Here is a 55164-nt window from a genome sequence, read left to right on the forward strand (position 1 = left end):
GATCGTTGGCCCAGGCCTCGCGGGTCTGCCGCAGTTCGTCGCGCAATACGCCCAGCAGCCGCGGGCGCGAGGTCAGGATCGCCAGGTAGTCCCTGATCCGGCCGGCGATCTCCTCCGCCTCCTCGATCAGCTTGGAACGCTCCATGCCGGTCAGGCGCTGCAGCCGCAGCTCCAGGATGGCGCGCGCCTGTGGCTCGGACAGCCGGTAGGTCCCGTCCTCGGCGACCCGGTGCCCCGGATCGTCGATGATGGCGATGAAGTCGGCGACGTCCTGGGCGTTCCAGTCGGTGTCGCACAACCGGCGCCGGGCCTCGCCGGCGTCCGGCGACGACCGGATCAGCGCGATCACCGCGTCGAGGTTGTTGATCGCCACCATCAGGCCGGCCAGCACATGGGCGCGCTCGCGCGCCTTGTAGAGCAGGTACCGGGTGCGGCGGGTGATCACCTCCTCGCGGAACTCGACGAACGCGAAGATCACGTCGCGCAGGTTCATCTGCAGCGGCCGGCCGCGGTTCAGCGCCAGCATGTTGACGCCGAAGCTGGTCTGCAGCGGGGTGTAGCGGTAGAGCTGGTTCAGCACCACTTCGCCGATGGCGTCCCGCTTCAGCTCGACCACCACGCGCACGCCGTCGCGGTCGCTCTCGTCGCGCAGGTCGGAGATACCCTCGATGATCTTGTCGCGGACGGTTTCGCCGATCCGCTCGATCATCCGGGCCTTGTTGACCTGGTAGGGAATCTCGGTGACGACGATCGCGAAGCGGTCCTTGCGGATCTCCTCGATCTCGGCCCGGCCGCGCATGACCACCGAGCCGCGGCCGGTGTGGTAGGCCTCGCGGATGCCGGACCGGCCGAGGATCAGGCCGCCGGTCGGGAAGTCCGGCCCGGGCACGAAGGCCATCAGCTCGTCGATCGTGATGCCGGGGTTGTCCAGCATCGCCAGGCAGGCGTCGACCACCTCGCCGAGGTTGTGCGGCGGGATATTGGTCGCCATACCGACCGCGATGCCGCCGGCACCGTTGACCAGCAGGTTCGGGTACTCGGCCGGCAGCACCGAGGGCTCTTCCGTGGTCTCGTCGTAGTTCGCGACGAAGTCGACGGTCTCCTTGTCGATGTCGCGCAGCAGGCCCTCGGCCGCCTTGGCCAGCCGGGCCTCGGTGTACCGCATGGCCGCCGGCGGATCGCCGTCCATCGAGCCGAAGTTGCCCTGGCCGTCGACCAGCGGCAGGCGCATCGAGAAGTCCTGCGCCATGCGGACCATGGCGTCGTAGATCGCGCTGTCGCCGTGCGGGTGGTACTGGCCCATGACGTCGCCGACGATGCGCGCCGACTTGCGGTACGGCCGCGTCCAGTCGTAGCCGCCGACCTTCATGGCGTACAGGATTCGCCGGTGCACCGGTTTCAGGCCGTCCCGGACGTCGGGCAGCGCGCGGGCCACGATCACGCTCATGGCGTAATCGAGGTACGAGCGCCGCATCTCGTCTTCGATGGAGACCGGGGCGATGTCGTGATGGTCGGGCGTAATGTCGGACAACCGAGGGGTTCCGGATCAGGTGGCTGTGGACGGCCTGGAACGGCCTTCGCGGCGCCGAATCGGGCACCGCCGCACTCTGCGAAAACTTAGCAGAGCGGCGACGATGCGGCAATGTTGCGGCGCCGAAATCACGGACCTGGAGCGACGGCCACCCCGGGGGCCCGGCCGAGCGTCCCGGAACCGCGCGATCAGGCGGTTTCGACAGGCGCCATTGGCGGCAGCCGGCGGGACGGATCGAACCACACGGTCGCCGTGGTGCCTGTGCCGACGGTGGACCGGATGCCGAGCTCGCCGCCGTGCATCTCCACCAGTGCCTTGGCGATGTTCAGACCCAGTCCGGAACCCTCGCCGTCGCGCGTTGTCGTCGCCCGAACCTGGCCGAAAAGCTGGAAGACCCGCTCCAGGTCGTCCTCCGACATGCCGCACCCGGTGTCGGAGATCTCGATGGCGATGCCGTCGGCGCCGTCCCGCACCCGGACCGTGACGAGGCCGCCGCCGTCGGTGAACTTGACGGCGTTCGACAGCAGGTTCAGCAGGATCTGCTTAAGCGCCCGGGTGTCGACGAGCAGGCGGACCGACGACGGTGCATGGTCGACAGCGATCCGCTTCGCCTCGATCTTCGGTGCCAGCAGCCCGAGGCATTGCTCGACGATCGGATCGACCTCGGTCGGCTCCTCCTTCAGTTCGTGCCGGCCGGCCTCGATTCGCGACAGGTCCAGGATGTCGTTGATCAGCGACCGCAGGTGGTTGCCGCTGTCGTGGATCATGCGACCGTAGTCGCGATAGCGCGGAACGGAGTTCGGCCCGTACAGTTCGAGGGCGATGATCTCGGAGAAACCGAGGATCGCGTTCAGCGGTGTTCGCAGCTCGTGGCTCATCCGCGCCAGGAAGTCGGACTTGGCGGCATTGGCCCGGGCCGCCTCGGCGAGCGCGCTCTGCATGGCGGCAGTCGAGGCCTTCAGCGCCCGGGTCTGGCTCTCCAGCTGCTGGTGACTGCTTGCCAGCTCCGCCGTCGAGCGTCGGGCCCGCCTGACGATCAGGACCATCAGCAGGCCGGCCAGCAGCGCGATGCCCGCCAGCGACGGCGCCAGCTCGAGGATCAGCGCGGTGCCGGGCCGCTCCCCGGCCCACGCCAGGCGCGCGATGTCCCGACCGTCGATCGTCCGCAGCAGCACCGAGTCGGGGAGATCCTCGGACGCCGCGACCAACCGCGTGCCGGGCAGCAGGTACAGGTCCTCGAAGCGGCTCAGCATCGCTGCGTCCATCCGGCGCACGAACACCAGGACGACCGGCGCGCCCGCATGCAGCGGAACCGGGCGCTCGTCCTCCCACTTGATGACCGCTGCGACAGCGATCGCCGGAACGCCGTCCAGCTCCAGGTAGGTGGTCACGGTGCCGGAGACGGCGCCGGGCTCGCCGGCTGTCCCGACGGCCCTCGACACCAGGTCCGGCAGTTCGGCGGACAGTCGGCTGAGCAGGCCGTCGCCCCGGACCTCGCCGTCCATGGAACCGAAGATCAGGCGGAGGTTGCCGTCGAGCGCCAGGGTGGCGCTCATCCCGAGGCTGTCATTGGCCCAGGCCCCCACATTGTCGTCCGCCCAGGCCGGGTCGAATGTTGCGACCAGGTGACCGGCGGCGTCGTTCCAGAACGTGTAGTCGCCCACGATGCCGGCGATCTGCTCGGCCTCGACCCGAAGCGCGCTGCCCGCGAGGTGCTGCGCCGATTCGACGGCAAGCCGGTTCTGGCTGTGGGCGGCGATCGCCACCAGCGCCAGGATCAGCACGACCACCCCGAGCCCGAGCAGCATGATCGGCGCGATGACGTGCCGGAACGCCGCGCGCTGCAGTCCGAGGGACGGCGCGCGGTCGGGTCCGGTACTGCCCGGCAGGTCAGGAACTGGATGGACGTTCAAAACCATGGATAGGTGATACAGGCCATGCAGTAAACGACTCGCTAATGCGCAAGCCGTGCCCGTCAGGGCCGGCGGGCCGAAAACGACAGACTGAGCGGCAAGGTCACCGCGAACCCCTCGGGCCAGCGGTACTGGCCGTGCGCGCCCGGCACCAGGACCGGCAGCAGCTTCCAGGCGATCTCTTCGTGCTCGTGCAGCCAGTCCAGCCGCAGCCCGGCGCCGATCACCGCGTTCACGATATCGGAGACGCTGTGCTCCCACTCGTAGCTGCGCTGATTGCGGATCTCGGCACTCGGGTCGGCATAGTCGGTGGTGACCAGGTTCGTCGTCGGTGCCGCCCGGTGGAAGTACGGATAGTGCAGCCGCAGCGTGCCGGCCGGCAGCGCGGCCGCCTCGGTGGAATCGTCGAACACCCTGGCCGCCGGATGGGCGTCGCAGAAATAGAACCGGCCGCCCGGCTTCAGGAAATGCGCCGCCACCTTCGCCCAGCCGGCGAGGTCCGGCAGCCAGCAGATCGTGCCCCAGGTCACGTAGACCAGATCGAACCGCCCGTCGATCAGGTCCGGGGCGGCGTACAAATCGCCTTCGACGAACCGGGCGTCGAGTCCGAGTTCCGTTGCCAGCGCCCGCGCCGCTGCCACCGCCTCAGGCGAGAAGTCGAGTCCGGTCACCCGCGCCCCGCGCTGCGCCAGGATCAGGCTGTCGACCCCGAAATGGCACTGCAGGTGCAGGACGTCGAGCCCGTCGACCGGGCCGAGCTCGGACTCCTCGATGGCATGCAGCCGTCGTTCGCCCCGCCGCAGCGCATCGACGTCGTAGCCGTCGGGGCCGGTCGAGGCGACGTGGATGCCGACCAAACCGTCCCAGAACGCGCGGTTGGCGGCCAGGTAGTCGCGATCGCCCGGCCCGTCTTGTTCCTGTCCCACTATCCCTCCCCGGCGCCGTCGAGAACCCGGCCCAGGCACGCCACCACATAGTCGACGTCCTCGAAGGACAGCGCAGCGTGCAGCGGCAGGCCGACCACCCGGGCGGCCAGTCGGTCGGTCGCCGTCAGTGCCTCGCGCGCGGCGCCGGCGAATGCCGGGGCACGGTGGCAGCCGTCGCCCCACCAGCGCCGCGCCTGGACCCCGTGGCGCGCCAGTCCATCGACGGTGCGCACAGCATCCGCGGCGGCCAATTCGACCACGTAGGTGGAGGTCACGACGCCGACGGCCGGGGCCGGCCGGGTCACCGCCAGCCCGGCCCGCTCCAGCGCACGGTCATAGGCCGACATCCGGGCGGCCAGGACCGACCGGGTCTCCGGCCAGGCCTCTAGCGCCGCCAGCCCGATCACCGAGCGGTGTTCGTCGAGCTTGCCGTTGAGTCCCGGTATCCGGGCAACGCGACCGGCGTCCATCCCGAGATTGATGGTCGCGCGCAATCGCCAGCCGAGTTCGGCCGTCGGGCACAGCGCCGCGCCCCCCTCGCCGATCGCGAACCCCTTGGTGGCGTGGAAGCTCACCACGCTGACCAGCGGCGAGTCGGTCCAGCTGTCGAAGCCTGCGGCGGCGTCGACCACCACGGGCAGCCTCGACCGCTGCTGGAATGCCGCCCATCCGGGAACGTCGATGCGGCTGCCGAACGGCGCCACCATCAGGACCGCTGTGACCCGGCCCGGCGCCTTCGCGAGCCGCCCGGTCAAGCGCTCGGGATCCAGTTGCCAGGTCACGGGATCGACGTCCAGGAAGTATGGCTGCAGTCCGGCTATGCGAACCGCAGCGGCGGTCGCCGCGTGGGTCCACGCCGGCATCGCGCACAGCCCGCCGTCACCGGCCACGGCCATCAGTGCGGCCGCCAGGCCCGCGGTGGCACTGGTGACCGCGCAGACATGATCGACCGGAACGCCGAGACGCTCGGCGAGCCGGGCCTCGAACAGCATCGAGAACGGCCCGAAGTTGGTGAAGGTCCCGGATGCGTGGACGGCCTCCATCCGGTCCCGCAACAGCGCAACCGGCGGCATCGACGGCACGAAAAGCGCCACCTCCCGCTGCGGCGGTGCAGACGGGGATGCGGCCTCTAGCCTCGCCAACTCATCGAAGATCACGACACGACCCGATCGTCGAACGCGCGTGGGATTGTCTGCCACTCGACGCTATCGGCCGTGACTTTAGATGCCACTGCGGCCGGACCGCCGAACATTTCGAGGACAATCCTCGATTGATTCAGGCCGAGGCCCACGAACCCGAGCGCACTGCCGCCGATCCGCGCCAGCATCTCGAAGAACACCAGCGCTCCGTTGTCGTCGACCCGTCCTTGCAGGGCAAACGGTCCGACGTATCCCTCGCAATGCAGTTCCGCGGCGACCCGCTGTGCGGCTTCGTGGTCCACCGCATCGACGGGGCATCTCGTCAAGCGAAACGGACGGCCGTATCTGTGAACGACGTCGACCTTGACCACATGGTCGAGCCTACCGTCGCGCCCGACCAGGCCGCGCAGCGCGATCAGTGCTGTAAACCCTGAACTCTGTACGAACGGCACGCCGAAACGCGGGTCCGGCAGGTTGGCGACGAAGTCCGGCGGCGGCGAGATGAACGGTTGAATGACGAAGTCACCATGCAGCGCGCAGGAGCGCAACTGCTCGTCGTCGAGTACGATGTACACACCCTTGGTCCCGGACCCGACGCGGGGCTTCGCGATCAGCGGGAATCCGTATCGGCCGGCGAGTTCCAGAGCGCCATCGAATGTCCACGCCGTCGCGGGGATCGGCAATCGGCACCGCTCCATGAAGCCTTTCATCAGCACCTTGTCGCTCATCGCATTGGCCAGAGCGACGGAGCCAACCAGCAGCGGCGCTCCGAGCACCGGGTCGTCCGCCTTGACCTTCGCCAGCCCGGGCATGTCCGCGTCACGGCAGGGGAACGCCACGATCGGGCGGTGGACCCGCAAGGCCTCAGCGACGTCGCGCACGAACGAGGCAACGTCGATCGACGGCGCCACCTGGACGATGACGTCGCACTGCCGCGCCGACCTCGTCGTCGGATCGGTTGTCGTGCCAACGATCAGGAGGCGATCCCGGCAATCTGCGAGACTTGCCAGAATCCCTTCGGACACCTCCCCGCCGACCGACACCAGCATGACCGTCGACCGTCCCGGCCCGGCCGGCGGCAGACCTCGCAATGACGGTGGCGTCATGAGGCAGAGGCCGGCGTTATCGGATCACCAATGTCCAGAATCGGTCCGAACAGGCGTCTGACGTTGTCGCGGTTCGAGAACTCCACGCGCACTTGCCGGCGCCCGGCATCGGCAATCATCTGAAATGCTGCCGGGGACTCGCGGGCAATAACGAGAGTAGTTTCCAGGTCCGCAAAGGCCCGGTCGAACGGACGGTAGTGAAGCCCAGGTTCGAAATGCCGATCCATTGCCGGAGTCTGAAGGGACAGCGACACAGCGCCAGCTGCCATGGCCCAGTATACGCGCTCGCTGACTGCACCGACACAGAAGTTTGGCGGCGCGGCTACCACGAGCCGGGCGCGCAACATCAGGTCGACGACCTGGGCGTGGGTCCGGTGCCCGAGCACTTCGGCCCGACGGTCCGTCGGGGAGTCGGGCAGTCGGCTGTCGTCGCCGACCACGATGACCCCCTCATGCGCGACGAGCAGGTCGGCGAGGCGGCAGCGGAAACGCGCGTTCGCGTGCCGGTTGGCGAGATCTAGCAGTGCACGGCCCAGACCGTGGTAGGGAACGAGTTCGTCGCCACGGGCCCGGAAGACGTCCTCCGCGACCCGCCACGCCGGCCGGCTCGGCTCCGCCAGCAAGGCATCCGACAGATCCCGGACGGTCTGGAGCCGATCCGGCAACAGGGCCCTGGTGTATTGCTCGATACTTTCAGCGCGATACACCGACCCGACGAAGAGAAACGGAATATCCCGTTCCTGCAGCGACCTGCCCGCAGCATCCCGGTCGATGCCGCTATCGTCGTAACGACCGGGGTGATAGTGCGGCGCCCGCGCTCCGATGCCGATCCGTTCGAGGTACTCGCCGCAGTGCAGGTCCCGGACGCTGACAGTCGCAGCATGGCGCAAGCCCTCCAGCCCGCCGAGATAGCGGCGAACGAATGGCGGATCCGTCAGCCTGTAGAGAATCGGCGAGTTGACCAGATCGAGGAGTTCGACGTTCCAACGGTCGGGGCCGTCGACCAGTTGCGAGCCAGCAACCGCGTACACCGCGTCGAACCGACGGCCAAGCAGTCTCCGTAATCCGGTGGCGCCTTCGGTCCAGGTATCGAACACCTCGACCGCGACGGCGTAGTGTCTCAACCCGTCGATCAGCGCGCGGGTCCCGGCATTCACGACATTGTTGATCTCGCGCGGGCACAACACCGCGATTCGGGGACTTTCCGCTGCCTTCGGCCGGACTCCGGCGATTTGTGAAACCGACATTGCCGACTACGCCAACCATTGAGCGCCCGGCCGGACAGTCCCGGCCTGCAGTCAGCTAGAAGGGAATCTCGTCGTCCAGGTCGCTGGGGCCGCCCATCGGCGCCGGGGCGCCGCCGCCCGAGGAGCCGCCACCGGATCTGCCGCCACCGCCCGAGCCGCTACCGCCCGAGGAGCCACCGCCCGAGAAGCCGCCGCCCGACGGGCCGCCGCCGAAGTCGTCGCCGCGGCCGTAGTCGTCACCGCCGCCGCCATACCCCCCGCCGCCACCGCCGCCACCTTCGCCGCGGCCGCCCAGCAGGGTCAGCTCGCCGCGGAACCGCTGCAGCACCACCTCGGTGGTGTACTTCTCCTGGCCGCTCTGGTCGGTCCATTTGCGGGTCTGGAGCTGGCCCTCGACGTAGCAGGAGCTGCCCTTGCGCAGATACTGCTCGGCGATCCGGGCCAGGTTCTCGTTGAATATCACCACCCGGTGCCACTCGGTGCGCTCGCGCCGCTCGCCGCTGGATTTGTCACGCCAGTTCTCGGAGGTGGCGAGCGTGAAGTTCACGATCTTGGTGCCGTCCTGGGTGCTCCGCACCTCCGGGTCGCGGCCGAGGTTGCCGATCAGGATGACCTTGTTGACGCTGCCCGCCATCGTCTCGCTCTCGCTTGTCCGTCGAATGCCATAGCGGCGCCGGCCGATCCGGCCGGCGGTCGCGTCGGCGGACCATCCCACATCGCCCGGCGGGTTCCAAGCCCGTTGCGGCCCTGCGGAACGCCGAAACCGACAATGCGGTTACGGTCGGACCCGGTCGTTCCGCTCCGGTATCGAATCGGTGGCCCGGTAGCGAATCGGCCTGCCGCCTGAACTTCCGACACTTATCCACAGCGCGCGACAGTATCTGTCAGCAGGCGCCGCGGCGAAGTTGCATGGCCGGTGGCAATACCGCACCGCGACACCCTATATTCCCGGGTCGCATCTGCTCCCGCGAGACCGAACCGAGGCCGGCCATGGCGCCCCTTCCCGCGTCCGACAGCGAGCTCCGCGTGATCCGCGTCCGCGGAGCCCGGGAGCACAACCTGAAGAACGTCGACGTCGACCTGCCGCGCAACGCGCTGTCGGTGCTGACCGGCCTGTCCGGCTCCGGCAAGTCGTCGCTGGCCTTCGACACGATCTACGCCGAGGGCCAGCGCCGCTACGTCGAGAGCCTGTCCGCCTACGCCCGGCAGTTCCTCGAACTGATGCAGAAGCCGGATGTCGACCTGATCGAGGGGCTGTCGCCGGCGATCTCGATCGAGCAGAAGACCACCTCGCGCAACCCGCGCTCGACGGTCGGCACGGTCACCGAGATCTACGACTATCTCCGCCTGCTGTACGCCCGGGTCGGCATCCCCTACTCGCCGGCCACCGGCCTGCCGATCGAGAGCCAGACCGTCAGCCAGATGGTCGACCGCATCGTCGATCTGCCCGAGGGCACCCGGCTCTACCTGCTGGCGCCGATCGCGCGCGGCAAGAAGGGCGAGTTCCGCAAGGAACTGGCGGATCTGCGCAAGCGCGGATTCCAGCGCGTGAAGATCGACGGCGAGCTGCTGGAGATCGAGGACGCGCCGGCGCTCGACAAGAAGTACAAGCACGACATCGAGGTGGTGGTCGACCGGCTGGTGGTGCGCGACGGCATCCAGACCCGGCTGGCCGATTCGATCGAGACCGCGCTCGGGCTGTCGGACGGCCTGCTGTTCGCCGACGAGGCCGATTCCGGCGAGCGCCATACCTTCTCGGCCAAGTTCGCCTGTCCGGTCTCCGGCTTCACCATCGACGAGATCGAGCCGCGGCTGTTCTCGTTCAACAACCCGTTCGGCGCCTGCCCGTCCTGCGACGGCCTCGGCACCAGGATGTACTTCGACCCGGAGCTGGTGATCCCGAACCCGACCCTGTCGCTCAAGAAGGGCGCCGTCGGCCCGTGGGCCGCCAGTTCGTCGAAATACTACGTGCAGACCCTGGAGAGCCTGGCGACGCATTTCGGGGTGTCGATGGACACGCCCTGGGAGGGCCTGCCGGAGGCGGTCCGCGACGCCGTCCTGAACGGCACCGGCGACGAGCCGGTGACCATGACCTTCGAGGACGGGCTGCGGACCTACAAGACGACCAAGCCGTTCGAGGGCGTCGTCACGAACATGCAGCGGCGCTGGCGCGAGACCGACAGCGCCTGGGTGCGCGAGGAACTCGCCCGCTACCAGTCGGTCGCCCCCTGCGAGGCCTGCGGCGGCCAGCGCCTGAAGCCGGCGGCCCTGGCGGTCAAGGTCGGCGGCCTGACGATCTCCGAGGTCTGCGAGTTCTCGATCGGCAAGGCGGTCGCCTGGTTCGACCAGCTCGAGGGCACGTTGCGCGCGAAGGATCTCGAGATCGCCCAGCGCATCCTCAAGGAGATCCGCGAGCGGCTCGGCTTCCTGAACAACGTCGGGCTGGAGTACCTGACCCTGTCGCGCGGCTCCGGCTCGCTGTCGGGCGGCGAGAGCCAGCGCATCCGGCTGGCCTCGCAGATCGGCTCGGGGCTGACCGGCGTGCTCTATGTGCTCGACGAGCCGTCGATCGGCCTGCACCAGCGCGACAACGAGCGCCTGCTGGCGACCCTCAGGCGGCTGCGCGACCTCGGCAACACGGTGATCGTGGTCGAGCACGACGAGGACGCCATCCGCGAGGCCGACTACGTGGTCGACATGGGCCCGGGCGCCGGGGTGCACGGCGGCACCGTGGTCGCCAGCGGCACCCCCGAGGAGGTGATGCGGGCGCCGGAGAGCCTGACCGGGCAGTACCTGTCCGGATTCCGGCAGATCGCCATCCCCAAGCTGCGCCGCAAGGCCAGGAAGGGCCGCTACCTGAAGATCGCCGGCGCCACCGGCAACAACCTGAAGAACGTCGACCTGGCGATTCCGCTCGGCACCTTCACCTGCGTCACCGGGGTGTCCGGCGGCGGCAAGTCGACCCTGGTGATCGAGACCCTGTGGAAGGCGCTGGCGCGCCGGCTGCACAACGCCCGCGAACACGCCTCCCCGTTCGAATCGATCGAGGGCCTCGACAAGGTCGACAAGGTGGTCGACATCGACCAGTCGCCGATCGGCCGCACCCCGCGCTCGAACCCGGCGACCTACACCGGCGCGTTCACGCCGATTCGCGACTGGTTCGCCGGGCTGCCGGAGGCCCAGGCCCGCGGCTACGCGCCCGGCCGGTTCTCGTTCAACGTCAAGGGCGGGCGCTGCGAGGCCTGCCAGGGCGACGGTGTCATCAAGATCGAGATGCACTTCCTGCCCGACGTCTACGTGCAGTGCGACGTCTGCAAGGGCCACCGCTACAACCGCGAGACCCTGGAGATCCGGTTCCGCGACAAGTCGATCGCCGACGTGCTCGACATGACCGTCGAGGAAGGCGCGAAGTTCTTCAAGGCGGTGCCGTCGATCCGCGACAAGCTGGAGACCCTGGAGCGGGTCGGCCTCGGCTACATCAAGGTCGGCCAGCCCGCCACCACCCTGTCGGGCGGCGAGGCCCAGCGCGTGAAGCTGGCCAAGGAGCTGTCGCGGCGGGCCACCGGCCGGACCGTCTACATCCTCGACGAGCCGACAACCGGCCTGCATTTCGAGGACGTCCGCAAGCTGCTGGAAGTGCTGCAGGCCCTGGTCGACCAGGGCAACACGGTGATCGTCATCGAGCACAACCTGGAGGTCATCAAGACCGCCGACCACATCGTCGACCTGGGCCCCGAGGGCGGCGACGGCGGCGGCCGGATCGTCGCCAGCGGCACCCCCGAGGAGGTGGCGGCGACGCCCGGCAGCTACACCGGCGAGTATCTCGCGCGCTACCTCAAGCCGGCGGCGGCACCGGCGCGCAAGTCGGCCTGAGCGGCCGGATCATACGCTGAAGACCTTGCCGGCGACCGGCATCGGCGGTGCCACCCCGACGCCCTGGACGTAGTCGAAATGCGCCCGCCGGGCCGCGGTCGCGGCCTCGAAGGTCCCGGCGCCGTAGAAGTAGCGGCGCATCCGGATGTTCTTGTTCGCCTGGTAGAATCCCTTGAGAGCCGTGACGTCCTGCACCGTCGGGTTGGCCATGTCGTGGCCGTCGACCCCGATCGCAACCAGACGAACCCCGCCGAGCTTGTCGGCGCGCCGGAATGCGAGGCTGAAGTCGCCGATGAAGCCGGCGACATAGGGCGCCAGGTAGGAGAACAGGGTGTGCAGCCGGCCCTGAGGGACATCGTCCGACAGGCCGCGCACCATCAGGAACATGCGTTTCTCGGCGATCCGCGGCAGCAGCTTGCAGATCTCCAGATACTGGCTGCGGTAGCCCTTGGCGGCCAGGGTGTCGTAGTGCACCGGCACGATCAGCAGCGCCCGCCACTTCTGTCCCGCCGCCTCGACCAGCGCGGCCCCTGCCTTCTGCAGCACCATGCGGTCGATGGTGGCCTCGACGGCGCCGGTGTCCGACGGTGCGTCGGGATCGAATCCGAGGTCGGTCCCTTCCGGTACGTGCAGGTCGGCGTGGTAGCAGGAAACCAGGCGCTTGCGGACGTTCGCGACCGGCCAGAACCGCATGCGCATCTGGTCCTTGGCGGCCTCGACCTTGGCCGACTCGGCCGATTGCGCGCGCTTCTGGGCCTCCTCGACGGTTTCCTCCAGCGCCGCCGGCGAGCGCAGCGCCGCCGGGTCGTCACGCGGCACCTCGAACACCATCGGCCGCACCGATACCGCGTCGCCGCCGGCCCCGGCCCCGGACAGCCGGGCGTTGACCTCCCGGCCGATGTCATGGGCCGTCTTGTTCGCCTGCTCCTTGCTGGCCTTGCCGAACAGCACGATGAAGCGTTCGTCGTTGATCAGGCAGAACACGTCGTCGCTGGTGATGTGCTTCTTGATGATGCCTTCGGTCAGCAGGTGCACCTTGTCCTTGATGCCGTGCCACTGCTCGCCGAACCGCTCCTTCAGGGCCTCGAAGCCCAGCATCTGGACGTTGCCGGCGATCAACGCGTCGGCCGCCACCTTGTTCTGGCGGACGAAGGACAGCAGCTTGGAGGAGAAGTCGGCGGGATCGCTGGGGTCGAGCTTCTGGCGGTCGAACGACTGGAGAAACCCGGTCTTCCTGGTCTCGCGCGGGATGCCGTCCTGGAATTTGTCGTCCATTCGAACTCCGCCCGCGGCGGCGCCCCTTCCGCCCGAGGCCGTCATGTTAACCTGCCAAGTGCCGATACTTTAGGCAAATTCGACAGTTCGGTCATTTCGCCGCCATCCAGCCGGGGCCCGGGAGCGGTTGCGCCCGGGGATCGCCACCGCTATCTCAACGCATCATGATGAAACTTCCGTTAACCGCCGTCGGGGCCCTGCCATGACCTCCGCCCTCCCGCCCGTGCACGTGATCGGCGGCGGCCTCGCCGGATCCGAGGCCGCCTGGGCGCTCGCCGGCGCCGGCGTCCCCGTGGTCCTGCACGAGATGCGGCCGCTCCGCGGCACCGACGCACACAAGACCGACGGTCTGGCCGAGCTGGTGTGCTCCAACTCGTTCCGCTCCGACGACCACGAGGCCAATGCGGTCGGGGTCCTGCATGAGGAGCTGCGGCGCTGCGGCTCGCTGATCCTGGCCGCCGGCGACGCCCACAAGGTGCCGGCCGGCTCCGCCCTGGCGGTCGACCGCGACGGCTTCTCCGGCCATGTCCAGGCGCGACTCGAGGCGCACCCCCTGGTGACCATCGAGCGCGGCGAGGTCGCCGGGATGCCGCCGGCCGGGTGGGACAGCGTCATCGTCGCCACCGGCCCCCTCACCTCGCCGGCCCTGGCCGAGGCGGTGCGCGCCCTAACCGGCACCGCGGCGCTGGCGTTCTTCGACGCCATCGCGCCGATCGTCAACACCGACTCGATCGACTTCGAGACCGCGTGGTTCCAGTCGCGCTACGACAAGCCGGGACCCGGCGGCACCGGCAAGGACTACATCAACTGCCCGCTCGACCAGGCGCAGTACGAGGCCTTCGTCCAGGCCCTGCTGGACAGCGAGAAGATGGACTTCCGCGAGTGGGAAGCCTCGACCCCGTATTTCGACGGCTGCATGCCGATCGAGGTGATGGCGAGCCGCGGCCTGGACACCCTGCGCTACGGCCCGATGAAGCCGGTCGGCCTGACCGACCCGCGCACCGGCCGGCGGCCGCATGCGGTGGTGCAGCTGCGCCAGGACAATGCGCTCGGCAGCCTGTTCAACATGGTCGGCTTCCAGACCAAGATGCGGCACGGCGAACAGGTCCGGGTGTTCCGCACCATCCCGGGCCTGGAGAAGGCGGAGTTCGCCCGTCTGGGCGGCCTGCACCGCAACACCTTCATCCAGTCGCCGGCGCTGCTCGACGGCGGCCTGCGCCTCAAGGTCGAGCCGCGGCTGCGCTTCGCCGGCCAGATCACCGGGGTCGAGGGCTATGTGGAGAGCGCGGCCATCGGTCTGCTGGCCGGCCGGTTCGCCGCCGCCGAGCGACTCGGCCTGCAGCCCGACTTCCCGCCGCGGACCACGGCGCTCGGCGCCCTGCTGGCGCACATCACCGGCGAGGCCAATCCCGAGACCTTCCAGCCGATGAACGTCAATTTCGGGCTGTTCCCGCCGCCGGACGAGGCCGAAACCATCACCGTCAACGGCCGGCGCCGCAAGCTGAAGGGCGTCGATCGCAAGAAGGTCCAGGCGGCCCGGGCGCTCGCCGATCTCGACGCCTGGCTCGGGCGGGCCCCGCGGGTGGCGGCCGAGTAGTCGCGACCGGAGCCGGCGGCTCAACGGCCCAGGCGATAGCCGAGCACCCGCAAGCCATAGCGCCAGACCAGGCCGGCCGGCGGCGCCGGCGGCCGGGCGAACGGCTCGAAACCGGCCCGCTCCAGGGCTTGGGCGTGGTCGCCGGCGCGATCCGCCAGCAGGCGCAGCGGGCGGAACGCCGGGGCCCGGAAACCTGCCGAGTCGCGCATCGCCGCCAGCCGCCGGCGGGCCCTGTGCACGACCGGCCGGACGACCTGACAAAGCCGTACGGATCCGCCCATATCTCTGATTTTCTGGTGAGATATGTCGTTTTCTTGAAGTAGTGCTTCGGGTAGCGGAGTGCGGCCGGCGGCGGTCAGGGCCGGCAGCGCCCGCATCAGGCCGAGCAGGCCCCAGGCGGTGCCGCCGTCGCGCGCGAGCGCCGGATCGGCGTCCAGGATCTCGGCGACGGCGGCGTGCAGTTCGCCGGCGGTCGCGGCGGCATATGCCTCGAGGTCGTCGAGGGTCGCCGGCGGCTCGCCATCCAGGTCGGCTTCGCGGGCGTCGACGATGGCGTGCAGGCGGTCGAGGTTCAGGCCGTGGCCGGACACCGCCTCGGCGAGCGGCACTGCGACCTCGTGGGCCCGCGGCCGGCCCGTGGCGATGCCCTCCAGGGTCTCGCGCCACCACTGCAGGCGGATCTGTCCGATCCCCGGCTCGCTGACCACCTCGGCGGTCTTGGCGACCTCGTGGTTGGCGGCCAGCAGGGCCAGCAGGGCGGCGCGGCGCGACGGCGGGGCGTACAGGCAGGCGAGATAGCGCTCGTGGTCGTGCCGGCGGGCGATGGCGGCACAGGCGAAGTCGAAGCCGTCCGCCGCAGAGGCGGCGCCGGTCACGGGGCTCCGCGCCGGGGTAGCGGGCGGAAGAACTTGGCCAGGGTCAGGCGCTGGTCGGCGTAGTTGGAGCCGAGATCGCGGCCGTACAGCACGTCCGGCACCGCCAGCAACCGCTCGTATTTCAGCCGGGCGACCCGCTGGCCGTGCTCGAGGGCGAACGGCACGTCGTGCGACCGCACCTCCAGCACCGCGGGGGTCCCGCCGGTACCGTCCGGGCGATGCCCGAAGCCGGGGTCGAAGAATCCGGCGTAGTGCACCCGGAACTCGCCGGCCGCGGTGTCGTAGGGGACCATCTCGGCGCTGTAGCCGGGCGGCACCCGTACGCCCTCGCGCGACGCCATCAGGTAGAAGTCGTCGGGGTTCAGGATCAGACGGCCGGCGGCATCGCCGCGGATCGGCTCCCAGAAGTCGAGCGGGTCGTAATGGGCGACCCTGGAGATGTCGAGCAGCGGCGCGTGCCGGCGGGCCCGGTAGGCGACCGGGTCGTCGCCGCGCGCCGCCAGGTCGACCGACACCCACAGCCCGTCGGCGATAACCGCCTCGGCCGAGGCGCCGCCGGCGAACACCACCGGATCCAGGTCGTGGGCCTCGCGCAGCTGGCGGTCGCTGGTCCCGGTGGCCCCGACCCGGAAGCGGACCTGGTTCAGCCGGTCGCCGGCCCGCACCACGATCGAGAAGGTGCGCGGCGCGATCTCCAGGTACATCGGCCCCTTGTAGCCGGCCGGCACCTGCTCGAACCCGGAGGCCCGGTCGACGATCAGCCGGGTGAACACGTCCAGCCGGCCGGTGCTGCTCTTCGGCGAGGCGATCCCGGAGATCGCGGCCGGCAGCGCCAGGCTCTCGGCCAGCGGCACGATGTAGACGCAGCCCCGCTCCAGCACCGTCGGCTTGCTCAGGTCGAGCTCGTACATCTCCTGCGAGCGCTGCAGGTCGTCCAGCTTCTGCTCGACCGTCCGCTCCGGACCCGGCAGGAAGCTGGAGACCACGCGAAACGCCCGGGAGCCGAGACGCAGGTCCAGGCTGGCCGGCTGCAGCTGGGCGTCCAGGATGGCCGGCTCGGCCGCGATCCAGCCGGCCCGGATGCCGGCGCGCAGGCTCTGGATCGGCAGGATGCCGTGATCGGCGGTGTCGGTCGGGTCGGATGCCATCGGCGGTCTGTCTCTCCGGCGGATTCGCTCAGTCGACCGGCAGCAGGGCCGCGGCCACCCGGCGGCCCTCGGCCAGCAGCAGGTTGAAGGTACGGCAAGCCGCCCCGCTGTCCATCATTTCCGCCACCGGCCCGCGCTCCCGGATGCGCTGGCGGACCGCCGGCGGAACGAACACCTGGGTGGCGCCGGTGCCGATCAGCAGGATGTCGAAACGGAACTCGGCCGCCAGGATAGGCTCGAGCGCGTCGAGGTCCAGCGGGTCCAGGGCGCTTGCCGGGACGACCGACCACGGCAGCGTGGTCTCGGGCATCACCAGGACCGGACCGCGGTGGAACACCTGGGCGATCCGGAAGCCGCCGTCGCCGTAGCCGTGGATGATCTGGACGCCTTCCGGGACGAGCGGGGTGACGTCCATAGGGTCAGCCCTCGCGTTCGGCCCGCTCGTATTCCGGGACCTGGGCGTTGTCGGCGTCCTCGTCGCCGCGGCGCAGCCCGGTGTAGAGCAGCAGCGGCACCGCGATGAAGACCGACGAATAGGTACCGATCACGATGCCCCAGATCATCGCCAGCGCGAAGTCGGCCAGCACCGCGCCGCCGAACAGGTAGATCGAGAACAGCGCCAGCAAGGTGGTGCCCGACGTCAGCGTGGTCCGCGACAGGGTCTCGTTGACCGACAGCTCGAACAGCTCGGCGAGCGCCATCTTCTTGTACTTGCGCAGGTTCTCGCGCACCCGGTCGTAGATCACGACGGTGTCGTTGATCGAGTAGCCGGCGATCGTCAGCACCGCGGCCACGGTCGCCAGGTTGAACTCGTGCTGGATGATCGCGAACAGGCCGAGGGTCGAGATGATGTCGTGGGCCAGCGCCACGATGGCGCCGACGCCGAACTGCCACTCGAAGCGGAACCAGACGTAGAGCAGGATCGACAGCAGGGCGAGCCCGACGGCCAGCGCCCCGGCCTCGATCAGCTCCTGGCCGACGGTCGGGCCGACGAACTCGGTGCGGCGGTACTCGACGCCGTCCCCGAGCATCTTGCGGACCGCGTCGGTGGCCTTGATCTGCTGGGCCTCGTCGCCGTCCTGGCGCTGGACCCGGATCAGCACCTCGTGCTCGTCGCCGAACTCCTGCAGGCTCACCTCGCCGAGCCCGAGCCCGCCCAGGTCGGACCGCATCTGCGCGATGTTCGCCGGGGCGGCGGTGCGCACCTCCATGAGGATGCCGCCCTTGAAGTCGATCCCGAAGTTCAGGCCGATGGTGGCGACCGCGACCAGCGACCCGATCACCAGCAGAGCCGACATGGCGAACGCCAGCAGCCGGCTGCGGATGATCGGCAGGCGGGCGTTTCGGGGAACGAAGCGGATCGGTTTCAGCATCGCTTGTCTCCCGGCCTCAGATCGGCAGCGTGGCAGGGCGCGCGCGGCGTGCCCAGATCGCCACGAACAGGCGCGTGACCATCACCGCCGTGAACATCGACGTCATGATCCCGATGCCCAGGGTCACCGCGAAGCCCTTCACCGGGCCGGAACCCAGGGCGAACAGGAAGACCGCGGCGAACAGGGTCGTCAGGTTGGAGTCGACGATGGTGGTGAACGCCCGACGGTAGCCGGCGTCCAGTGCGTTGATCGGCGACCGCCCGTTGTCGAGCTCCTCGCGGACCCGCTCGAAGATCAGCACGTTGGCGTCCACCGCCATGCCGATGGTGAGCACGATGCCGGCGATGCCCGGCAGCGTCAGGGTGGCCTGCAGCGCCGACAGCGCCCCCACGATGATGCCGATGTTCAGCAGCAGCGCCAGGTTGGCGAAGATCCCGAAAAGCCCGTAGGCGACGATCATGAAGCCGATGACCAGCAGCAGGCCGACGATCGAGGCGACCTTGCCGGCAGCGATCGAATCGGCGCCGAGGCCCGGGCCGACCGAGCGTTCCTCGAGCACCGTCAGCGGCGCCGGCAGGGCGCCGGCGCGCAGCAGCAGCGCCAGGTCCTGGGCTTCCTGGACGCTGAAGCTGCCGGAGATGATGCCGGTGCCGCCGAGAATCGGCTCGCGGATCACCGGGGCCGAGATCACCTTGTCGTCGAGCACGATGGCGAACGGCTTGCCGACATTCTCGGTGGTCGCCTGACCGAACCGGCGGCCGCCGACCGAGTCGAAGCGGAAGCTGACCACCGGCCGGCCGTCCTGGAAGCTCGGCTGGGCGTCCACCAGGTTCTCGCCGCTGATCATCACCCGGCGCTTCACCACGTAGTGGCTCGGCCCCTGGTTGTCGGCCGACGGCAGCACCTTGGATCCCGGCGGCACCCGGCCGGCCAGGGCATCGGAAGCCGACGCGCCGAGGTCGACGAGCTGGAAGGTCAGCTTGGCGGTCTGGCCGATCAGCGCCTTGACCCGCTCGGGATCGTCGACGCCGGGGAGCTGGATGAGGATCCGGTTGTCGCCCTGGCGCTGGATCAGCGGCTCGCGGGTGCCGGTCTCGTCGACCCGCCGCCGCACGATCTCGATCGACTGCTGGACGGCGTTTCGGGTGATCTCGGCGACGGCCTTCTCGCCCAGGCCGATGGTGACCCGGTTTCCGTCCGTCTCGACCTCGGTGCCGGGCTCGAACTTGCGGGCCAGTTGGCGCGCCTGCTCCAGTTCACCCGGCTCGCGGACCTCGAAACCGGCGAGGTCGCCGCGCACGCCGAGGCCGACATAGCCGATCTTGGCGTCGCGCAGCTCGCGCCGGGCGGTCTCGACGATCGCCTCCAGGCGTTCCTGCACCACCACCCGGGCATCGACCTCCAGCAGCAGGTAGGAACCGCCCTGCAGGTCGAGGCCGAGGTTGATCTGCCGACCGGGCACACCGGTCGGCACATCGCCGAAGGTGTCGCGCTCGAACAGGTTCGGGGCGGCATAGACCAAGCCGAGGAGGCACACCAGCGCCACCAGCAGGATCTTCCAGGTCGGAAACTGAAGCATGATGCTCGCCTAGCTAGCGTAGCCCGGGCCGCGGCCCGTCAACCCGCGGACTTCGGAGCGTCGGCCGCCTCGTCCTCGCCGGACTCGTCCGGCTCGTCGTCCTTGTCGGCCTTGCCCTTGCCCTTGGGCCCGGACTTCGCGGCGACCGGCTGACCCTTGCCGCGGACCTCGGCGATCATCGCCCGCGCGACCTGGACCCGCACCCCCGGCGCGACCTCCATGGTCAGCAGGTCGTCGCCCTCGGCGACCTTGGTCACCACGCCGACCAGCCCGCCATTGGTGACGATCCGGTCGTTCCGTCGGACGTTGGACAGCATCTCGCGATGCTCTTTCATCTTCTTCTGCTGCGGGCGGATCAGCAGGAAGTAGAAGACCGCGAAGATCAGGACCAGCGGGGCCAGCGACATGATCAAGTCGCTGCCGCCACCCAATCCGCCCATTGACTGCGCGTAGGCCGGTGAAATCAGCATGCCGTTCCGTCTCCCGCGGGGTTCGTCCCCGCTCTCAAGGCGCGCCGTTGCGGCCGGCGCGAAGTGGCCGGACTATAGCGACGCACCGACGAATTGCAACGGACGCGCGGCTGTCCATCGCGCCGCGCCGTTGACCGGGTATCGGCACGCCGCTAACGTCCGCCGCTTCCGACGTTCACGTCCTGTTTCCGCCGTCCCACGAACGCTGCCCGAGACCGCCGCCATGCCCGCCGACACTCCGAATTCCCCCGCCGTGCCGCCGCTCGCCGATGCCGATACCCTCGCCGTGCTGGGCCGTATCGCCGCCGCGCTGGAGCGCCTCGCACCGCCGCCGCCGGCCGCGTCCGACGTCAAGGCCGCCGACGGCTTCATCTGGGACGCCGCCCACGGCAGGCTCGAGCCGATCGCCAGGATCAACCGGGTCCCGATCGAGCTGCTGCGCGGTGTCGAGCTGCAGCGCCGGACCCTGTACGAGAACACCGAGCGCTTCGCCCTCGGGCTGCCGGCCAACAACGCCCTGCTGTGGGGCGCGCGCGGCATGGGCAAGTCGTCGCTGGTCAAGGCGGTGCATGCCGAGGTCAACGCCAACCATCCGGGTTCACTGGCCCTGATCGAGATCCATCGCGAGGACCTGGAGACCCTGCCGAAGCTGCTGCACATCCTGCGCGACGTCGACCGGCGCGCGGTCGTCTATTGCGACGACCTGTCCTTCGACCACGCCGACAACAGCTACAAGTCGCTGAAGGCGGTGCTGGAAGGCGGCATCGAGGGCCGGCCCGAGACCGTGCTGTTCTATGCCACCTCGAACCGCCGCCACCTGATGGCGCGCGACATGATCGAGAACGAGCGATCGACCGCGATCAACCCGTCCGAGGCGGTCGAGGAGAAGGTCTCGCTGTCCGACCGCTTCGGGCTCTGGCTCGGCTTCCACAGCTGCGACCAGGATACCTACTTCGCGATGATCGAGGGCTATGCCCAGGCTTTCGGCATCGACGTGCCGCGCGAACAGCTGCAGGCCGAGGCCCGCGAGTGGCAGGTGACCCGCGGCTCGCGCTCCGGCCGCGTCGCCTGGCAGTTCATCCAGGACCTGGCCGGCCGGCACGGCAAGCGGGTCGCGTAGGGCAGCCCGGACCGGCGGAGGGCACGGCGTGATCGAGAGCCTCACCCTCCTGCTGGTCTGCCAACTGGCCGGCGAGGTCCTGACGGGGATGTTCCAGCTGCCGGTCCCCGGTCCGGTCCTCGGCATGGTGCTGCTGTTCGCCGGACTGGCGGTCCGTGGCGGCGTCCCGCAGGCGATGCAGACCACCGCCGGCACCCTGCTGTCGCATTTCTCGCTGCTGTTCGTCCCGGCCGGGGTCGGCATCATGCTGCATCTGCAGCGGATCGAGGACGCCTGGCTGGCGATCGGCGTGGCCCTGGTGGCCAGCACCCTGATCGCGGTGGCGGTCACCGCGATCGCGATGCTCGGGCTGGAGCGCCTGGCGGGCCGCCGGCCCGACACGGCCGGGAGCGACCCGTCGTGAGGCCGGTCGGCGAGCTCTGGGTGTATCTGGCGGCCAACCCGCTGCTGCACCTCACCCTGACCCTGATCGCCTACCTGATCGGCAACCGGATCTACCGGCGGTTCGGGATGAACCCGCTGCTGAACCCGGTGGTGATCGCCATCGTGATCCTGGTCGGGTTGCTGGTTGCCACCGGCACCTCCTACGAGCGCTATTTCGAGGGTGCGCAGTTCGTCCATTTCCTGCTCGGCCCGGCAACCGTGGCGCTGGCGATCCCGCTGTACAACCAGTTCGACCGGGTGCGGAAGTCCGCCGGGCCGCTGCTGGCGGCGGTCGTGCTCGGCTCGTTGGCGGCGTCGCTGAGCGCGGTGGCGATCGCCGCCCTGCTCGGCGCCGGCCCGCAGATCGTCGCCTCGATCGCCCCGAAGTCCGTGACCACGCCGATCGCCATGGGCATCGCCGAGCAGCTCGGCGGGCTGCCGTCGCTGACCGCGGTGCTGGTGATCCTGACCGGCGTGACCGGCGCCATGCTCGGACCGCCCCTGCTCAACCTGCTGCGGATCCGCGACTGGCGGGCCCGCGGCCTGGCGATCGGGGTCGCCGCCCACGGCATCGGCACCGCCCGGGCCATGCAGGTCAACGAGGTCGCCGGCGCGTTCTCCGGCCTCGCCATGGGCCTGAACGCGCTCGCCACCGCGATCCTGCTGCCGCTGCTGTGGTCGTGGCTGTTCTGAGCCGCCCCGTCAGGCCGGCTCCTCGCGGACGATCCCGCGTGACATCAGCTCGAAGGCGGCGCGGTCGCCGACCCCCTGCAGGGCAGACCGGTCGACCGCGTCGAGCCGGTCGAGGCGCTCTTCGGGCACCGCCAGCAGCATCAGGATCGAGATCGGCCGGACACCGTCCAGCTGGGCTCCCTTCGGGTTCGGTACCCGCATGTTGACGCCGCGGAAGCGCCAGAGCCGGTAGCCCCGGCTGAGCAGCGCGTCGACCACGATGGCCATCTGGTCCGGCCGGTCGCACTCGACGCTGAGCACCGGCCGGCATGCTGCGATCGTGCCCAGGGCGCCGGCGACCACCAGCGCCTCGGCGCCCTCGACGTCGACCTTGATGAAGTCGCAGCGTCCCAGGCCGAGGGAATCGATACGCAGCATCGGGGTCGCGACGGTGTCGCCGTAGGCCGAGAACGCCCGGCTCGACAGGTCGATGCCGCCGAAATTGAACGGCCGGCCGGCCGGCAGCGAATGCAGGTCGACGAACTCGCCCTCGCCGTCGGCCGCCGCCACGATGGCCCGGCGGGCCTCGACCTGCGACAGACCGTTGGCCGCGAGGTTCCGCTGAAGGATCTCGAAGATCGGCGGCTGCGGCTCGAACGCCAGGACGCGGCCGGACGGGCCGACGGCGCATCCGATGGCGATCGAGAAGATCCCGACATTGGCGCCGACGTCGAGCGCCACGTCACCCGGCCGCAGGATCGACTCATACAGGTCGATCTCGGCCCCGCTGTACTCCCCGGTCCGCTCGATCGCCTGCCGGATGTACTGGTCGTCGGCCGGCAGATCGAGCGTTCCGAACCGCCATTCGAGGGTGACCGACCGGATCATCCGGATGCCGATCGCGGCCGTCCCGGGGCCGAGGAGGCCCGGGCCGCGCCGAGCTCGTCGCGGGGATCGACCGCGCGCGGTCCCCGGCGGATCTCGAAATGCAGCTGCGGGCGGTCGACGTTGCCGGTCTGGCCGACCGTCGCGATCGGCTGGCCGCGCTCGACCCGGTCGCCGCGCCGGACCAGCAGCTTGTCGGCGTGGGCGTAGGCGGTCGTCCAGCCGTCGGCGTGCTTGATCAGCAGCAGGTTGCCGAAGCCGCGCAGCTCGTTGCCGGCATACACGACCACGCCGTTCTCGGCGGCACGGACCTGGGTGCCCTGGTCGGCGGCGATGTTGATCCCGTCGTTGTGCAGCCCGCCCTCGCGCGGCCCGAAGCCGGCGATCACCCGCCCGTCGACCGGCCACAGAAACCGCCCGGCGGCCCGGGGCGGCGGGGTCAGCACGGCGGTGCGCGCGGCGCTCTCCCGCGCCGGTCCGACATGTCCGGTGGGGGCCCGGGGCATCGGCGGCGGGGCCTCGGCGACGACCACGTCGCCCGCCCCGGACTCCCCCGGCCGGGGCGCCGGCAACGGCGGAGGGTCGGCGGTCGTCGGGCCTTCCGGCGGCTCGGATCCGCGTACCGGGAAGTTGAGGCTGCCGCCGGACGACCAGGGCTGGTTGGGGTCGCGCGGCGGCGGCACGGTCTCGGCCTGCACCGGCGGGACCCGCGGGGCCCGGGAAGCGACCACGGTCCCGTCGGAACCGTCACTGGCCCCCGGCAGGCGCAGACGCTGGCCGACCCTGATCTCGTAGGGCGGCCGCAGGCCGTTGAGCGACGCCAGACGCCGGAAATCCACGCGGTAGTCGCGGGCGACCTCCGAGAGCGTGTCGCCCGACCTGACCACGTGGACCCGCGGCACCGGCACGAACAGCCGGTCGCCGACGTGCAGCAGGTAGGGCGGCGCCAGCCGGTTGTTCTCGATCAGGGTCCGGGCGCTGACCCCATAGCGTCGCGCCAGGGCATAGACCGTGTCGCCGGGCCGGACGGTGATCACCCCGTCCGCAGGCAAGGCGTTGCTGCCGGCGGTGGACGGCGGGTTCGATGCCGGGTCCGGGTTGGCCAGGCGCGGGCCGGAGCCCCCCATGGCGCAGGCGGCCAGCGCCAGGCAGGCGAGCAGGACGGCGGCGGGTCTGACGATCGAGCGGATCATGGTCCCGGCAGTGTACGGGGCGGCCGGATCCGGCTCAACGTGGCGGCGGCGCAACAGGGCGGCGGACTCCCGCGCCGGGTTCATTGCGTGCCGTCGGCCCTGGCGGCGCCGCGCACCAGCGGCACGAACCGGACGTCGAGCAGCTTCTCTTCCTCGATCCGGTCGCCGTGTCGTCGGAACCGCACCAGGCGCTGCACGTCGCTGGTATTGCCGACCGGGACCACCATCCGCCCGCCGTCGGCGAGCTGGTCGAGCAACGCCTGGGGCGGCTCCGAGGCGGCGGCGGTGACAATGATCGCCTCGAACGGTGCCTGTTCGGCCCAGCCCTTCCAGCCGTCGCCGTGGCGGGTGTGCAGGTTGTGCAGCTTGAGCTCGGCGAATCGCCGCTCGGCCACCTGCAGCAGCTCGGCATGGCGCTCGACCGTGTACACCCGCCGCGCGATACGGGCGAGGATCGCCGCCTGGTAGCCGGAGCCGGTGCCGATCTCCAGCACCTTGGTACGGTCGGTCAGTTCGAGTGCCTGGGTCATGAAGGCCACGACGAAGGGCTGGCTGACGGTCTGGCCGGCGGCGATCGGCAGCGCCCGGTCCTCCCAGGCCTGGTCCAGGAACGCCGGGTCCACGAACAGCTCGCGCGGCACCCGCTCGAGTGCCCCGAGAACCGCGCTGCTGACGATGCCGCGGCCCCGCAGGCTCATGATCAGGCGGATCTTGCGGGCCTCGTCGTGGCTCAATGGAAGGTCTCGGCCAGCTTGGTCAGCGTCGGGTGATCGGTCATGTTCATGTCGATCGGCGTGACCGCGACGGCGTTCGAGTGCACGGCGTTCAGGTCGGTGCCCGCGACCGTCGGGTCCTCGGTCCGCATGCTGCCGATCCAGTAGTACGGCGCCCCGCGCGGATCGCGGCCGGTGACGATCTGGTCGCCGATCTTGCGGCGGCCCTGGTTGGCGGCGCGGATACCGGTCACCCGGTCCGGCGCGACCGCCGGGAAATTGACGTTGATCAGCGAGTTGCGTGGCCAGCCGATCTGGCAGAGCCGGCGAATCAGGTCGGGAGCCAGAAGCTCTCCGGTCTCCCACGGGACCGGCCCGCCGACCGGGTATTCCTGGCTCAGCGCGATCGACGGAACCCCCAGCACGGTGCCTTCCATGGCGGCCGCGACGGTCCCCGAATAGGTGACGTCCTCGCCCAGGTTGCCGCCGCGGTTGATGCCGGACAGCACCAGGGTCGGCTTGCGGTCCTTCAGGATCTCGTTGATCGCCAGCAGCACGCAGTCGGTCGGGGTGCCGTCGACCGCATAGCGCCGCTCCTCGAGCTTCCGGATGCGCAGCGGCCGGCGCAGGGTCAGCGAATGCCCTGCCCCGCTCTGCTCGGTCTCGGGCGCCACGGTCCAGACGTCGTCCGACAGCGCCGCCGCGATCCGTGCCAGCACCTTGATGCCCGGCGCCTCGATGCCGTCGTCGTTCGACAGCAGGATGCGGGCGGCCGACAGGTCCAGTGGCCAGTTCCAGCTCGTCATTGCGCGCGCTCGATCCGCTCCAGGCCCCGCAGGTACGGGCGCAGCGCCTCCGGCACCGTCACCGACCCGTCGGCTTCCTGGTAGTTCTCCAGAATCGCGATCAGGGCACGCCCGACCGCCAGGCCGGAGCCGTTCAGGGTGTGCACGAACTCGGTCGCCTTCTCGCCCTTGCGTCGGAACCGCGCCTTCATGCGCCGGGCCTGGAAGTCGCCGCAGACCGAGCAGGACGAAATCTCCCGGTACCGTCCCTTGCCGTCGTCCTGGCCGGGCAGCCAGACCTCCAGATCGTAGGTCTTGTGGGCCGAGAACCCCATGTCGCCGGTCGACAGCACCATCACCCGGTACGGCAGGTCGAGCCGCTTCAGCACGGTCTCGGCGCAGGCCGTCATGCGTTCGTGCTCCTCGCCGGAACTGTCGGGATGCGCGATCGACACCAGCTCGACCTTGCCGAACTGGTGCTGGCGGATCATGCCGCGGGTGTCGCGCCCGGCCGAGCCGGCCTCCGAACGGAAGCACGGGGTATAGGCGGTGAACCGCAGCGGCAGTTCCTCCTCGTCGAGGATCTGGTCGGCCACCAGGTTGGTCAGCGGCACCTCGGCAGTCGGGATCAGCCAGAAGCCGTCGGTGGTCCTGAACTGGTCCTCGGCGAATTTCGGCAGCTGGCCGGTGCCGTACAGCGCCTGGTCGCGGACCAGCAGGGGCGGCTGAACCTCGGTGTATCCGAACTCGCCGGTGTGGATGTCCAGCATGAAGGCGGCCAGGGCGCGCTCCAGCCGCGCCAGCTGCGACTTCAGGACGACGAAGCGGGCCCCCGACAGGCGGGTCGCCGCCTCGAAGTCCATCAGGCCGAGTCCTTCGCCGATCGCAACGTGGTCGCGCGCGGAGAAATTGCGGTCGCGCGGCGTGCCGACCCGGCGGGCCTCGACGTTGGCATCCTCGTCGGCGCCGACCGGTACGCCGTCGCCCGGCAGGTTCGGGATCCCGGCCAGAACCTCCTCGACCTCGGCGGCGAGCCGGCGCTCGTCCTCCTCCAGGCGGGCCATGCGGTCCTTGAGCTCGGACACCTCGGCCATCAGCGCGTCCGCGGGCTCGCCGTTGCGCTTGGCGAGCCCGATCTGCTTGGACGCCTCGTTGCGGCGCTGCTGGGCCTGCTGCAGCTCGGTCGTCACCCGCCGCCAGTCGGCGTCGCGGGCCAGGACGGTCTCCGCCATCGGGGCGAGGCCGCGCTTGGCGAGGCCGGCGTCGAAGGCCGCGCCGTCCTCTCTTATGCGTCGGATGTCATGCATGGCCGGGTCGTCGGATCCGTGTTGCGGTGCCCGCCCTTATACGTAGCCGTCCGGCCGCGGTCCAGCGAGCCGCCCGCCGACACCCGGCGTCCGGCTACGGACCTTCGGGTGCCTGGGCCTCCTCGCGCTTCTTCTCGATCAGGCGGGCGCACAGAATCGAGATCTCGTAGAGCACGATGATCGGCACGGCGAGCATCACCTGGCTGATGACGTCCGGCGGGGTGAGGATCGCGGCAGCGACGAAGGCGATGACGATGGCGTATTTGCGCTTGGCCCGCAGGCCCTCGACGCTGACGATGCCGACCTTGGCGAGCAGCACGATCAGCACCGGCAGTTCGAAGGCGACGCCGAACGCGAAGATCAGCCGCATCACCAGCGACAGGTACTGGTCGACCTTCGGCTCCAGCACCAGCGGCAGGTCGCCGTTGCCGCCGGGATGCTCGAACCCGAGGAAGAATTGCCAGGCCAGCGGCACCACGATGTAGTAGACCATCGCCGCGCCCATCGTGAACAGGATCGGGGTCGCGACCATGAACGGGATCGCCGCCCGACGCTCGTGCTTGTAGAGCCCGGGCGCGATGAACTTCCAGATCTGCAGCGAGACGATCGGGAACGACACGCAGGCCGCGAAGAAGAACCCGACCTTGATGTAGGTGAAGAACGCCTCGTGCAGCGCCGTGTAGATCATCCGCCGGCCCTCTTGCCCGGCGGTGATGTCGGCCAGCGGCTGCACCAGGAAGGTGAAGATCGGCTCGGCCGCCCAGTACCCCACGAAGAAGCACAGGATGAAGGCGGAGAACGACACGACCAGCCGTTGACGCAGCTCCATCAGGTGGTCGAGAAGCGGCATCTTGCCGCCTTCGAGATCGTCCGGCTCGTGGGTCCCGTCGGCCATCGGTCAGGCCTCCCCGGCGGGGCCGGTGGCCGGCCTGCGGGTCGCCCGCTTCGGCTTCGCGGCGGCCGGCTTCGCCGGCGCAGTGGATTTCGCGGCCGCGGGCGCGGCGGCCGCCGCCTTGGTGGTCGCGGCCTTCGCAGGCGCCTTGGACGCCGTGCTCCTGGCCGCGGCGCTCTTGGAAGTCGGGCTCTTGGCCGAAGTGGTCTTGGCTGCGGCCCGCTTGGCCGGTGCCTCTGCAGCCGGTTTCGCCCCTGCAGCCGGTTTCGGCTCTACCGCCGGGGCCGCCGGGCTATCCTGGCTGCGCGGCTCGTCGGCAGTCGCCAGCGCCTTGGTGTCGCGCCGCGCCTCGTCGACCGCCTGCTCGATTTCGGCGGCCCCCGACGAATCGCGAGCCTCCTCGAAGCTGCGGCGGATCTCGCCGTCCGGGTCGACATGCTTTTCGATCGACGCCCCGACACCGCCGCGCGAGGCCTCCTGGATCGACTTGCGGACGTCGTCCAGCTCGGACTCGCGCGCCATCTCCTCCAGGCTGCCCTGGAACTCGGATGCCAGCGACCGGGCCTTGCGGATCCATTGCCCGACGGTGCGGACGACCCGCGGCAAATCCTTCGGGCCTACGACTATCACAGCCACAAGCGCGATCAGGATGAACTCCTGCCAACCCAAATCGAACATCGTGATCCTCGCGCCCGACCGGGCGCCCCAGGCCTAGGAAAAAGAGCGGTTGAAGCCCTCTCAGCCCTTCACGGCCTGGTCGGACTTGCCGGCCGGCTTCGTGGCCGCGCTGTCGTCCGTCACCGAGCGGCTGGCCTGCTGGCCTTCGTCCTCGTCGGCTTCGTCCCCCTTCACGCCCTGCTTGAAGCTCTTCAGGCCCTTGCCGAAGTCGCCCATGAGCGCGGAGATCTTGCCTTTTCCACCGAAAAGCAGAAGCACGACGGCGAGAACCACCAGCCAGTGCCAAATGCTGAAGCTACCCATCGTTATGCTCCGAAATCCCGTTACGCCCCCGTTTGACGCGGCGGACTATACGCGACCGACGCCGCGTGCCGCAACGCAAACACCATCGAAAACTCATATGGTGTGTCAGTCCCCGAACACGAAGGTCTGTGTCGGATCGACCTGAATCCGGACCCGTGCGCCCGGCTTCGGCAGATAGACCCCGGGCACCCGGGCGTGCAGGTGGATCGAGCGATCCGGCTGTGCCGGCGCGGTGATCGTCATATGCACCAGGCTGGTCCGGCCCAGCAGCCGCGCCTGCTCCACCACGCCGCCGGGGTCGTCGGAATAGACCGGCGCCCAGGGCTGGATCTTGACGCCTTCCGGCCGGACCACCACGGTCGCCGCGGTGCCTTCCGGCAGACCGCGGGCCGGGACGATGCCGATCGGGGTCTCGATCGAGCCCGAGCGCACCACACCGTCGATCCGGTTCACCTCGCCGAAGAACGAGGCGACGAAGGCGTCCACCGGCTCGCAGTAGAGTTCGACCGGCGTGCCCTCCTGAACGATCCGGCCGTCGCGCATCACCGCGATCCGGTCGGCCATGAACATCGCCTCCTCGGAATCGTGGGTCACCATCAGGCAGGCCGATCCGCTGGCCTTCAGGATATGCAGCACCTCGTCGCGGACCCGGTCGCGGAGCCGGGCGTCCAGGCCGGAATACGGCTCGTCCAGCAGCACCACCCGCGGCCGCGGTGCCAGCGCCCGGGCCAGCGCCACGCGCTGCTGCTGACCGCCGGACAGCTCGTGCGGAAACGACCGCGCATAGTCGATCATGCCGACCTGCCGCAGCACCTCCTCGGCCCGCGAGCGCCGGTCGGCCGCGGTCCAGCCGGACAGCCCGAAACCGACGTTCTCGAGCACGTCGAGATGGGGGAACAGGGCGTAGTCCTGGAACACCAGGCCGACCCCGCGACGCTCCGGCGGGACCTCGACGCCGACGCCTGCAACCGTGACGCCGGACAGCCGGATGACGCCCTCCTGCAGCTGTTCCAGTCCGGCCGCGATCCGCAGGACCGTGGTCTTGCCGCAGCCGGACGGGCCGAGCAGGCAGACCACCTCGCCCGGCGCGACCGAGACCGACACCCCGTCGACCGCGGATACGCGGCCGTACCGGTGGCGAATCCCCTCCATGTGCAGGGCTGCCGGCACATCGGCCTTCAGGGCATCGGCTTTCAAGGCGGTCGCGGTCATTCGGGTGAGATACAGGCGCGCCGGCCCGGCCGCAAGGCGACACCCTGGCACAGCCTCGGACCGGAGCCGGTCACTCGTCCCCGACCCCGTCGTCGGGCAGGAAGTCGAGCTGCTCGGCCTGCTCCTCCGGCTCCTCCAGCAGGTCGTCCTGCTGCATCGCGATGCTGGTCAGGCCGCTGCGCTTGTCCAGCAGCCCCATGGCCTTGAGGTCGTCGAGACCGGGCAGCTCCTTGATGTCGCCCAGCCCGAAATGATCGAGGAACGCGGCGCTCGTGCCCCACTGCAGCGGCCGACCCGGGGTCTCCCGGCGGCCGCGCGGCCGGATCCAGCCGGCCTCCAGCAAGGTGTCGAGGGTACCCTTTGACAGCGCCACGCCCCGGATCTCCTCGACCTCGGCCCGGGTCACCGGTTGGTGGTAGGCGATGATCGCAAGGGTCTCGACCGCGGCGCGCGACAGCTTGCGGCGGACCGCCTGCTCGGTGCGCAGCATGCCGCCAAGGTCCGGGGCGGTCCGGAACGCCCAGCGTGTCCCGTTCCGGACCAGCGTCACCCCACGCTCGGCGTAGGTCTCGGCAAGCTCGGCGAGGATCGACTGCAGGTCGATCGGCTCGGGCACCCTCTGGCGCAGGACGGTCTCGTCCACCGGCTCGGTACTGGCGAACAGCACCGCCTCGACGAACCGCAGCCAGCGCCGCCGCTCCTCCTCGGCCAGGAGATCCGGCATGTCGGGGGCGGCGTCGGTCATGCCCGGTTTCCGGAGGACGGACCGCCGGAGGACGGACCGCCGGAGGACGACCCTTCGGAGGGCGAGCGCAGCCAGATCGGCCCGAAGGTGCCCTCCTGGCGGAGCTGCGCCTCGCCGTCCTTCACCAGCTGCAGACTGGCGACGAAGGTCGACGCCACTGCCGAGCGCAGCACCAGCGAGCCCTTCAGGAACTCCGGCAGGAAGCTGAACAGGGTCCGCCATTCGGGCACCCGACCGACCAGCCCGCGCAGCCGCTCGATGGCGTCCTCGACCGCATACAGGTCGGTGGCGGCGATCGTCAGGGTCTGGCCCTGCTCGCGCACCTTGTGGTCGGCATAGGCCCGCAGCAGGTCGTAGAGCGTGACGTCGTACACCGACCGGAAGCGTGCCGACAGGTTCTCCGGCGCGCCGCGCCCGAACACGTCGACCCCGAGCTGCGGCAGCGCCATCAGGCGGGTGCCGGCCTCCTGCATGGCCTCCAGCCGCTGCAGCTGGAACCGCAGCGCCTCGGCCAGGGCCGCCGGGTCTTGCTCCTCCTCCTCGCCCTCTTCGACCGGCAGCAGCAGCCGCGACTTCAGGTAGGCCAGCCAGGCCGCCATCACCAGGTAGTCGGCCGCCAGCTCCAGGTTCAGCACCTGGGCCTCCCGGATGAACACCAGGTATTGCTCGGCGAGCTGCAGGATCGAGATCTGCGTGAGGTCGACCTTCTGGTCGCGCGCCAGGGTCAGCAGCACGTCGATCGGCCCCTCGAACCCGTCCAGGTTCAGGAACAGCGACAGCTGTACCGGCTCGCGCCGCCGGTACTCGGGCTCCGGGCTCTCGAACGGGTCGTGGGTCGCCAAATCGCCGTCCGTGCTCAGTGGCCGGTGACCGTCATGATCACCGAGGCGAGCGTCTCGACCGGTGTCCAGATCAGGGTGCGCGCCACATCCAGTGTAACCCCGAGCTGGGCCGCCATGAAGGGCAGCAGGAACAGCACGGCGATGACCACGAACAGCCCGGCCCGTTCGAGCCGCGCGACCTTCCAGGCGAGCCGGTCCGGCAGCACCGCCACCAGGATGCGTCCGCCGTCGAGCGGCGGGATCGGCAGCATGTTGAAGACCGCCAGCACCAGGTTGAGCAGGAACAGGTTGCGCAGGTTCTCGGTCACCCATTCGACCGCGCCGTCGGGCACCAGGTCGACCAGGTGGAACAGCAGCGCGGCGATGGCCGCCAGCAGCACGTTCGAGGCCGGTCCGGCCAGAGCCACCAGCGCCATGTCGCGCCGCGGGTTGTTCAGACGCGAGAAGTTCACCGGGACCGGCTTGGCGTAGCCGAACAGGAACGGTGCCTTGATGATCAGCAGCAGCGCCGGCAGCACCAGGGTGCCGAACGGGTCGATATGGGCCAGCGGGTTGAGGGTGACCCGCCCCATCAGCCGGGCGGTCGGGTCGCCCAGGCGCGAGGCCGCCCAGCCATGGGCCGCCTCGTGCAGGGTGATCGCCAGGATCACCGGGATGATCCAGACCGTGGCGCCGCGGATCAGGCCGGCGATCTCGCTGCCGTCCATCAGACCGTCCCGACCCGGGCCAGCAGGGCGTCGAGCCGTTCAGCGGCGTCGCCCGGCGGCGGCGTCGCCCCGGCGGTGTTGCGCCGACGCTCGGCATCGGCCCGCTCGGCGCGCGCCAGTGCCGGTCCGGCCAATGGGCCGACCGCGTCGGCGACCTCGATCATCTCGGCCATCCGGCCGTTGCAGTGCAGGGCCAGGTCGCAGCCGGCCGCCAGCGACTTGCCGGCCCGACGGCCGAGCGGTCCACCCAGCGCCGCCATCGACAGGTCGTCGGTCATCAGCAGCCCGTCGAAGCCGATGCCCGCGCGGATGACCTCGGAGATCACCACCGGGGACAGAGTCGACGGCCGGTCGGCATCGATCGCCGTGAACAGCAGATGCCCGGTCATGCCGTAGGGCACCACGCCGGCCAGGGCCGCGAAGGGTGGGAAGTCCACGGCCTCCAGGGTGGCCCGGTCGGCCTCGACGCGCGGCAGCTCGGCATGGCTGTCGACCATCGAGCGGCCATGCCCCGGCAGGTGCTTGAGGACCCCGGTCACGCCGACCGCCGCCATCGCCTCGACCTGGATGCGGGCCAGCCGCGTGACCGTGGCCGGATCCTCGCCGAACGCCCGGTCGCCGATCACGTCATGGCTGCCCGGGTGGCGGACGTCGGCCAGCGGCACGCAGTCGACGTCGATCCCGAGCGCGGTCAGGTCGGCGCCCATCAACCCGGCCGACAACCGCAACGCCTCCTCGGCCAACGCCGGATCGACGGCATCCAGTCGCACGAAGAACTGGGCCGCCGGATAGCGCCGCCAGTGCGGCGGCCCCAGGCGCTGAACCCGGCCGCCCTCCTGGTCGATCAGCACCGGGGCGTCGCGTCCCACGGTGTCGCGCAGGGCCGTCACCAGCGCCCGCACCTGGCCCGGCGTCTCGACGTTGCGCTTGAACAGGATGAAACCGTAGGGATCGGCGTCGCGCAGGAAGGCCGCCTCGTCGGCGGCCAGCGCCGGCCCCGCACAGCCGAAGATGACGGCGCGCGGCATGCTACGGCTTCACCACGATGCAGGGTTGACCCTTGGCCTTGAGCCCGTCGCAGATCGCGCCGGCCGAACCCTCCGACACGCCGCCGGACTGGATGCGGAAGAATACCCCCTTGCCGGGCCCGAGATCGACCTTCTGGATGCGATGCTCGAGCGCCCCGAGCTCGCCGGGGAACCGCTTCTGCAGCCGCGCCCATTCGGACTCGGCCGCCGCCTGCTCGCGCAGCGCGCCGACCTGGATCCGGAAGGCGCCGGGCGTCGGGCGGGCGGACGGCGGCGTGGCAGCCGGCGTACTGGCGGCCGGCGGGCTGGCCGCGGCGACCTGGCTCGGGGCCGGCGCGGTGTCGCGCTTGCCCACGGCGGGATTCTCGGCCGGCGGCGCCGGTGCGGCCTCGGGGGGCGCGGCCGCGGGAGCCGGCGGCGGCGGGGTCGGTTCTGGCTGCGCCCGGGCCTCGACCGGCGGGCTCGGCGGGGTCTCGTCCGGCGTCGGGATCCGGGGCGTCGGCGCCGGGGTCACGATGCGTGCCGGCGGAATGCCGGTGTCGGCGGCCGGCGGCGTGGCGGGCGCGGTCGTGGCGGGCGCTGTCTCGGGCGCCGGCGGGACGGTCGCCTCGGCCGACGGCGCCACCGGAGCGACGCGCGGCTGCGGCGGTGCCGGAGGGGCGACCGGCCTCTCGGGCGGTGGCAGCAGGCGCTCGACCTTGGGCGCACCGGTCTCGTTCGGCCGCATGGCGTCGTAGACCAGCTTGTCCTGGTTCGGCACCTGCAGGCCACCGGGCTGTTCCGGGCGCACCTTGGTGGGGTTCGGGTCGGCCTTGATCAGCGGCGCGGTCGCCTCGGACCCGCGCTGCAGGCCCTGGTCGTAGGCGTACCAGACCACCGCCGCGAACGCCGCCAGGGCGAAGGTCGCGACGAACACGCCGAGCGCCCGCGAGCGCCGCGGCGGCGGCTCCCTCAGTTCAGGCGGCGGGCCCGGCCGAAACGACCGGTCCGCATACAGCTCCTCGTCGCGGCCATCGCTCATTCACGCAGCTCCTCGACCGGCTGCACGCCCATCACCGAAAGCCCCGAGGCCACCACGGTCGCGGTCGCCCTGACGAGCGCCAGCCGGGCCAGCGTGGTCTCGGCGTCGTCGGCCAGGATGAACCGCAGCCGTGCCTCCTCCTTGCCCTTGTTCCACAGCCCGTGAAAGGCGGCGGCAACCTCGCCCAGGTAGAAGGCGACCCGATGCGGCTCATGCGCGTCGGCCGCGCTCTCCACCAGTCGCGGCCAACCGGCCAGAAGCTTGATCAGACCAAGCTCGTCCGGGTCGGTCAAGGAAGCCAGCGAGGCCTTGGCCAGCGCGGCGTCCGACAGGTCGCGGCCGGGCAGCGCCTCGCCGGCGTGGCGAATCACCGAGGTCGCCCGGGCATGGGCGTACTGCACGTAGAACACCGGGTTGTCCCGGCTCTGTTCGCGGACCTTCTGGTAGTCGAACTCCAGGGTCTGGTCGTTGCGCCGGGTCAGCATGATGAACCGCACCACGTCAGGGCCGACCGCCTCCAGCACGTCGCGCAGGGTGACGAAGGTCCCGGCCCGCTTCGACATCCGGACCGGCTTGCCGCCGTCGAACAGGTGCACCAGTTGGCAGAGCTTCACGTCCAGGCTGCCCTCGCCGCCGGTGATCGCCGTGACCGCCGCCTTCATGCGCTTGACGTAGCCGCCGTGATCGGCGCCCAGCACGTCGATCAGTTCCTCCGAGCCGCGCAGGAACTTGTCGTGGTGATAGGCGATGTCGTTGGCGAAATAGGTCCAGGAGCCGTCCGACTTCTTCAGCGGGCGGTCGACGTCGTCGCCGAAGTCGCTGGCCTTGAACAGCAGCTGCGGGCGCGGCTCCCAGTCGTCCGGAGCCTTGCCCTTCGGCGGTTCCAGCACCCCGGTGTAGACCAGCCCGCGGGCCTCCAGCGTGTCGAACGCGCGCTGTACCGCGCCGGCCTCGACCAGGGCGCGCTCAGACGAGAACACGTCGAAGCGGATTCCCATGTCGAGCAGGTCGCGCTTGATGTCGGCGACCATCAGATCGACGGCCCGGGCCCGGAACACCTCGAGCCACTCGGCCTCCGGCTTGCCGACCCAGCGGTCGCCATCGGCGTCGGCGATCGCCTGGCCGACGTCCTTGAGGTACTCGCCCGGATACTGACCCTCGGGGAACGCCCCGATGTCCTCGCCCAACGCCTCGCGATAGCGGAGATGGGCGGACCGCGCCAGGGTCTCGACCTGGGCGCCGGCGTCGTTGATGTAGTATTCGCGGGTCACCGCGAACCCGGCCTTCTCCAGCAGCGCCGCCAGGGCGTCGCCGAACACCGCGCCACGGGCGTGGGCGGCATGCAGCGGGCCGGTCGGATTGGCCGAAACGTACTCCACGTTGACCCGCCGGCCGGCGCCGGCCGGCGAGTTGCCGTAGTCGGGCCCGGCCGCGAGGATGGCCGCGACCTCCTGCAGCCAGACCGCCGGCGCGATCCGCAGGTTGATGAAGCCCGGCCCCGCCACCTCGGCGGCGTCGACCTCCGGCAGGGCGGCCAGCACCTCGGCCAGCGGCCCGGCGATGGCCCGCGGGTTGCTGCCGACCGGCTTGGCCAGCAGCATGGCGGCGTTGGTGGAGATGTCGCCATGGCTCGGGTCGCGCGGCGGCTCCACCGTCACACGCTCGAACGGCAACCCCTCCGGCCAGCCCTCGCGCTTCGCCAGGGCTTCCAGTGCTGCCTGAATCTTCTCTCGGAACTGATTGAATACGTTCATCGTAGTGCGGTGATCATACCATGGCGAGTCGGCCCTGTCGCGCACCGAGCGGTCGGCGCGGCCCCGACCCGGTCCGGGACCGGCGATTCGGGCACCTCGGCGCGGCGGGCGGGCGGCGCAAGGCGCGCGGACCCTACCCGCTCGCCCTGGCCACAGCAACGCGAAAGCGCGTTGAATGGGGCACCGGCGCGACTTATATGCGATGATCGTGGACGAGCAGCCATCAACGGAGCCTGGACATGCCTGACGCCGATCTGCAGGACCGCCGCTTCTCGGTCACCGAGAACGCCGCCCGGCGCATCGCCGCGTTGCGCCGGGACGAGCCGGCCGGCGCCGCGCTGATGATGCGAGTGGCGGTGCTCGGCGGCGGCTGCTCGGGCTTCCAGTACAAGTTCGATTTCGACGACACCGTCAACGACGACGACCACGTGTTCGAGCGCGACGGCGTGAAGGTCCTGGTCGACGACGTCTCGCTCGACCTGCTGTCGGGCGCCCAGCTCGACTACAAGGACGAGCTGATCGGCTCGTATTTCGCGGTCGAGAATCCCAACGCCACCGCCTCCTGTGGCTGCGGCACGTCGTTCTCGATCGGCTGATCGCCCGGTCGGCCGGCTCCGGGTTGACCCGGGGGGTCGGCGTGGCACGATGCGGTCCCGCCACCGGAGGCCGCCCCCGTGAAGATCGCCAGCTGGAACGTCAACTCCATCAAGGCCCGGCTCGACAACGTCCTGGACTGGCTGAAGGCCGCCCAGCCCGACGTCGTGCTGCTGCAGGAGATCAAGACCGTCGACGACGGCTTCCCGCAGCTCGAGATCCAGGGGCTCGGCTACGAGTGCGCCGTGCACGGCCAGAAGTCGTACAACGGCGTCGCCATCCTTTCGAGGATCGGGCTGTCGGACGTGCGTTGCCGGCTCGACGGTGACGACGCGGACGAGCAGGCCCGCTACATCGAGGCGACGGTCGGGGCGGACGGGACCGGCGGCGGCGTCCGGGTGGCCTCGATCTACCTGCCGAACGGCAATCCGGTCGACAGCGACAAGTTCGGCTACAAGCTGGCCTGGATGCGGCGCCTGAAGGCGCATGCCGCCGCGCTGATCGAGAGCGAGCGGCCGGTGGTGCTGGGCGGCGACTACAACGTGATCCCGACCGAAGACGACGTGCACGACCCGGCGGCCTGGGCCGGCGACGCACTGTTCCGGCCGGAGACCCGCGCCGCGTTCCGCGAGCTCATGTGGCTCGGCTACACCGACGCGTTCCGGGCGATCGACCCGACCCCGCACAAATACACGTTCTGGGACTATCAGGGCGGCGCCTGGCAGCGCGACGAGGGCATCCGGATCGACCACCTGCTGCTGTCGCCGCGGGCCGCCGACCGCCTGACCGGCGCCGGCATCGATACCGCGCCCCGGGCCAAGCCGAAGGCCAGCGACCACACCCCGGTCTGGTGCGAGCTCCGCGAGGCGGCCTGATGGACGGGGCGCTGGAAGGCGGCTGCCTGTGCGGCCGGACCCGCTGGCGGGCCGAGGGGCCGGTGCTGCACCGGGTGCACTGCCACTGCAGCCTGTGCCGAAAGGGCTCCGGCGCGGTCGAGGTCCCCTGGATCACCGTCGAGCGCCGGCATTTCGCCTGGTCCGGCGAGCCGCCGGCACTGTATCGCTCCTCCGCCAAGGGCGAGCGGAGCTTCTGCCCGGTGTGCGGCGCCAAGCTGACCTTCGTGCATGACGACGTGCCGGACGACGTGGACATCGCCGTCGGCGCGCTCGACGACGTCGAGGCCGGCTATCCCCTCACCCAGATCCACGGCGAGAGCCGGATCGCCTGGCTGTCGGTCGACCCGCATCTGGGGTTCCGCCCGGGCGAGGATTCCGGTCCGCCGGTCACCGACCCGCCGCCGGTCCCGGCCGGCGCGGTCCTGGAGGGTGGCTGCCTGTGCGGCGGCTTCCGCTACGCGGTGACCGGGCCGCCGACCCACAGCGGCCTCTGCCACTGCGGCACCTGCCGGCGCGCCACCGGCGGGCTGGCCGCCGCCTGGGCGATCTGGCCGCGCGAGCGCTATCGCGACAACGGCGGGACGACCGTGGCGTGGAGCGCCTCCGAGCGCGGCGTGCGGCGGTTCTGCCCGACCTGCGGCGCCAGCGTCGTCTGCGACTTCGCGCACCGCCCGGACCTCGTGGAAGTCATGACCGCCGGGCTGGACGACCCGCATGCCGTGGCGCCCGAAGGTCACGGTTTCGCGGCCGAAGCCCCGTCCTGGCTGGCGATCGGCGACGACCGCCCCCGGTGGCCGGGCCGGCCCGGCAAGGGAGAACCGGATCCCGGCCTCATTCGCCACCGGCCCTGAGGCCGGCTCGGCAGCACGCCGGCAATCGTTCGGCGGACCGCTACAGCGCGCCGGCGCTGCCGCGCCAGACCGGGCCGTTCGGCGACAGCCGCACCCCGGGCCGCAGCCGGTGCCAGGGCAGTTGTGCCGGATCGGCGACCATCGGGCCGGGCGCCGCCGCCACCAGGATGGCCTCGGCGATCGGCGTGAAGTCGGCCCGGAAATGCACCGACGACTTGTTGACCAGGATCGCCTGCTCGGTCGGCTCGATGCCGACGAAGCGGTACAGCGCCTGGTCGGCCATCTGCACCTTGTTCGACGCCACGGCGATCCGCACCCCGCCGATCCGCAGGCAGGCCGAAGGGCCGAGGGTCATGCGGGCGTTGCGGTAGAACGGCCCGGTGCCGGTGGTGTTGCCGTCGTGCAGCGCCTCGACCACGAACCGACCGTGGAACGGCGAGTCGCCGGGGATCCCGGAATGCCCGCCCAGCGCGATTTCGATGCTGGCACCGACTCCGGCGGCGTGCGCCGCCCGGGCGGCGGCGGGGTCGATGATCAGGCCGATCGCGGCGCGCTCGATCCCGGCCGCGACCAGCGCCCGCAGCATGCCGGTGGTGTCGCTGTTGCCGCCGGCGCCGGGATTGTCCTGGGTGTCGGCGATCACCACCGGCTTCGCGGCTCCGGCCGACAGCCGAACCGCTTCGGCGACCGCCTCGTCCGGCTGGTAGATCCGGCCGGCGAAGGCCGGCTCGTGGCCGGCGACGTCCGCAGCCACCGCGTCGGCAGCACGGTCGGCATCGGCCTGGGTCGACCCGTAGGCCAGCACCGTCGGCCCGCAATCGGCGATGTCGGCAGCCGGGAATCCCGGCAGGTAGGAGGCCGTCCAGACCCCGCCGGTCTCCAGCGCCGCCATCCGGTCGTAGATCGGGCCCGACGGATCGGCCATCGTGCACTGCCAGGACAAGGGGATCAGAAAATCCAGCTGTCGGAATGCTTTGAATGGCACTCCCTCACCTAGAACCTTATCGAGCACTACCGCCGTCCGGCGCCCGGTGTCGGCCATGTCGATATGCGGATAGGTCTTGTAGGCGACCAAGGCGGTGGCCGCCTCGAAGCAGGCCCGGGTGATGTTGCCGTGCAGGTCGAGCGAGGCGACCAGCGGCAGGTCCGGGCCGATCACCGCGCGCACCCGGCGCAGCAACTCGCCCTCGCCGTCCTCGTGGCTCTCGGTGACCATGGCGCCGTGCAGGCACAAATACACCGCGTCCAGCGGGCCGGCCGCCAGCGCGTCGCGCAGGCCCTGGACGATCAGGCTGGATATCCGGTCGAAGGCGTCGTCGGTGACCTCGGCCGAGGGGGCGGCGGCGGCCCAGGTGGTCGGCACCAGGTCGTGGCCGGCGGCCCGGGCGGCCTCGATGAAGCCGGCGACCGAGATGTTGATGCCCTGCACCGCCTCGAACAGCGCCGGGCCGCTGACCAGCGCCGGCCAGCCGCCGCCGCGGGTGAACGCGTCGTAGCCCGCCTTGGTCGGCGCGAAGGTGTTGGTCTCGTGCTGAAAGCCGCCGATCGCTATGCGGGCCATGGTCGGACCTATCGGTTGACGCCTGCCCAGTGGCGCAGGCCGGCGCCGAGGTTGTCGAGGACCCGGCCGTCGGAGAGCAGCGGGAACGCCGCCAGGCCGAGCAGGAGAACCAGGGCGAGCGCAACCAGCGATGCCCTGCGGTCGAGGGGCGCGGGATCGACGTCGCGCGCCGGGCCCGGCCGTCTTCTGTGGAACGTACGGCGGTCAGGGAGCCGCATCGACACGGGATTCGAGGGCAGACATGAGGATACCGGAAGGAGATGTGTCTCCGTTCCGGTCGAGTGTAGCCGGGCCCCGGCGGCCGGCGCAACGCGGCCGGCGGCCAATTCCGGTTTCCGGCGCCGCGCCGATTCGGCATGGTATCGGGCAACGCCGGACCCCGTCGGCGCGCGGACCCATGCAAGGGGATGGAAATGGAACTCTCGGCCCTGCTCGTCTTTGCCGGCGCGCTGCTGCTCGCCGCCGGCTCGCCCGGACCCAGCCTGGCCGCCCTGGTCGCACAGGTGCTGGCCCGCGGCGCCCGCAGCGTGCTGCCCTTCGTGATCGCCATGTGGGTCGGCGAGGCGTTGTGGCTGTCCTTCGCGGTGTTCGGCCTGGTCCTGATCGCCGAGACCCTGCACGGGCTGTTCGTGATCGTGAAATACGCCGGGGTCGGCTATCTGGCCTGGCTGGCCTGGAAGATGTGGACGGCGCCGACCGGCCACGAGGCGCTGCCGGACACCCGGGGCGAGCGGCCGTGGCGGATGTTCCTGGCCGGCCTGGCGGTGACCCTCGGCAATCCGAAGATCATGGTGTTCTATCTGGCGCTGCTGCCGTCGATCATCGACCTGACCCGGGTCGGCCCGCTGGCCTGGGCCGAGCTGGTCGCCACCATGCTGCTGGTGCTGGCGGTGATCGACTTCTTCTACCTCGGCCTGGCCGCCCGGCTGCGGGGCTTCGTCACCGATCCGGCCCGCCGCCGGGTGGCGAACCGAATCAGCGCGGTGGTCATGGGCAGTGCCGCCGCGGCGATCGCGGCGCGCTCCTAGGGGCCGGCATGCGCCGCTGCCGCCCGTCCCCGATCCCGGCGCTGCTGGCGCTGGCGGTCCTGTGCGCGGCCGGAACCGCCCGGGCCGACGAGCCATCTGTGATCGAGGGGCCGGCCGAGGTGGTGGACGGCGGCACCCTGGCGGTCGACAGCAGTACCGTGCGGCTGGCCGGGATCGTGGCGCCCGGGCCGCGCCAGAAATGCCTGGACGGCAACCTGCCGTGGCTGTGCGGGGCCGCCGCCCGCCAGTACCTGCGCGGCCTGGTCGGGGACCAAAGGGTCCGCTGCGAAATGCTCCGTCCCGGGATCGCCGAGTGCCGGGCCGGCGGGGCCGACCTGGGCGCGGCCATGGTGCGCGACGGCTGGGCGGTCACCGGACCGGACGGCGAGGCCTATGCCGGGCTGGAGCGGGAGGCCCGGGCCGCCAGGCGGGGCCTGTGGGAGAAGGCGCCCTAGCAGCTCACTCCCGACCCGCGCCCGGCCCGACCCTCGCCCGGCCCGAGCTCGGCGCGGCGAAAGCAGTCGGCGATCCACGCCATCGCGGCCCTCACCGAGGCGTTGCGCGACAGTTCCGGGCCGGTGATCACCCAGTAGTCGGCGCGCAGGGCCTCGATCGGAACGGACAGCCGCACGAGACCCGGCTGCGCGTCACCGAGGAAGCGCGGCAGCAGGGCGACCCCGACCCCGCCGACGGCGGCGGCGACCATCAGGTCGGTACGCATCAGCCGGGCCGCGGGAGGCCGCTCGCGCATCAGCGCGCGCAGCCAGCCCATGGTGACGTAGTGCTGCTGCTCCTCCACGAAGCCGAGCCACGGCAGGCTGGCCAGATCGGCCGGCTCCAACGGCACCGCCCGGTCGCTCGCGAAGCCGGGCGCGCCGTAGATCGCGCAGTCGATCGAGCCGACCCGCCTGGTCAGCCCGTCGCCGGCCGGCGGCAAGCCGTGGCGGACCAGGATCTCCGGCGCCCGGCCGGTGACGGCGGAGGCTTCCCCGGTGACCAGCAACTCGATCCGCGGACCGTCGTCGCCGGCGCCGAGTCCGCGGGCCAGCAACAGGGCCGACCAGTCGCCGGCGGCGATCCGCACGGTGTCGGCGAGCCGGTCGACCACGCCGTGCGACCGCCGCTCGAACCGCAGGGCGGCGGTCTCGACCGCCCGGGCCTCCGGCAGCAGCTCCGCCCCGGCCGCCGTCAGCCGGTGGCCGTCGCGGTCGCGCTCGAACAGCGGCAGGCCGAGATCGCTCTCCAGAGTCCGGAGCCGACGGGCGATGGTCGGCTGGGTGACGGCGAGCGTCTCCGCCGCCCGGCGCAGGCTACCGAGCTGGGCGACGGCCAGGAAGGCGCGGAGATCGTTCCAGTCCATGTTACGAATAATTAACGATTGAACCCAATTCGTGAAACGATTCTCAATCTCCGGCGCGGTATCGCTTGGCCGATCCCATAGTGGCGGAGTCTTGCGATGCGCACCCCCGTTCTGGTCACCGCCGGCGCGATCCTGTCATGGGCTGCGGTGATCGCCGCCAGCCGGATCCTGCTGCTGCGGTTCGGCCTCGATCCCTGGGCCTTCAGCTTCGTCCAGCTCTGTGCCGGCGGCGCGGTGCTGATCGCGCTGGGCGGCCGCGGACGGATCGACCTGTCGAGCCTGCGGCGACCGGCCACCTGGGTGCTCGGCGTGCTCCGGGTGATCTCCGCGGCCTGCTACACGGCGGTGCTGGTCTGGGTCAGCGTGCTGGAGGCCGGGATCCTGGGGGCGGTCGCCACGCCGCTGGTGGCGCTGGCGGTCTGGGGCGCGTTCGGGCGCCGCCCGGCGCCGGGCGAATGGCTCGGACAGGCGGTGATCCTGCTGGCGATCCTGCCGCTGGTCGGCGGCCTGGAGGGCGGGGTCCGGCATCCGGCGGTCGCGCTGATGGTCGTCAACGAGATCTGCCTGGTGGCATCGACGCTGCTGGCCGAGCGTCACCCGGACAACGTCTCCGACGCGCCGGGGGTCAGGCTGCGCTTCACCGGTGCGGTGCTGCTGGTCACAGCCGGCCTGTTCCTGGCCGTCAGGCTGGCACAGGGCGGCACGGCCGAAATTTGGGACTGGCGGCTGCTGGCCGCCGGGATACTGGTCGGAATCGCGTTCCGGGCGCCGTCGATGGTCCTGTCGTTCCGCTCGACCCGGCTGGTCGGCGCCCAGAACTACATGGCGGCGGCATCCCTGCTGCCGCTGATCGGCATGGGGCTGGAACAGGCGGCATTCGCCGCCGGCCTGATCGACGTCTCCCGACTCACCACGGAAACCGCACTGCTCGCCCTCGGGGTGGTCGCCGGAACGCTGCTGGTGGTGGCCGCCCGGCTGCGCCAGCGCCGCGCGGAGACCGTCAGCCGGCCTCGTTGAGGCGCGCCAGGGCGGCCGCCAGCTTGTCGCGCTTCTGCTGCTCCTCGGCCCGGCGCTCGCGGTTCTCCTCCACCACTTCCTCCGGCGCCTTGGCCATGAACGCCTCGTTCGACAGCTTCTTGTCGATCTTGGCGATCTCGCCGTCGGCCTTGGCGATGTCCTTGGCCAGCCGGGCCCGCTCCTGGGCGACGTCGATCACGTCGGCGATCGGCAGCAGCAGGGTTGCCTCGTCCAGCACGCCCTGCACGGCGCCGGCCGGCGCCGAAGCTCCGGTACCGACGTCCGACAGCCGCGCCAGACGCAGGATCAGGTCGCGGTAGCGCCCGATCCGGTCCCGGGTCCCGTCGGACGCGCCGGTCAGGACCAGCGGGATCTGCGCCGACGGCGGCACGTTCATCTCGCTGCGGATCGACCGGACCTCGGAGATCAGCCGCACCAGCCAGTCCATCTCGGCGTCGACCGCGGGGTCGACCAGGGTCGCCGGCAGGTCCGGCCAGGGCCGGCGGAGCAGCAGGGTGTCGGCCTCCTCGCCGAAGCTCGCCCACAGCTCCTCGGTGATGTAGGGCATGATCGGGTGCAGCAGGTGCAACGCCCGGTTCAAGGCCCAGGCGGTGGCGGCCCGGGTCTCGGCCGCCGCCGGGTGCTCCGGTTCGCCCTCCGGGGTCTGCAGGATCGGCTTGGTGAATTCCAGGTACCAGTCGCAGAAGCTGCCCCAGAAGAACTGGTAGAGCGCCGCCGCCGCCTCGTTGAACTTGTAGGCCTCGATCGCCTCGCCCACCGCCACGCTGGTCTTGCGGACCTCGCCGACGATCCAGCGGTTCACCGTCTCGGTGCAGGCCGCCGGCTCGAAGGCCGGATCGGCGGCGCATCCGTTCATCTGGCAGAACCGGGCGGCGTTCCAGATCTTGGTCGCGAAGTTGCGGTAGCCCTCGACCCGGCCCTCGGCCAGCTTGATGTCGCGGCCCTGGGCCGCCATCGCCGCCAGGGTGAAGCGCAGCGCATCGGTGCCGTAGCGGCCGATCAGGTCGAGCGGGTCGATGACGTTGTTCTTCGACTTCGACATCTTCTGGCCCTTGGCGTCGCGGACCAGGGCGTGGATGTAGACCGTGCGGAACGGCACGTCCTTCATGAAGTGCAGGCCCATCATCATCATCCGGGCGACCCAGAAGAAGATGATGTCGAAGCCGGTCACCAGCACGTCGCCGGGGTAGTAGCGCGCCAGCTCCGGGGTCTGCTCCGGCCAGCCGAGGGTCGAGAACGGCCACAGTGCCGACGAGAACCAGGTATCGAGCACGTCCTCGTCGCGCCTGAGGTCGACCGCCTTGCCGTAGTGCGCCTCGGCGGCGGCCGCCGCCGCCTCCTCGGTCTCCTCGACGAACACCGTGCCGTCCGGCCCGTACCAGGCCGGGATCTGGTGGCCCCACCAGAGCTGTCGCGAGATGCACCAGGGCTGGATGTTGCGCATCCACTCGAAGTAGGTCTTCTCCCAGTTCTTCGGGACGAACACGGTCTTGCCGGTCTCGACCGCCTCGATCGCCGGCTTCGCCAGGGTCGCGGCGTCGGCATACCACTGGTCGGTCAGCCACGGCTCCAGCGGCACGCCGGAGCGGTCGCCGTGCGGCACCGCATGGCGGTGCGGCTCGATCTTCTCGACCAGGTCGAGCGCCTCCAGGTCGGCGACCACGCGCTTGCGGGCCTCGAACCGGTCGAGGCCGCGATACGCCTCGGGCACGTTGTCGTTCAGCCGGGCATGGGCGTCCAGGATGTTGATGACCTCGAGGCCGCAGCGCTTGCCGACCTCGAAGTCGTTGAAATCGTGGGCCGGCGTCATCTTCACCGCACCCGATCCCTGCTCCGGATCGGCATAGGCGTCGGCCACGATCGGGATCCGGCGTCCGACCAGCGGCAGGATCGCGTACTTGCCCACCAGGTCGGCGTAGCGCTCGTCGTCGGGGTGCACGGCCACGCCGGTATCGCCGAGCATGGTCTCCGGGCGGGTGGTGGCCACCACGATGAAGCGGCCGTCCTCGCCTTCGACCGGATAGCGGAAGTGCCAGAGATTGCCGTCGATCTCCTTGGACTCGACCTCCAGGTCGGAGATCGCCGACTGGAACTTCGGGTCCCAGTTCACCAGCCGCTTGTCGCGGTAGATCAGGCCTTCCTTGTGAAGCTGCACGAACACCTTGCGGACCGCGGCCGACAGACCGTCGTCCATGGTGAAGCGCTCGCGCGCCCAGTCCGGGCTGGCGCCGAGCCGGCGCAACTGGTTGACGATGGTGCCGCCGGACTCCGCCTTCCACTGCCAGACCTTGTCGACGAAGGCCTCGCGGCCCAGGTCGCGCCGGTCGACGCCCTCGGCGGCCAGGTTGCGCTCGACCACCATCTGGGTGGCGATGCCGGCATGGTCGGTGCCCGGCTGCCACAGCGCGTCCCGGCCGGTCATCCGGTTGTAGCGCACCAGGATGTCCTGGACCGTGAAGGTCAGGGCGTGCCCCATGTGCAGGCTGCCGGTGACGTTCGGCGGCGGCATCATGATGGTATAGGGGGTGGCGTTGGACGCTACGTCGCAGGCGAACGCGCCGGACTCCTCCCAGCGCTCGTAGAGCTTCGCCTCGACCTCGGCGGGGGAATAGGTCTTCTCCAGCATGACGCCACGTCCTCGAACCCGGAAACGACTCCGCCCGCGCGGCCGGTGACGGCACGCGAGCGGCTGGGTTGTTTAGGACATGACGGCCGGAAACGCTACAGGCGGATGGTAGCGGGCCTCACCAGCGGTCGCGACGCTGCGACAGCATGACCAGGCGCTCGATCTCCTCGCGCACCAGGCGCTCGACCATCGACGGCAGGTGCTGGTCGAGCCAGTCCTTCAGCATCGGCCGCATCAGCTCGCGCGTCAGCCGCTCGAGGGTGACGGCGCCGTTGCCGAGCGGCAGCTCCTGGTAGTCCTCGTTGAGCTTGGCCTGGAGCTCGGCGAAGGAGTGCACCGTCTCCTGGGCCTGCGGCGGCGAGACCAGGCCCTCGGGGGTCGGTGCCGGACGCGGCGGCGGAGCCGGCGGAGGCGCGTAGGCAGAAGGTGCGGCGGGCGGCGCGGCGGGCGGCGGAACGTAGGGCGCCGGTTCAGGCTCCGGCTGGCCTTGCTTGTAGCGCTGTTCGTCGAACAGCGGCTCGACCTCCTCGTCCTCGTCCTCCTCCTCGTCCTCCATATCGGAGAGGTCGAGGACGTCCTCCTCCTCCTCCTCCTCTTCTTCCTCGTCCTCGAACTCGGGCTCGGGTTCAGGCTCGGGTTCCGGCTCGGGCTCGGGTTCCGGCTCAGGTTCGGGCTCCGGCTCCGCTTCCGGAGCCGCCGCTTCCTCTTCCGGCTCGTCGCCATCCTCGGAAATGATCCGGCGAATAGACGCCAGGATCTCCTCCATGGAGGGTTCTTGCGCGGTATCAGTCATGCTCGAATGCCCCGACGACTCGCCCGGAACGGCCGATTCCGAGTCTGAAGATTACCCGACAAGCCCCTGTCAGGCCAGCAAGTAGTCGTCAGGTATGTCAATTGCCCGGCATCCGGCCCGGGGGCGTAGTCCCCCAGAGCTTGCCGGACACCTCGACATAGTGAGAGTCGTAGTCGTAGATCTCGACCGGCAGGCCCAGATCCTGGGCCGTCAGGCGGCCGAGCGCCTGCAGCAGCTGGTAACTGGCCACCGTCGCATCGCGCTGCGCCTGGACCAGTGCAACCTGACCGTCGAGCAGTTCCTGCTCGGCGTCGAGCACGTCCAGCACCGTCCGGGCGCCGACCGTGGCTTCCTGCTGCACGCCCTCGAGCGCGATCTCGGACGACTTGACCTCGTCCTTCAGCGAATCGATCCGCGCCAGCGACGTCTGATACGACTCGAAGGCGCTGGCTGCCGAATCGACGACGGTCCGGCGGGTGTCGTCGACCAGCAGTCGCGACCGGTTGGCGGTCTCCTTGGCCCGCCGGATGCTGGAATACTCCGCGCCCTGCTGATAGATCGGGATGGTCAACTGCAGCTCGGCGCTCAGGTCGGTGACCTCGTTGTCGCCACCGGAGGTGTCGTAGGTCTTCTGCGCCTGCGCGACAAGGTCCAGGGTCGGGATCAGGCCCGCCTCGGCCTGGTCGACCGCGTGGCGGGACGACAGCTCCGTAAACTTCGCCTGAACCAGGGAGAAGTTCTCACGGACCGCGATGTCGACGGCCTCCTCGCGCCCGGTCGGCAGGCCGGACGGGGTGCCCGGGGCCTGCACGCTGTCTGGCACCTGGCCGACGATCCGCTCGAACTGGACACGGGCGGTGATCAGGTCGCCCTCGGCCTGGGTGCGGTCGGACTTGGCGCGCGACACGCGGGCCTCTGCCTGCGCGACGTCGGTGCGGGTCACCTCGCCCACCCGGAACCGGTCGCGGGTCGCCTCGAGCTGCTTCTGCAGCCGGCTCAGATTGTTGACCTGCAGATCCAGCGTGGCTTCCGCGCGGATCACGTTCACATAGGCCGTCACCGCCTGCAGCAGGGTATCCTGCTCGCTGCTGAACAGGTTGGCGCGCTGCGTCTGAACGTCCGCCTCCGCTCCGGCGATCGCGGCATCGAAGGCGCCGCCGGAATACAGGGCCTGGGTGAGCGAGAGCGTAGCGGTCCGCGGGACACTGCTACCCTCGGTCGTCGTCCCGCCGGACTTGGTCTCGAGGTCGTTCACACCGACCGTCAGCGACGAGGACACGTTGGGACGCCATGCCGAGCGCGCCGCCGAGACGTTCTCGTCGACCGCCCGCAACTGCGCGCGCGCCGCCAGCAGGCCGGGATTGGTCTCGTAGGTGAGGGCCAGGGCCTCTTCCAGCGTCATCGCCTGCGCCGGGACGAGGCCCGTGCCGGACAGCCAGCCGGCCAGCAGGGCGGCGAGGACAAGGGAGCGCGGTTTCATCGGCATGACGGGAGAACCCTTCGTCACATGCATGGAGGAGGCCGGGCGGATCAGAATACGAAGCCGGGCTGGCGCCGGAACCCCGCCAGCATCGGCGTGCCGGCGTCGAACAGGATACGACGGCCGACCCGACCCGCCAGCTTTTCGTAGAGCACGGCCAGGCCGGGACCGACCGGGGTTCCGCCCTCGACGGTGACCAGCCGCCCGCCGTCCGCGAGCTGCGCGAACAGATCGTCCGGCAGTTCTTCGACGGCGCCGTTCACCAGGATGACGTTGTAGGGCGCCTGCTTCTGATAGCCGGCGGCCAGCGGGCCCGCCACCAGGGCGGCATTGTCGATCTCCAGGCCGGACAGCAGCCCGTTGCCCTGCTCGACCAGTTGGTCGATGTCGTCGACGCCGACCACGGTCGACACCATCCGGGACAGCAGCGCCGTCGCGTAGCCGGTACCGCAGGCCACGTCGAGCGCGACATCCGACGGCCCCGGCATCGCCGCCTGCAGCAGCCGCGCCAGCACCATCGGCTCGAGCATGTAGCGCCCGGATCCGATTTCAAGCGCTTCGTCCGCATAGGCGATCCCGCGCTTGCCCTTCGGGACGAACAGTTCCCGAGGGACGCTCTCGAAGGCGCCGACCACTTCCGGATCCGTCACCTTGTTGGTGCGGATCTGGCTTTCGACCATGTTGAGACGGGCAAGGGCGTAGTCCATCGCTTCCCTCGGCAAGATACAGGGCCCTGGCGATCCGGCCCGCCCGGGTTTTATAGGCATTGCGCTCCTTCGACACAATTGGCGCGACAGCGATTTCTCCGCCGGCGCCGGCTGTCCGCGGCCCCGGCCGGTGGCCTTGGGACCGCCCGGCCGGACGGTCGGTCGCCCTCGCGCAGGCGAATCCGCGCCGATCGAACGACGGAATGCCGCATCTCCCCTTGCCCCGCGGGGGGCGCTTCGGCTAAGAGGTCGGCTCGCTCGGCGACGGCCCCGTGGCAGAGTGGTTATGCAGAGGACTGCAAATCCTTGTACATCGGTTCGATTCCGGTCGGGGCCTCCAGCGAGTATGAAAGCGTGACCGCGCGATGACATTCGCGGTTGCGCGAGAGCCACGGGCGGCGCTATAGAGGCCGCCTTACTGGTCCCGGGTAGCTCAGTGGTAGAGCGAGCGGCTGTTAACCGCTTGGTCGGGGGTTCGAATCCCTCCCCGGGAGCCATTCTCCGCAAGGTCGCGGCCATCCGGTCCGCGGCCTTTTTCGTTCGGCCCGCCTCGGACCGGCGCTACCGCCGGCGCATCGCGTAGACCCGTCCGGGATGCCGGTGGCTGTCGTCGGCCCCCGGCAGCGGCAGGTAGGAGCCGCTCTCGGCGGCCCGCTCCCAGGTGCCGCCGGCGGCCAGCTTGTCGATCGCGGCCTTGAACCCGCCGGCCTCGTAGACCGGGTCGGTGATCGACACCACGAAGACACCGCCGGGCCGCATCACCCGGGCAATCTCCCCGAAAGCCGACGCCGGGGCATGGCCGACCGTGAACACGCCCGACGCCACGACTCCGGCAAAGGCGGCATCCGGAAACGACAGGGGCTCGCCGAGCACGGCGGTCGACAGCGCCCTGTAGCAGCCGCGCGCCGCGGCGCGCTTCAGCATGCCGGGCGACAGGTCGATTCCCGTGACGTCGCGGTAGCCGACCAGGCCCAGCATGTGGCCGATCAGACCGGTGCCGCAGCCGGCATCGAGCACCGGCGCCGCGACATCCGGCATCAGCCGGGCGAACAGGGCCGTGACCACGGCCGGGTTGGTGTAGCCGACCTGTCCCACGCTGTCGTCGTACTCGTCGGCCCAGGCATCGTAGACCTCGGCGAGCTTCGCGGTGTCGTTGCCGGCGGTGTAGACCCGCTCCAGCCAGTCGGTCATCGCTCTCTCCCTCGCTATGTGACGGAAACGAGCGTGCGACCCTACACCAGATCCTTCGGCGTGATGAACCGGGTGAGCCGGGCCGTCCCGGCACCCAGGCCGGACCAGGAGCCGTCGAACTCGAGAGTCGCCAGGGCCCCGGTCGAGAACTTCCGGCCGAGCGCCTTGCACGCCGGGGGCGCGCTGCCGGGGCCGGCCAGCGCCGTCGCCAGGTCCTCCAGCCCGGGGTTGTGCCCGATCAGCAGCAGCACGCCGACATCGTCCGGAACCCGGTGGAGCCGGCCGAGGAGGGAGGCGGCGCCGACCTCGTAGAGCTCTCGGCTGGTCAAGACCTCCAGGGGGTCGGGCAGCCCGCTGCGGATCGCCGCCAGAGTGTCGACCGTCCGCCGGGCGCTGGAGCACAGCACCAGGTCGGGCATGACCTTGTTCTGCCGCAGCCAGGCCGCCATCGCCGAGGCCGCCCGTTCGCCGCGCCCGGTCAGGGGACGATCATGGTCGCGCATGCGCAGGTCGTCCCAGCTCGACTTGGCGTGGCGCAGCAGATGCAGAGTCGGCACCGCCCCCGCCCCTACCCGGCCCGGGTGACGATCGAGATCGGGCCGTGCAGGGTACGGTGCACCGGGCATTTGTCGGCGATCTCGAGCAGCTTCGCGCGCTGCTCGGCATCCAGCGGACCCTCGATCGCGATGTGGCGTTCGATCCGGTCCACCATGCCCTCCCTGGTGTCGCAGTCCGCGCAGTCCTCGGCGTGCACCCGATCGTGCCGCAGTCGGGTCGCCAGCCGGTCGATCCGCCAGCCCTTGCGGCCGGCATACATCTTCAAGGTCATATTGGTGCAGGAACCGAGCGCCGCCAGCAGCAGGTCGTAGGGCGCCGGCCCGCTGTCGGTACCGCCGGCCCGTGCGGGCTCGTCGGCGCGCAGCCGGTGGCCGCCGGCCGCCACCCACTGCGGGAACAGCCCCTCGCCGGCATCGATCACCGCGACCTCGCCCTCGGCGGCCTCGGCCTCGGCCGGGGGTCGAACCGGCAGGAACCGCTCGGCCCAGCCGGACAGCACGGCCGCCACGTAGGCGGCATCCTCGGGCCGCGTCAGCAGGTGGTCCGCGCGGTCCAGCGACACGAAGCTCTTCGGGTGCTTCGCGGCGACGAACAGCCGGGTCGCATTGTCGATGCCAACCGTCTGGTCGAGCGGCGCGTGGAAGATCAGCAGGTCACGCCGCAGCCGACCGACGCTTTCCTCCAGGCGATGGTCCTTCAGGGCGTCGAGGAACGCCTTGCGAACCCGGAAGCGCCGGCCGGCGAGTTCGACCTCGGCCTCGCCGTCGCGCTCGATGTCGGCGACCCGGTCCGCGAAGTTGTGCACCACATGCCCGGGATCGGCCGGGGCCCCGATGGTGGCGACGCCCCTGACCTCCGGGATGCGTTCGGCAGCGGCCAGCACCGCCGCACCGCCGAGCGAATGACCGACCAGAACGGTCGGCGCCTGTCCCTGGCCGCGCATCCAGTCGGCCGCCGCCACCAGGTCGTCGACGTTCGAGACGAAGCTGGTATTGGCGAACTCGCCGTCGCTGTGCCCGAGGCCGGTGAAGTCGAATCGCAGGACCGCGATGTCCCGTTCGGCCAGTCCCGCGGCGATCCGCCGGGCCGCCGCCAGGTCCTTCGAGCAGGTGAAACAATGGGCGAACAGGGCAAATCCGCGGATCGGGCCGATCGGCCGGTCGAGCCGGGCGGCAAGCCGGTCCCCCAATGCCCCGGTGAAGTTGACACTCTCGGTGCGCACGGCCATGGTCGACCCCATGTTCTGGTGGGCTGGGGCGGATACTTAACACATGGCGGTAGAGGATGATGCCGCCGCGGGTGTCGCGCCTGCGGTCGAGGTACGTCACGCCACCCCGGCCGACGCCGAAGCGCTCGCCCTGCTCTCGCAGGAACTCCTCGCATTCTACGGCCTGCCGGTCCGCTACCAGCGCTCCTACATGGCCCATGTGATCGCCGAGAAGGCGTTCGCCGAGCCGCCCTCGATCGAGATCCTGATGGCCCTTGAGCGCGGCCAGGCCCGCGGCTTCCTCGCCTTCACCGAGAGCTTCGCACTGGCCAACTGCCAGACCAGCATCTTCATCCAGGACCTCTTCGTGACCCGCAAGGCGCGCTCGCTGGGCATCGGGCGGCGGCTGATGGTCGAGTTGGCGCGAATCTGTGTCGCCCGCGGCACCGGCCAGCTCGACTGGACCGCCGATCCCTGGAACGACAAGGCCCGGGTGTTCTACGAGGCGATGGGCCCCTTGCTGCGCAGCGACAAGACATACTACCGGCTTCTGTCGCCGCGGCTGGCCGCCCTGGCCGCCGGCGGGATCGCAATCGAACGGAAGCGCTGAGCGCCCGGGGACAACCCTGTTTCCGGAACGGCTCCCTTCCGGCTCCGCCCTTTATCGCCGCTCCCTCCCCGGCTAGGCTCCTCCCCGCGCACCGCTCGGCGCCGCCGGATCCAGGCCCGGCAGCAGCGGAACCGACGCGAGGATGGAGATCTCAGATGGACATACGCAACGGCTTCGTCGGCACCGTCGGCGATACGCCCCTGATAAAGCTGCGGGCGGCCTCGGAGCGCACCGGTTGCACGATTCTCGGCAAGGCCGAGTTCCTGAACCCGGGCGGCTCGGTCAAGGACCGGGCGGCGCTGGCCATCATCCAGGACGCCGAGAACAGCGGCACGCTGCGGCCGGGCGGGGTTATCGTCGAGGGTACCGCCGGTAACACCGGCATCGGCTTGGCACTGGTCGGCAACGCCCGCGGCTACCGCACGGTGATCGTGATTCCGGAGACCCAGAGCCAGGAGAAGAAGGACATGCTGCGGCTGTGCGGCGCCGATCTCCGGCAGGTGCCGGCGGTGCCGTACCGCGACCCCGGCAACTACGTCCACGTCTCCCAGCGGATTGCCGAGGAACTGGCCAGGACAGAGCCGAACGGCGCGATCTGGGCCAACCAGTTCGACAACACAGCGAACCGCGACGGCCACTACCGCACCACCGGGCCGGAGATCTGGGAGCAGACCGACGGCAAGGTCGACGGCTTCATCTGCTCGGTCGGCACCGGCGGCACCCTGGCCGGCACCGCCATGGCCCTGAAGGAGCGCAACCGCGACATCGTCATCGGCCTCGCCGACCCCATGGGCTCGGCGATCTACGGCCACTTCGCCAACGGCGAGCTGAAGGCCGAGGGCAGCTCGATCACCGAGGGCATCGGCCAGGGCCGGATCACCAGGAACCTCGAGGGCGCGCCGGTCGACGAGCCGTTCCAGGTCACCGACGCCGAGATGCTGCCGATCGTGTTCGAGTTGCTGAAGCACGAGGGCCTGTGCCTCGGCGGCTCCACCGGCATCAACGTGATGGGCGCCATCAAGCTGGCCGAGAAGCTGGGCCCGGGGCACACCATCGTGACGATCCTCTGTGACGGCGGGACCCGCTACCAGTCCAAGCTGTTCAACCCGGCGTTCCTGAAGGAAAAGGATCTGCCGGTGCCCGAATGGCTCGATGACGGAGATGCAGCATGAGCGACCCTGTTGCCGGTGGCCTGGTCTCGACCGCGTGGCTGGCGGAGAACCTGAACGACCCGGCGGTCAAGGTGCTGGACGGCACCTACCACCTGCCGACCGCCAAGCGGGACGGCAACGCCGAATTCCTGGAGCGCCACATTCCCGGGGCGGTGCGGTTCGACATCGACGACGTCTGCGATCCCGACGACCCGCTGCCGCACATGATTCCATCCGCCCAGCGCTTCGCCGAGAAGGTCGGCGCCCTCGGAATCGGCAATGACGACATCGTGGTGGTCTACGACGTCTACGGGCTGCAGAGCGCCGCCCGGACCTGGTGGATGTTCCGGCTGTTCGGGCACGACCGGGTCGCGGTGCTGGACGGCGGCCTGCCGGCCTGGACTGCCGGCGGCGGTACCTTGGAGTCCGGTCCGGCGAAGCTCGGGCCGGCGAAGTTCTCGGCCGGCTTCCGGCCCGAGCTGGTCCGTCGCCGCGAGGACGTGCTGGCGAACATCGACTCGAAGGCCTCTCAGGTGGCGGACGCCCGCTCGGCGGGCCGGTTCACCGGGAGCGAGCCGGAGCCACGGGCCGGCATGCGGTCCGGCCACATTCCCGGCTCGCGCTCGCTGCCGATCTCCGACCTGCTCGACCCGGCCACCAAGACCGTGCTGCCGAACGACGGTCTGCGGGCGGCGTTCGACAAGGCCGGCCTCGACCCGACGAAGCCGATCATCTCGTCGTGCGGCTCCGGCGTGACCGCCTGCGTGATCGCCCTCGCCGCCCATCGGCTCGGCCACCCGGGCGTCGCGGTCTACGACGGCTCCTGGTCGGAATGGGGCGGGCGCCAGGACACGCCGATCGACACCGGTCCGGCTGCATGACCGAATACCGGCCGATTCGCGATTCCGACGTCGAGGCGGTCGTCGCGCTCTGGCAGCGCTGCGGCCTGACGGTCCCGTGGAACGACCCGCATCGTGACATCGCCTCGGCCCGCTCGGCGCCCGACGCCGAGGTCCTGGTCGCCGAGGACGAGGGTGTCGTCGTCGCCAGCGTCATGGTCGGCTATGACGGCCATCGCGGCTGGGTGTACTACCTCGCCGTCGATCCCGACCGTCAGGCGAAAGGCATGGGCCGGGCGACCCTCGCCGCCGCCGAGTCCTGGTTCCGACACCGGGGCGTGC

The 55164-nt window shown here is 70.4% G+C and carries 54 protein-coding genes and 2 tRNA genes (2 of these 56 only partly in view); 17 read left to right on the forward strand and 39 right to left on the reverse strand.

Features of this window, described 5'->3' with window-relative positions; genetic code table 11:
• The 7 genes from gyrA to ssb form a co-directional block, all read right to left on the reverse strand.
• Positions 1–1474, reverse strand: partial view of a DNA gyrase subunit A gene (gene gyrA, locus RIC31_RS24800; protein ID WP_502990150.1) — the 5' portion only. 1316 nt of this gene lie to the left of the window's left edge; the window shows 1474 of its 2790 coding nt (coding positions 1–1474); its start codon is at positions 1472–1474; the stop codon falls past the left edge of the window.
• 245 nt (positions 1475–1719) lie between these two features.
• The gene (locus RIC31_RS24805) at positions 1720–3450 is read right to left on the reverse strand and encodes a sensor histidine kinase (protein ID WP_350114563.1); all 1731 of its coding nucleotides are present in this window, start codon (positions 3448–3450) and stop codon (positions 1720–1722) included.
• 56 nt (positions 3451–3506) lie between these two features.
• Positions 3507–4370, reverse strand: coding sequence for a class I SAM-dependent methyltransferase (locus tag RIC31_RS24810; RefSeq protein ID WP_350114566.1), 864 nt, complete (start codon positions 4368–4370; stop codon positions 3507–3509).
• Positions 4370–5464 carry a DegT/DnrJ/EryC1/StrS family aminotransferase gene (locus RIC31_RS24815; protein ID WP_350114569.1) on the reverse strand — a complete coding sequence of 365 codons (1095 nt, stop codon included), beginning with the start codon at positions 5462–5464 and terminating at the stop codon, positions 4370–4372. The genes RIC31_RS24810 and RIC31_RS24815 overlap by 1 nt, the downstream gene beginning before the upstream one ends.
• Before the next feature lie 59 nt (positions 5465–5523).
• Entirely contained in the window at positions 5524–6558 is a 1035-nt protein-coding gene (locus RIC31_RS24820; protein WP_350114572.1) for an ATP-grasp domain-containing protein, read from the reverse strand.
• Between the two features lie 53 nt (positions 6559–6611).
• Positions 6612–7862 carry a glycosyltransferase gene (locus RIC31_RS24825; RefSeq protein ID WP_350114575.1) on the reverse strand — a complete coding sequence of 417 codons (1251 nt, stop codon included), beginning with the start codon at positions 7860–7862 and terminating at the stop codon, positions 6612–6614.
• A 55-nt stretch (positions 7863–7917) separates the two neighbouring features.
• Positions 7918–8496, reverse strand: coding sequence for a single-stranded DNA-binding protein (gene ssb / locus RIC31_RS24830; protein WP_350114578.1), 579 nt, complete (start codon positions 8494–8496; stop codon positions 7918–7920).
• 356 nt (positions 8497–8852) lie between these two features.
• On the opposite strand from ssb, the gene uvrA reads away from it, so the two are divergent.
• The gene (gene uvrA / locus RIC31_RS24835; RefSeq protein WP_350114581.1) at positions 8853–11735 is read left to right on the forward strand and encodes an excinuclease ABC subunit UvrA; all 2883 of its coding nucleotides are present in this window, start codon (positions 8853–8855) and stop codon (positions 11733–11735) included.
• A 9-nt stretch (positions 11736–11744) separates the two neighbouring features.
• On the opposite strand, the gene RIC31_RS24840 is transcribed toward uvrA, so the two are convergent.
• The gene (locus RIC31_RS24840; RefSeq protein WP_350114584.1) at positions 11745–13010 is read right to left on the reverse strand and encodes a hypothetical protein; all 1266 of its coding nucleotides are present in this window, start codon (positions 13008–13010) and stop codon (positions 11745–11747) included.
• A 202-nt stretch (positions 13011–13212) separates the two neighbouring features.
• Here RIC31_RS24840 and trmFO point away from each other — a divergent pair, with 202 nt between their 5' ends.
• Positions 13213–14607, forward strand: a complete 1395-nt coding sequence (gene trmFO, locus RIC31_RS24845) for a methylenetetrahydrofolate--tRNA-(uracil(54)-C(5))-methyltransferase (FADH(2)-oxidizing) TrmFO (RefSeq protein WP_350114587.1) — start codon at positions 13213–13215, stop codon at positions 14605–14607.
• Between the two features lie 20 nt (positions 14608–14627).
• On the opposite strand, the gene RIC31_RS24850 is transcribed toward trmFO, so the two are convergent.
• From RIC31_RS24850 to yajC, 6 genes are read right to left on the reverse strand one after another with little or no spacing between them, the layout of a single operon-like run.
• On the reverse strand, positions 14628–15482 hold the full coding sequence (locus RIC31_RS24850; protein WP_350114590.1) for a phytoene/squalene synthase family protein: 855 nt from the start codon (positions 15480–15482) through the stop codon (positions 14628–14630).
• Positions 15479–16630: a 2'-deoxycytidine 5'-triphosphate deaminase gene (locus RIC31_RS24855; protein WP_350114593.1), complete on the reverse strand. Its 1152-nt coding sequence runs from the start codon at positions 16628–16630 to the stop codon at positions 15479–15481. The genes RIC31_RS24850 and RIC31_RS24855 overlap by 4 nt, the downstream gene beginning before the upstream one ends.
• A 28-nt stretch (positions 16631–16658) precedes the next feature.
• Positions 16659–17045 carry an Mth938-like domain-containing protein gene (locus tag RIC31_RS24860; protein ID WP_350114596.1) on the reverse strand — a complete coding sequence of 129 codons (387 nt, stop codon included), beginning with the start codon at positions 17043–17045 and terminating at the stop codon, positions 16659–16661.
• Between the two features lie 4 nt (positions 17046–17049).
• Positions 17050–18003, reverse strand: coding sequence for a protein translocase subunit SecF (gene secF / locus RIC31_RS24865; RefSeq protein ID WP_350114599.1), 954 nt, complete (start codon positions 18001–18003; stop codon positions 17050–17052).
• Positions 18004–18019: 16 nt separating this feature from the next.
• On the reverse strand, positions 18020–19582 hold the full coding sequence (gene secD, locus RIC31_RS24870; RefSeq protein ID WP_350114601.1) for a protein translocase subunit SecD: 1563 nt from the start codon (positions 19580–19582) through the stop codon (positions 18020–18022).
• A gap of 38 nt (positions 19583–19620) precedes the next feature.
• Positions 19621–20052, reverse strand: a complete 432-nt coding sequence (gene yajC / locus RIC31_RS24875) for a preprotein translocase subunit YajC (protein WP_350114604.1) — start codon at positions 20050–20052, stop codon at positions 19621–19623.
• 223 nt (positions 20053–20275) lie between these two features.
• Here yajC and RIC31_RS24880 point away from each other — a divergent pair, with 223 nt between their 5' ends.
• From RIC31_RS24880 to RIC31_RS24890, 3 genes are read left to right on the forward strand one after another with little or no spacing between them, the layout of a single operon-like run.
• Positions 20276–21172 carry an ATP-binding protein gene (locus RIC31_RS24880; RefSeq protein WP_350114607.1) on the forward strand — a complete coding sequence of 299 codons (897 nt, stop codon included), beginning with the start codon at positions 20276–20278 and terminating at the stop codon, positions 21170–21172.
• A 28-nt stretch (positions 21173–21200) separates the two neighbouring features.
• The gene (locus RIC31_RS24885) at positions 21201–21575 is read left to right on the forward strand and encodes a CidA/LrgA family protein (RefSeq protein ID WP_350114610.1); all 375 of its coding nucleotides are present in this window, start codon (positions 21201–21203) and stop codon (positions 21573–21575) included.
• Complete coding sequence (locus RIC31_RS24890; RefSeq protein WP_350114612.1) at positions 21572–22288, forward strand: LrgB family protein; 717 nt, start codon at positions 21572–21574, stop codon at positions 22286–22288. The genes RIC31_RS24885 and RIC31_RS24890 overlap by 4 nt, the downstream gene beginning before the upstream one ends.
• Positions 22289–22297: 9 nt before the next feature.
• On the opposite strand, the gene RIC31_RS24895 is transcribed toward RIC31_RS24890, so the two are convergent.
• The 15 genes from RIC31_RS24895 to argS form a co-directional block, all read right to left on the reverse strand.
• Complete coding sequence (locus RIC31_RS24895) at positions 22298–23155, reverse strand: FkbM family methyltransferase (protein WP_350114615.1); 858 nt, start codon at positions 23153–23155, stop codon at positions 22298–22300.
• Positions 23152–24429, reverse strand: a complete 1278-nt coding sequence (locus RIC31_RS24900; protein WP_350114617.1) for a peptidoglycan DD-metalloendopeptidase family protein — start codon at positions 24427–24429, stop codon at positions 23152–23154. Before RIC31_RS24900 ends, RIC31_RS24895 begins: the two co-directional genes overlap by 4 nt.
• Positions 24426–25043 carry a protein-L-isoaspartate(D-aspartate) O-methyltransferase gene (locus RIC31_RS24905; protein ID WP_502990151.1) on the reverse strand — a complete coding sequence of 206 codons (618 nt, stop codon included), beginning with the start codon at positions 25041–25043 and terminating at the stop codon, positions 24426–24428. Before RIC31_RS24905 ends, RIC31_RS24900 begins: the two co-directional genes overlap by 4 nt.
• A gap of 32 nt (positions 25044–25075) precedes the next feature.
• Positions 25076–25864 carry a 5'/3'-nucleotidase SurE gene (surE, locus tag RIC31_RS24910; protein ID WP_350114623.1) on the reverse strand — a complete coding sequence of 263 codons (789 nt, stop codon included), beginning with the start codon at positions 25862–25864 and terminating at the stop codon, positions 25076–25078.
• Entirely contained in the window at positions 25861–27150 is a 1290-nt protein-coding gene (gene serS, locus RIC31_RS24915) for a serine--tRNA ligase (RefSeq protein ID WP_350114626.1), read from the reverse strand. Before serS ends, surE begins: the two co-directional genes overlap by 4 nt.
• A 94-nt stretch (positions 27151–27244) precedes the next feature.
• On the reverse strand, positions 27245–28045 hold the full coding sequence (gene tatC / locus RIC31_RS24920; protein ID WP_350114629.1) for a twin-arginine translocase subunit TatC: 801 nt from the start codon (positions 28043–28045) through the stop codon (positions 27245–27247).
• Positions 28046–28048: 3 nt separating this feature from the next.
• Positions 28049–28720 (reverse strand): Sec-independent protein translocase protein TatB, encoded by a 672-nt coding sequence (tatB, locus tag RIC31_RS24925; protein ID WP_350114632.1) that lies wholly within the window; start codon positions 28718–28720, stop codon positions 28049–28051.
• 60 nt (positions 28721–28780) lie between these two features.
• Positions 28781–29023: a twin-arginine translocase TatA/TatE family subunit gene (locus RIC31_RS24930; protein ID WP_350114635.1), complete on the reverse strand. Its 243-nt coding sequence runs from the start codon at positions 29021–29023 to the stop codon at positions 28781–28783.
• Positions 29024–29128: 105 nt separating this feature from the next.
• Entirely contained in the window at positions 29129–30235 is a 1107-nt protein-coding gene (locus tag RIC31_RS24935) for an ABC transporter ATP-binding protein (protein WP_350114637.1), read from the reverse strand.
• A gap of 70 nt (positions 30236–30305) precedes the next feature.
• On the reverse strand, positions 30306–30980 hold the full coding sequence (gene scpB / locus RIC31_RS24940; RefSeq protein ID WP_350114639.1) for an SMC-Scp complex subunit ScpB: 675 nt from the start codon (positions 30978–30980) through the stop codon (positions 30306–30308).
• Positions 30977–31822: a segregation and condensation protein A gene (locus tag RIC31_RS24945; protein WP_350114642.1), complete on the reverse strand. Its 846-nt coding sequence runs from the start codon at positions 31820–31822 to the stop codon at positions 30977–30979. Before RIC31_RS24945 ends, scpB begins: the two co-directional genes overlap by 4 nt.
• Before the next feature lie 14 nt (positions 31823–31836).
• Complete coding sequence (locus RIC31_RS24950) at positions 31837–32529, reverse strand: site-2 protease family protein (RefSeq protein WP_350114645.1); 693 nt, start codon at positions 32527–32529, stop codon at positions 31837–31839.
• Positions 32529–33557 carry a beta-N-acetylhexosaminidase gene (nagZ, locus tag RIC31_RS24955; protein WP_350114648.1) on the reverse strand — a complete coding sequence of 343 codons (1029 nt, stop codon included), beginning with the start codon at positions 33555–33557 and terminating at the stop codon, positions 32529–32531. Before nagZ ends, RIC31_RS24950 begins: the two co-directional genes overlap by 1 nt.
• Position 33558: 1 nt before the next feature.
• Positions 33559–34578: an SPOR domain-containing protein gene (locus RIC31_RS24960; protein WP_350114652.1), complete on the reverse strand. Its 1020-nt coding sequence runs from the start codon at positions 34576–34578 to the stop codon at positions 33559–33561.
• Positions 34575–36332, reverse strand: a complete 1758-nt coding sequence (argS, locus tag RIC31_RS24965) for an arginine--tRNA ligase (RefSeq protein WP_350114655.1) — start codon at positions 36330–36332, stop codon at positions 34575–34577. The genes RIC31_RS24960 and argS overlap by 4 nt, the downstream gene beginning before the upstream one ends.
• 239 nt (positions 36333–36571) lie before the next feature.
• Here argS and erpA point away from each other — a divergent pair, with 239 nt between their 5' ends.
• The 3 genes from erpA to RIC31_RS24980 all read left to right on the forward strand — a co-directional run bounded on the left by erpA (position 36572) and on the right by RIC31_RS24980 (position 38673).
• Positions 36572–36928 (forward strand): iron-sulfur cluster insertion protein ErpA, encoded by a 357-nt coding sequence (gene erpA, locus RIC31_RS24970; RefSeq protein WP_350114658.1) that lies wholly within the window; start codon positions 36572–36574, stop codon positions 36926–36928.
• A 78-nt stretch (positions 36929–37006) separates the two neighbouring features.
• On the forward strand, positions 37007–37801 hold the full coding sequence (locus RIC31_RS24975) for an exodeoxyribonuclease III (RefSeq protein ID WP_350114661.1): 795 nt from the start codon (positions 37007–37009) through the stop codon (positions 37799–37801).
• Positions 37801–38673 (forward strand): GFA family protein, encoded by an 873-nt coding sequence (locus RIC31_RS24980; RefSeq protein WP_350114664.1) that lies wholly within the window; start codon positions 37801–37803, stop codon positions 38671–38673. The genes RIC31_RS24975 and RIC31_RS24980 overlap by 1 nt, the downstream gene beginning before the upstream one ends.
• 40 nt (positions 38674–38713) lie before the next feature.
• On the opposite strand, the gene RIC31_RS24985 is transcribed toward RIC31_RS24980, so the two are convergent.
• Together RIC31_RS24985 and RIC31_RS24990 are read right to left on the reverse strand one after the other, a co-directional pair.
• A complete protein-coding gene (locus RIC31_RS24985) occupies positions 38714–40234 on the reverse strand; it encodes a M81 family metallopeptidase (protein WP_350114667.1) in 1521 nt (506 codons plus the stop codon).
• Between the two features lie 8 nt (positions 40235–40242).
• Positions 40243–40452, reverse strand: a complete 210-nt coding sequence (locus RIC31_RS24990; protein ID WP_350114670.1) for a hypothetical protein — start codon at positions 40450–40452, stop codon at positions 40243–40245.
• Positions 40453–40647: 195 nt separating this feature from the next.
• On the opposite strand from RIC31_RS24990, the gene RIC31_RS24995 reads away from it, so the two are divergent.
• A complete protein-coding gene (locus tag RIC31_RS24995; protein ID WP_350114673.1) occupies positions 40648–41262 on the forward strand; it encodes a LysE family translocator in 615 nt (204 codons plus the stop codon).
• An 8-nt stretch (positions 41263–41270) separates the two neighbouring features.
• The gene (locus RIC31_RS25000; RefSeq protein WP_350114675.1) at positions 41271–41717 is read left to right on the forward strand and encodes a thermonuclease family protein; all 447 of its coding nucleotides are present in this window, start codon (positions 41271–41273) and stop codon (positions 41715–41717) included.
• Here RIC31_RS25000 and RIC31_RS25005 read toward each other — a convergent pair.
• The gene (locus RIC31_RS25005; protein WP_350114678.1) at positions 41714–42622 is read right to left on the reverse strand and encodes a LysR family transcriptional regulator; all 909 of its coding nucleotides are present in this window, start codon (positions 42620–42622) and stop codon (positions 41714–41716) included. The genes RIC31_RS25000 and RIC31_RS25005 overlap by 4 nt on opposite strands.
• 96 nt (positions 42623–42718) lie before the next feature.
• Between RIC31_RS25005 and RIC31_RS25010 the strand changes: the two genes are divergently transcribed.
• Positions 42719–43639 (forward strand): EamA family transporter, encoded by a 921-nt coding sequence (locus tag RIC31_RS25010; protein WP_350114681.1) that lies wholly within the window; start codon positions 42719–42721, stop codon positions 43637–43639.
• On the opposite strand, the gene RIC31_RS25015 is transcribed toward RIC31_RS25010, so the two are convergent.
• The 4 genes from RIC31_RS25015 to RIC31_RS25030 all read right to left on the reverse strand — a co-directional run bounded on the left by RIC31_RS25015 (position 43623) and on the right by RIC31_RS25030 (position 49266).
• Positions 43623–46286: a valine--tRNA ligase gene (locus RIC31_RS25015; RefSeq protein WP_350114684.1), complete on the reverse strand. Its 2664-nt coding sequence runs from the start codon at positions 46284–46286 to the stop codon at positions 43623–43625. The genes RIC31_RS25010 and RIC31_RS25015 overlap by 17 nt on opposite strands.
• 118 nt (positions 46287–46404) lie before the next feature.
• Complete coding sequence (locus tag RIC31_RS25020) at positions 46405–47052, reverse strand: DUF2497 domain-containing protein (RefSeq protein WP_350114689.1); 648 nt, start codon at positions 47050–47052, stop codon at positions 46405–46407.
• A gap of 124 nt (positions 47053–47176) precedes the next feature.
• Entirely contained in the window at positions 47177–48565 is a 1389-nt protein-coding gene (locus tag RIC31_RS25025; RefSeq protein ID WP_350114692.1) for a TolC family outer membrane protein, read from the reverse strand.
• Between the two features lie 44 nt (positions 48566–48609).
• Positions 48610–49266 (reverse strand): protein-L-isoaspartate O-methyltransferase family protein, encoded by a 657-nt coding sequence (locus tag RIC31_RS25030; protein ID WP_350114695.1) that lies wholly within the window; start codon positions 49264–49266, stop codon positions 48610–48612.
• Between the two features lie 266 nt (positions 49267–49532).
• Between RIC31_RS25030 and RIC31_RS25035 the strand changes: the two genes are divergently transcribed.
• Together RIC31_RS25035 and RIC31_RS25040 are read left to right on the forward strand one after the other, a co-directional pair.
• A tRNA-Cys gene (locus RIC31_RS25035) sits at positions 49533–49606 on the forward strand.
• Between the two features lie 82 nt (positions 49607–49688).
• Positions 49689–49763 (forward strand) — tRNA-Asn (locus RIC31_RS25040).
• Positions 49764–49827: 64 nt separating this feature from the next.
• Here the strand turns inward: RIC31_RS25040 and RIC31_RS25045 are convergent.
• Genes RIC31_RS25045 through RIC31_RS25055 form a run of 3 tightly spaced genes read right to left on the reverse strand, consistent with a single transcriptional unit; the run spans position 49828 to position 52243 of the window.
• The gene (locus RIC31_RS25045) at positions 49828–50457 is read right to left on the reverse strand and encodes a class I SAM-dependent DNA methyltransferase (RefSeq protein WP_350114698.1); all 630 of its coding nucleotides are present in this window, start codon (positions 50455–50457) and stop codon (positions 49828–49830) included.
• 41 nt (positions 50458–50498) lie between these two features.
• A complete protein-coding gene (locus RIC31_RS25050; RefSeq protein ID WP_350114701.1) occupies positions 50499–51014 on the reverse strand; it encodes a SixA phosphatase family protein in 516 nt (171 codons plus the stop codon).
• 11 nt (positions 51015–51025) lie between these two features.
• Entirely contained in the window at positions 51026–52243 is a 1218-nt protein-coding gene (locus RIC31_RS25055; RefSeq protein ID WP_350114704.1) for a bifunctional alpha/beta hydrolase/OsmC family protein, read from the reverse strand.
• A gap of 43 nt (positions 52244–52286) precedes the next feature.
• Between RIC31_RS25055 and RIC31_RS25060 the strand changes: the two genes are divergently transcribed.
• The 4 genes from RIC31_RS25060 to RIC31_RS25075 all read left to right on the forward strand — a co-directional run.
• On the forward strand, positions 52287–52832 hold the full coding sequence (locus RIC31_RS25060; protein ID WP_350114707.1) for a GNAT family N-acetyltransferase: 546 nt from the start codon (positions 52287–52289) through the stop codon (positions 52830–52832).
• Positions 52833–52987: 155 nt separating this feature from the next.
• Positions 52988–54004, forward strand: coding sequence for a cysteine synthase A (locus tag RIC31_RS25065; protein ID WP_350114710.1), 1017 nt, complete (start codon positions 52988–52990; stop codon positions 54002–54004).
• A complete protein-coding gene (sseA, locus tag RIC31_RS25070; protein WP_350114713.1) occupies positions 54001–54864 on the forward strand; it encodes a 3-mercaptopyruvate sulfurtransferase in 864 nt (287 codons plus the stop codon). Before RIC31_RS25065 ends, sseA begins: the two co-directional genes overlap by 4 nt.
• Positions 54861–55164, forward strand: the beginning of a protein-coding gene (locus RIC31_RS25075; RefSeq protein ID WP_350114716.1) for a GNAT family acetyltransferase. Its footprint extends 764 nt past the window's final position; 304 of the gene's 1068 nt are visible here — the first part of the coding sequence; the start codon lies at positions 54861–54863; the stop codon falls past the right edge of the window. Before sseA ends, RIC31_RS25075 begins: the two co-directional genes overlap by 4 nt.

It is taken from the genome of Thalassobaculum sp. (genome assembly GCF_040219615.1).
Lineage (GTDB): Bacteria > Pseudomonadota > Alphaproteobacteria > Thalassobaculales > Thalassobaculaceae > Thalassobaculum_A.

What these genes read in the sequence shown, in the direction of transcription:
- RIC31_RS24895 (WP_350114615.1), bottom strand. Translation starts at nt 23,155, where the DNA reads ATGATCCGGTCGGTCACCCTCGAATGGCGGTTCGGAACGCTCGATCTG.
- sseA (WP_350114713.1), top strand. Translation starts at nt 54,001, where the DNA reads ATGAGCGACCCTGTTGCCGGTGGCCTGGTCTCGACCGCGTGGCTGGCG.
- tatC (WP_350114629.1), bottom strand. Translation starts at nt 28,045, where the DNA reads ATGGCCGACGGGACCCACGAGCCGGACGATCTCGAAGGCGGCAAGATG.
- RIC31_RS25030 (WP_350114695.1), bottom strand. Translation starts at nt 49,266, where the DNA reads ATGGACTACGCCCTTGCCCGTCTCAACATGGTCGAAAGCCAGATCCGC.
- RIC31_RS24840 (WP_350114584.1), bottom strand. Translation starts at nt 13,010, where the DNA reads ATGGACGACAAATTCCAGGACGGCATCCCGCGCGAGACCAGGAAGACC.
- RIC31_RS24990 (WP_350114670.1), bottom strand. Translation starts at nt 40,452, where the DNA reads ATGCGGCTCCCTGACCGCCGTACGTTCCACAGAAGACGGCCGGGCCCG.
- ssb (WP_350114578.1), bottom strand. Translation starts at nt 8,496, where the DNA reads ATGGCGGGCAGCGTCAACAAGGTCATCCTGATCGGCAACCTCGGCCGC.
- uvrA (WP_350114581.1), top strand. Translation starts at nt 8,853, where the DNA reads ATGGCGCCCCTTCCCGCGTCCGACAGCGAGCTCCGCGTGATCCGCGTC.
- surE (WP_350114623.1), bottom strand. Translation starts at nt 25,864, where the DNA reads ATGACGAGCTGGAACTGGCCACTGGACCTGTCGGCCGCCCGCATCCTG.
- tatB (WP_350114632.1), bottom strand. Translation starts at nt 28,720, where the DNA reads ATGTTCGATTTGGGTTGGCAGGAGTTCATCCTGATCGCGCTTGTGGCT.
- RIC31_RS24900 (WP_350114617.1), bottom strand. Translation starts at nt 24,429, where the DNA reads ATGAACCCGGCGCGGGAGTCCGCCGCCCTGTTGCGCCGCCGCCACGTT.
- RIC31_RS24985 (WP_350114667.1), bottom strand. Translation starts at nt 40,234, where the DNA reads ATGGCCCGCATAGCGATCGGCGGCTTTCAGCACGAGACCAACACCTTC.
- secF (WP_350114599.1), bottom strand. Translation starts at nt 18,003, where the DNA reads ATGCTGAAACCGATCCGCTTCGTTCCCCGAAACGCCCGCCTGCCGATC.
- serS (WP_350114626.1), bottom strand. Translation starts at nt 27,150, where the DNA reads ATGCATGACATCCGACGCATAAGAGAGGACGGCGCGGCCTTCGACGCC.
- RIC31_RS25060 (WP_350114707.1), top strand. Translation starts at nt 52,287, where the DNA reads ATGGCGGTAGAGGATGATGCCGCCGCGGGTGTCGCGCCTGCGGTCGAG.
- secD (WP_350114601.1), bottom strand. Translation starts at nt 19,582, where the DNA reads ATGCTTCAGTTTCCGACCTGGAAGATCCTGCTGGTGGCGCTGGTGTGC.
- RIC31_RS24855 (WP_350114593.1), bottom strand. Translation starts at nt 16,630, where the DNA reads ATGGCATCCGACCCGACCGACACCGCCGATCACGGCATCCTGCCGATC.
- RIC31_RS24980 (WP_350114664.1), top strand. Translation starts at nt 37,801, where the DNA reads ATGGACGGGGCGCTGGAAGGCGGCTGCCTGTGCGGCCGGACCCGCTGG.
- RIC31_RS24960 (WP_350114652.1), bottom strand. Translation starts at nt 34,578, where the DNA reads ATGAGCGATGGCCGCGACGAGGAGCTGTATGCGGACCGGTCGTTTCGG.
- RIC31_RS24930 (WP_350114635.1), bottom strand. Translation starts at nt 29,023, where the DNA reads ATGGGTAGCTTCAGCATTTGGCACTGGCTGGTGGTTCTCGCCGTCGTG.
- RIC31_RS24950 (WP_350114645.1), bottom strand. Translation starts at nt 32,529, where the DNA reads ATGGACGGCAGCGAGATCGCCGGCCTGATCCGCGGCGCCACGGTCTGG.
- RIC31_RS25020 (WP_350114689.1), bottom strand. Translation starts at nt 47,052, where the DNA reads ATGGAGGAGATCCTGGCGTCTATTCGCCGGATCATTTCCGAGGATGGC.
- yajC (WP_350114604.1), bottom strand. Translation starts at nt 20,052, where the DNA reads ATGCTGATTTCACCGGCCTACGCGCAGTCAATGGGCGGATTGGGTGGC.
- RIC31_RS25065 (WP_350114710.1), top strand. Translation starts at nt 52,988, where the DNA reads ATGGACATACGCAACGGCTTCGTCGGCACCGTCGGCGATACGCCCCTG.
- erpA (WP_350114658.1), top strand. Translation starts at nt 36,572, where the DNA reads ATGCCTGACGCCGATCTGCAGGACCGCCGCTTCTCGGTCACCGAGAAC.
- RIC31_RS24825 (WP_350114575.1), bottom strand. Translation starts at nt 7,862, where the DNA reads ATGTCGGTTTCACAAATCGCCGGAGTCCGGCCGAAGGCAGCGGAAAGT.
- RIC31_RS24995 (WP_350114673.1), top strand. Translation starts at nt 40,648, where the DNA reads ATGGAACTCTCGGCCCTGCTCGTCTTTGCCGGCGCGCTGCTGCTCGCC.
- RIC31_RS24820 (WP_350114572.1), bottom strand. Translation starts at nt 6,558, where the DNA reads ATGCTGGTGTCGGTCGGCGGGGAGGTGTCCGAAGGGATTCTGGCAAGT.
- argS (WP_350114655.1), bottom strand. Translation starts at nt 36,332, where the DNA reads ATGAACGTATTCAATCAGTTCCGAGAGAAGATTCAGGCAGCACTGGAA.
- RIC31_RS24905 (WP_502990151.1), bottom strand. Translation starts at nt 25,043, where the DNA reads ATGAGCCTGCGGGGCCGCGGCATCGTCAGCAGCGCGGTTCTCGGGGCA.
- RIC31_RS24880 (WP_350114607.1), top strand. Translation starts at nt 20,276, where the DNA reads ATGCCCGCCGACACTCCGAATTCCCCCGCCGTGCCGCCGCTCGCCGAT.
- RIC31_RS25010 (WP_350114681.1), top strand. Translation starts at nt 42,719, where the DNA reads ATGCGCACCCCCGTTCTGGTCACCGCCGGCGCGATCCTGTCATGGGCT.
- RIC31_RS24805 (WP_350114563.1), bottom strand. Translation starts at nt 3,450, where the DNA reads ATGGTTTTGAACGTCCATCCAGTTCCTGACCTGCCGGGCAGTACCGGA.
- trmFO (WP_350114587.1), top strand. Translation starts at nt 13,213, where the DNA reads ATGACCTCCGCCCTCCCGCCCGTGCACGTGATCGGCGGCGGCCTCGCC.
- RIC31_RS25045 (WP_350114698.1), bottom strand. Translation starts at nt 50,457, where the DNA reads ATGACCGACTGGCTGGAGCGGGTCTACACCGCCGGCAACGACACCGCG.
- RIC31_RS24935 (WP_350114637.1), bottom strand. Translation starts at nt 30,235, where the DNA reads ATGACCGCGACCGCCTTGAAAGCCGATGCCCTGAAGGCCGATGTGCCG.
- RIC31_RS25015 (WP_350114684.1), bottom strand. Translation starts at nt 46,286, where the DNA reads ATGCTGGAGAAGACCTATTCCCCCGCCGAGGTCGAGGCGAAGCTCTAC.
- RIC31_RS25025 (WP_350114692.1), bottom strand. Translation starts at nt 48,565, where the DNA reads ATGCCGATGAAACCGCGCTCCCTTGTCCTCGCCGCCCTGCTGGCCGGC.
- RIC31_RS25055 (WP_350114704.1), bottom strand. Translation starts at nt 52,243, where the DNA reads ATGGCCGTGCGCACCGAGAGTGTCAACTTCACCGGGGCATTGGGGGAC.
- RIC31_RS25005 (WP_350114678.1), bottom strand. Translation starts at nt 42,622, where the DNA reads ATGGACTGGAACGATCTCCGCGCCTTCCTGGCCGTCGCCCAGCTCGGT.
- nagZ (WP_350114648.1), bottom strand. Translation starts at nt 33,557, where the DNA reads ATGCCGCGCGCCGTCATCTTCGGCTGTGCGGGGCCGGCGCTGGCCGCC.
- RIC31_RS25000 (WP_350114675.1), top strand. Translation starts at nt 41,271, where the DNA reads ATGCGCCGCTGCCGCCCGTCCCCGATCCCGGCGCTGCTGGCGCTGGCG.
- scpB (WP_350114639.1), bottom strand. Translation starts at nt 30,980, where the DNA reads ATGACCGACGCCGCCCCCGACATGCCGGATCTCCTGGCCGAGGAGGAG.
- RIC31_RS24860 (WP_350114596.1), bottom strand. Translation starts at nt 17,045, where the DNA reads ATGGACGTCACCCCGCTCGTCCCGGAAGGCGTCCAGATCATCCACGGC.